The organism is Vicinamibacterales bacterium, assembly GCA_036504215.1.
Taxonomy (GTDB): Bacteria; Acidobacteriota; Vicinamibacteria; order Vicinamibacterales; family Fen-181; genus FEN-299.
Map to the genome: position 1 here is coordinate 1 of DASXVO010000007.1, position 57,671 is coordinate 57,671.

At 67.2% G+C, this 57,671-nt stretch carries 46 protein-coding genes and 1 tRNA gene (1 of these 47 running past the window's edge); 17 read left to right on the forward strand and 30 right to left on the reverse strand.

The features are described 5' to 3' along the window. Nucleotides 1-247 precede the first annotated feature (247 nt). The 6 genes from VGK32_02040 to tig all read right to left on the reverse strand — a co-directional run bounded on the left by VGK32_02040 (nt 248) and on the right by tig (nt 7,993). On the reverse strand, nt 248-1,213 hold the full coding sequence (locus tag VGK32_02040) for an aldo/keto reductase (protein ID HEY3380515.1): 966 nt from the start codon (nt 1,211-1,213) through the stop codon (nt 248-250). A 136-nt stretch (nt 1,214-1,349) separates the two neighbouring features. Next, a complete protein-coding gene (locus VGK32_02045) occupies nt 1,350-2,087 on the reverse strand; it encodes a GTPase (protein ID HEY3380516.1) in 738 nt (245 codons plus the stop codon). Nucleotides 2,088-2,202: 115 nt separating this feature from the next. Beyond that, on the reverse strand, nt 2,203-4,590 hold the full coding sequence (gene lon / locus VGK32_02050) for an endopeptidase La (GenBank protein ID HEY3380517.1): 2,388 nt from the start codon (nt 4,588-4,590) through the stop codon (nt 2,203-2,205). A gap of 96 nt (nt 4,591-4,686) precedes the next feature. Beyond that, on the reverse strand, nt 4,687-5,934 hold the full coding sequence (clpX, locus tag VGK32_02055) for an ATP-dependent Clp protease ATP-binding subunit ClpX (GenBank protein HEY3380518.1): 1,248 nt from the start codon (nt 5,932-5,934) through the stop codon (nt 4,687-4,689). A 43-nt stretch (nt 5,935-5,977) separates the two neighbouring features. Next, nucleotides 5,978-6,592: an ATP-dependent Clp endopeptidase proteolytic subunit ClpP gene (gene clpP / locus VGK32_02060; GenBank protein HEY3380519.1), complete on the reverse strand. Its 615-nt coding sequence runs from the start codon at nt 6,590-6,592 to the stop codon at nt 5,978-5,980. A gap of 111 nt (nt 6,593-6,703) precedes the next feature. Continuing rightward, the gene (tig, locus tag VGK32_02065) at nt 6,704-7,993 is read right to left on the reverse strand and encodes a trigger factor (protein HEY3380520.1); all 1,290 of its coding nucleotides are present in this window, start codon (nt 7,991-7,993) and stop codon (nt 6,704-6,706) included. 566 nt (nt 7,994-8,559) lie between these two features. On the opposite strand from tig, the gene ilvB reads away from it, so the two are divergent. The 3 genes from ilvB to ilvC all read left to right on the forward strand — a co-directional run bounded on the left by ilvB (nt 8,560) and on the right by ilvC (nt 11,926). Next, nucleotides 8,560-10,242 carry a biosynthetic-type acetolactate synthase large subunit gene (ilvB, locus tag VGK32_02070; protein ID HEY3380521.1) on the forward strand — a complete coding sequence of 561 codons (1,683 nt, stop codon included), beginning with the start codon at nt 8,560-8,562 and terminating at the stop codon, nt 10,240-10,242. A gap of 82 nt (nt 10,243-10,324) precedes the next feature. Then, entirely contained in the window at nt 10,325-10,876 is a 552-nt protein-coding gene (gene ilvN, locus VGK32_02075) for an acetolactate synthase small subunit (protein ID HEY3380522.1), read from the forward strand. Nucleotides 10,877-10,918: 42 nt separating this feature from the next. Further along, a complete protein-coding gene (ilvC, locus tag VGK32_02080) occupies nt 10,919-11,926 on the forward strand; it encodes a ketol-acid reductoisomerase (GenBank protein HEY3380523.1) in 1,008 nt (335 codons plus the stop codon). A gap of 113 nt (nt 11,927-12,039) precedes the next feature. Here ilvC and VGK32_02085 read toward each other — a convergent pair. The 6 genes from VGK32_02085 to VGK32_02110 form a co-directional block, all read right to left on the reverse strand. After that, a tRNA-Leu gene (locus tag VGK32_02085) sits at nt 12,040-12,126 on the reverse strand. A gap of 36 nt (nt 12,127-12,162) precedes the next feature. Next, nucleotides 12,163-13,620 (reverse strand): tetratricopeptide repeat protein, encoded by a 1,458-nt coding sequence (locus VGK32_02090; protein ID HEY3380524.1) that lies wholly within the window; start codon nt 13,618-13,620, stop codon nt 12,163-12,165. A 205-nt stretch (nt 13,621-13,825) separates the two neighbouring features. After that, entirely contained in the window at nt 13,826-14,635 is an 810-nt protein-coding gene (locus VGK32_02095; GenBank protein HEY3380525.1) for an SDR family oxidoreductase, read from the reverse strand. A gap of 13 nt (nt 14,636-14,648) precedes the next feature. Next, nucleotides 14,649-16,667: an oligopeptide transporter, OPT family gene (locus VGK32_02100; GenBank protein HEY3380526.1), complete on the reverse strand. Its 2,019-nt coding sequence runs from the start codon at nt 16,665-16,667 to the stop codon at nt 14,649-14,651. A gap of 91 nt (nt 16,668-16,758) precedes the next feature. Then, entirely contained in the window at nt 16,759-16,965 is a 207-nt protein-coding gene (locus VGK32_02105; GenBank protein HEY3380527.1) for a hypothetical protein, read from the reverse strand. A 58-nt stretch (nt 16,966-17,023) separates the two neighbouring features. Next, nucleotides 17,024-18,688, reverse strand: coding sequence for a sodium:solute symporter family protein (locus tag VGK32_02110; GenBank protein HEY3380528.1), 1,665 nt, complete (start codon nt 18,686-18,688; stop codon nt 17,024-17,026). A gap of 185 nt (nt 18,689-18,873) precedes the next feature. Between VGK32_02110 and pepT the strand changes: the two genes are divergently transcribed. Continuing rightward, a complete protein-coding gene (gene pepT / locus VGK32_02115; GenBank protein HEY3380529.1) occupies nt 18,874-20,130 on the forward strand; it encodes a peptidase T in 1,257 nt (418 codons plus the stop codon). Then, nucleotides 20,127-21,194, forward strand: a complete 1,068-nt coding sequence (locus VGK32_02120; protein ID HEY3380530.1) for a pyridoxal phosphate-dependent aminotransferase — start codon at nt 20,127-20,129, stop codon at nt 21,192-21,194. The genes pepT and VGK32_02120 overlap by 4 nt, the downstream gene beginning before the upstream one ends. 7 nt (nt 21,195-21,201) lie before the next feature. Here VGK32_02120 and VGK32_02125 read toward each other — a convergent pair whose 3' ends face one another. The 5 genes from VGK32_02125 to VGK32_02145 all read right to left on the reverse strand — a co-directional run bounded on the left by VGK32_02125 (nt 21,202) and on the right by VGK32_02145 (nt 30,651). Next, complete coding sequence (locus tag VGK32_02125) at nt 21,202-21,915, reverse strand: response regulator transcription factor (protein ID HEY3380531.1); 714 nt, start codon at nt 21,913-21,915, stop codon at nt 21,202-21,204. Next, complete coding sequence (locus VGK32_02130; protein ID HEY3380532.1) at nt 21,912-25,175, reverse strand: CusA/CzcA family heavy metal efflux RND transporter; 3,264 nt, start codon at nt 25,173-25,175, stop codon at nt 21,912-21,914. The genes VGK32_02125 and VGK32_02130 overlap by 4 nt, the downstream gene beginning before the upstream one ends. Nucleotides 25,176-25,192: 17 nt before the next feature. Next, entirely contained in the window at nt 25,193-26,623 is a 1,431-nt protein-coding gene (locus VGK32_02135; protein HEY3380533.1) for an efflux RND transporter periplasmic adaptor subunit, read from the reverse strand. 319 nt (nt 26,624-26,942) lie between these two features. Continuing rightward, complete coding sequence (locus tag VGK32_02140) at nt 26,943-28,082, reverse strand: aldose epimerase family protein (GenBank protein HEY3380534.1); 1,140 nt, start codon at nt 28,080-28,082, stop codon at nt 26,943-26,945. A 1-nt stretch (nt 28,083) separates the two neighbouring features. Continuing rightward, entirely contained in the window at nt 28,084-30,651 is a 2,568-nt protein-coding gene (locus tag VGK32_02145) for a hypothetical protein (GenBank protein ID HEY3380535.1), read from the reverse strand. 147 nt (nt 30,652-30,798) lie between these two features. Between VGK32_02145 and VGK32_02150 the strand changes: the two genes are divergently transcribed. Continuing rightward, nucleotides 30,799-32,136: a deoxyribodipyrimidine photo-lyase gene (locus tag VGK32_02150; GenBank protein HEY3380536.1), complete on the forward strand. Its 1,338-nt coding sequence runs from the start codon at nt 30,799-30,801 to the stop codon at nt 32,134-32,136. 33 nt (nt 32,137-32,169) lie between these two features. Beyond that, a complete protein-coding gene (locus VGK32_02155) occupies nt 32,170-33,159 on the forward strand; it encodes a DUF523 and DUF1722 domain-containing protein (GenBank protein ID HEY3380537.1) in 990 nt (329 codons plus the stop codon). A 33-nt stretch (nt 33,160-33,192) separates the two neighbouring features. Here the strand turns inward: VGK32_02155 and VGK32_02160 are convergent, their stop codons facing one another. Then, complete coding sequence (locus VGK32_02160) at nt 33,193-34,431, reverse strand: dipeptidase (GenBank protein HEY3380538.1); 1,239 nt, start codon at nt 34,429-34,431, stop codon at nt 33,193-33,195. 786 nt (nt 34,432-35,217) lie between these two features. On the opposite strand from VGK32_02160, the gene VGK32_02165 reads away from it, so the two are divergent. Together VGK32_02165 and VGK32_02170 are read left to right on the forward strand one after the other, a co-directional pair. Beyond that, nucleotides 35,218-36,411 carry a porin gene (locus VGK32_02165; protein HEY3380539.1) on the forward strand — a complete coding sequence of 398 codons (1,194 nt, stop codon included), beginning with the start codon at nt 35,218-35,220 and terminating at the stop codon, nt 36,409-36,411. Nucleotides 36,412-36,456: 45 nt separating this feature from the next. Next, nucleotides 36,457-37,695, forward strand: coding sequence for an ammonium transporter (locus VGK32_02170; protein ID HEY3380540.1), 1,239 nt, complete (start codon nt 36,457-36,459; stop codon nt 37,693-37,695). Between the two features lie 61 nt (nt 37,696-37,756). Here VGK32_02170 and VGK32_02175 read toward each other — a convergent pair whose 3' ends face one another. Together VGK32_02175 and VGK32_02180 are read right to left on the reverse strand one after the other, a co-directional pair. Further along, on the reverse strand, nt 37,757-38,485 hold the full coding sequence (locus VGK32_02175) for an HD domain-containing protein (GenBank protein HEY3380541.1): 729 nt from the start codon (nt 38,483-38,485) through the stop codon (nt 37,757-37,759). Between the two features lie 24 nt (nt 38,486-38,509). Next, the gene (locus VGK32_02180; protein HEY3380542.1) at nt 38,510-39,751 is read right to left on the reverse strand and encodes a ChaN family lipoprotein; all 1,242 of its coding nucleotides are present in this window, start codon (nt 39,749-39,751) and stop codon (nt 38,510-38,512) included. Nucleotides 39,752-39,809: 58 nt separating this feature from the next. Between VGK32_02180 and rmuC the strand changes: the two genes are divergently transcribed. After that, nucleotides 39,810-41,141 carry a DNA recombination protein RmuC gene (gene rmuC / locus VGK32_02185; protein HEY3380543.1) on the forward strand — a complete coding sequence of 444 codons (1,332 nt, stop codon included), beginning with the start codon at nt 39,810-39,812 and terminating at the stop codon, nt 41,139-41,141. A 25-nt stretch (nt 41,142-41,166) separates the two neighbouring features. On the opposite strand, the gene VGK32_02190 is transcribed toward rmuC, so the two are convergent. Both VGK32_02190 and rsgA read right to left on the reverse strand, forming a co-directional pair. After that, nucleotides 41,167-41,478 carry a PQQ-binding-like beta-propeller repeat protein gene (locus tag VGK32_02190; protein HEY3380544.1) on the reverse strand — a complete coding sequence of 104 codons (312 nt, stop codon included), beginning with the start codon at nt 41,476-41,478 and terminating at the stop codon, nt 41,167-41,169. Nucleotides 41,479-41,501: 23 nt separating this feature from the next. Further along, nucleotides 41,502-42,572, reverse strand: a complete 1,071-nt coding sequence (rsgA, locus tag VGK32_02195) for a ribosome small subunit-dependent GTPase A (GenBank protein HEY3380545.1) — start codon at nt 42,570-42,572, stop codon at nt 41,502-41,504. Nucleotides 42,573-42,592: 20 nt separating this feature from the next. On the opposite strand from rsgA, the gene VGK32_02200 reads away from it, so the two are divergent. Next, nucleotides 42,593-43,336 (forward strand): DNA alkylation repair protein, encoded by a 744-nt coding sequence (locus VGK32_02200; GenBank protein HEY3380546.1) that lies wholly within the window; start codon nt 42,593-42,595, stop codon nt 43,334-43,336. Here the strand turns inward: VGK32_02200 and leuD are convergent. The 4 genes from leuD to VGK32_02220 form a co-directional block, all read right to left on the reverse strand. Next, nucleotides 43,248-43,859 carry a 3-isopropylmalate dehydratase small subunit gene (leuD, locus tag VGK32_02205; protein ID HEY3380547.1) on the reverse strand — a complete coding sequence of 204 codons (612 nt, stop codon included), beginning with the start codon at nt 43,857-43,859 and terminating at the stop codon, nt 43,248-43,250. The two genes, VGK32_02200 and leuD, sit on opposite strands and share 89 nt — an antisense overlap. Next, entirely contained in the window at nt 43,856-45,259 is a 1,404-nt protein-coding gene (leuC, locus tag VGK32_02210) for a 3-isopropylmalate dehydratase large subunit (GenBank protein ID HEY3380548.1), read from the reverse strand. Before leuC ends, leuD begins: the two co-directional genes overlap by 4 nt. Continuing rightward, the gene (leuB, locus tag VGK32_02215; GenBank protein ID HEY3380549.1) at nt 45,256-46,344 is read right to left on the reverse strand and encodes a 3-isopropylmalate dehydrogenase; all 1,089 of its coding nucleotides are present in this window, start codon (nt 46,342-46,344) and stop codon (nt 45,256-45,258) included. Before leuB ends, leuC begins: the two co-directional genes overlap by 4 nt. A gap of 81 nt (nt 46,345-46,425) precedes the next feature. Beyond that, the gene (locus tag VGK32_02220; GenBank protein HEY3380550.1) at nt 46,426-47,586 is read right to left on the reverse strand and encodes a 2-isopropylmalate synthase; all 1,161 of its coding nucleotides are present in this window, start codon (nt 47,584-47,586) and stop codon (nt 46,426-46,428) included. 169 nt (nt 47,587-47,755) lie between these two features. Between VGK32_02220 and VGK32_02225 the strand changes: the two genes are divergently transcribed. Then, nucleotides 47,756-48,637: a LysR substrate-binding domain-containing protein gene (locus tag VGK32_02225; protein ID HEY3380551.1), complete on the forward strand. Its 882-nt coding sequence runs from the start codon at nt 47,756-47,758 to the stop codon at nt 48,635-48,637. Nucleotides 48,638-48,664: 27 nt separating this feature from the next. Here VGK32_02225 and VGK32_02230 read toward each other — a convergent pair whose 3' ends face one another. Then, nucleotides 48,665-50,080 (reverse strand): HEAT repeat domain-containing protein, encoded by a 1,416-nt coding sequence (locus tag VGK32_02230; protein ID HEY3380552.1) that lies wholly within the window; start codon nt 50,078-50,080, stop codon nt 48,665-48,667. Nucleotides 50,081-50,252: 172 nt separating this feature from the next. Here VGK32_02230 and VGK32_02235 point away from each other — a divergent pair, with 172 nt between their 5' ends. After that, nucleotides 50,253-51,971 carry an amidohydrolase gene (locus VGK32_02235; protein ID HEY3380553.1) on the forward strand — a complete coding sequence of 573 codons (1,719 nt, stop codon included), beginning with the start codon at nt 50,253-50,255 and terminating at the stop codon, nt 51,969-51,971. A 105-nt stretch (nt 51,972-52,076) separates the two neighbouring features. After that, complete coding sequence (locus tag VGK32_02240; protein HEY3380554.1) at nt 52,077-52,802, forward strand: helix-hairpin-helix domain-containing protein; 726 nt, start codon at nt 52,077-52,079, stop codon at nt 52,800-52,802. Here the strand turns inward: VGK32_02240 and truA are convergent. Both truA and epsC read right to left on the reverse strand, forming a co-directional pair. Continuing rightward, the gene (truA, locus tag VGK32_02245; GenBank protein ID HEY3380555.1) at nt 52,732-53,595 is read right to left on the reverse strand and encodes a tRNA pseudouridine(38-40) synthase TruA; all 864 of its coding nucleotides are present in this window, start codon (nt 53,593-53,595) and stop codon (nt 52,732-52,734) included. The two genes, VGK32_02240 and truA, sit on opposite strands and share 71 nt — an antisense overlap. 32 nt (nt 53,596-53,627) lie before the next feature. Continuing rightward, complete coding sequence (epsC, locus tag VGK32_02250) at nt 53,628-54,599, reverse strand: serine O-acetyltransferase EpsC (protein ID HEY3380556.1); 972 nt, start codon at nt 54,597-54,599, stop codon at nt 53,628-53,630. A gap of 142 nt (nt 54,600-54,741) precedes the next feature. Between epsC and VGK32_02255 the strand changes: the two genes are divergently transcribed. The 3 genes from VGK32_02255 to VGK32_02265 all read left to right on the forward strand — a co-directional run bounded on the left by VGK32_02255 (nt 54,742) and on the right by VGK32_02265 (nt 56,727). Further along, nucleotides 54,742-55,674, forward strand: coding sequence for a proline dehydrogenase family protein (locus VGK32_02255; GenBank protein HEY3380557.1), 933 nt, complete (start codon nt 54,742-54,744; stop codon nt 55,672-55,674). Nucleotides 55,675-55,831: 157 nt separating this feature from the next. Further along, complete coding sequence (locus VGK32_02260) at nt 55,832-56,341, forward strand: plastocyanin/azurin family copper-binding protein (protein ID HEY3380558.1); 510 nt, start codon at nt 55,832-55,834, stop codon at nt 56,339-56,341. Then, nucleotides 56,338-56,727 (forward strand): hypothetical protein, encoded by a 390-nt coding sequence (locus VGK32_02265; GenBank protein ID HEY3380559.1) that lies wholly within the window; start codon nt 56,338-56,340, stop codon nt 56,725-56,727. The genes VGK32_02260 and VGK32_02265 overlap by 4 nt, the downstream gene beginning before the upstream one ends. Here VGK32_02265 and VGK32_02270 read toward each other — a convergent pair. After that, nucleotides 56,651-57,671 carry the 3' portion of a homoserine O-acetyltransferase gene (locus VGK32_02270; protein ID HEY3380560.1) on the reverse strand. It continues 173 nt past the right edge of the window, so the window shows 1,021 of its 1,194 coding nt (coding positions 174-1,194); its start codon lies off the right edge, out of view; its stop codon occupies nt 56,651-56,653. The genes VGK32_02265 and VGK32_02270 overlap by 77 nt on opposite strands.

A 57,671-nucleotide genomic window follows, 5' to 3' on the forward strand; every position in this document is an offset into this window, starting at 1 on the left:
TCTTCCAGGTGGCCCCGCACGCGCACCGCACATCGACTTCCTTGTACTTCGGGTGGATACCTTCCTTCACGTCGAGCTCCTTGAGAGTAGTCCGAACCACAAATTGTAGCACACCTCGCCCGACTTCCGCTCAATCGCCACCTTCAGCACCGCACCCGCAGCACCACCAGCACCCGTGGCACCCTCAGCACCGCACCCGCAGCACCACCAGCACCCCTGGCACCTTCAGCACCCTCATCTGCCCGTCCTACGGAATGACCGTCCTCCGGTCCCATCGGTGGTGCCGGAGAGCAGCCATGACGCCCGGCGCGAGCCGGACGCCGTCGCTCGCGGCCAGGTTCTTCTCCACGTTGGCGACCCGCCGCATCCCGGGAATCGTCGTCGTCACCGCGGGGTGCTCGAGGATGAAGCGCAGCGCCAGCTCGGGCATGGTCATGCCGGCCGGCACCAGCGGGTGCAGTCGATCCACTCGTGCGATCGTGTCGCGCAGGTTGTCGCCGCGAAAGTAGAGCGCCCGCCAGTCGCCTTCGGGGAAGTGCACGTCGGGCGTGAGCGTGCCGGTCAGGCTGCCCTCGTCGAACGGCACCCGTGCGATCACGGCGATCTTCAGTTCCTCGCACACCGGGAACAATTCGTCCTCTGGATTCTGGTCGAAGATGTTGTAGACGACCTGCACGCAGTCCACCAGGCCCGTCCGCAGCGCCCGGATGACGTTGGACGGTTCCCACCGGTTGATGCTGATGCCGAAGGCCTTGATGAGCCCCTCACGCTTCAGGTCGTCCACGGCGCGCTGCCAGCGTTCATCCTCCGCCCACGCGTCGCTCCAGACGTGCACCTGCTGGAGATCGACGCTGTCCATGCCTAGGTTCTCGAGGCTCTTCTGCGTGTACTCGCGCAGGTGATCCGGTGGGAACACGTCCTCGAGTCTGTACTCGGCGCGTGCGGGCCAGCGGCCATTCTTCGGCGGGATCTTCGTGGCAACGTAGACGCGATCACCGCGGTGGCCCGAGAGCAACTGCCGGAGGAGTCGCTCGCTGTGGCCCGAGCCGTACGCCCAGGCGGTGTCGAAGAAGTTGCAGCCGAGCGTCAGCGCGCGCTCCATCGCCTGGAGCGACTCGGCATCTGACGACCCGCTCCAGCCGGCCATGCCCCAGGTGCCGTAGCCAATTTCGGCGAGTGGCCAGCCCGTGCGAGGGAAGGTGCGATTGCGCATTGATGCTCCTGCCGCCCCGCGGGCACGGCTTGCCTCGCCGAAGCCACTGGGCGAAGGCGGGAGGCCTGCGGCCACTGTGTCACCGCGTCAGCCCGCGGCCGGCTGTCGGGATCGACTGGCCACGATTCACCGGCAACTACTCACCGGTCTTGATCCACTCAGAGATCTGGCGCCACAACTCGTCGAGCCCGTCGCCCTTCAACGCCGAGACGGGCAGCACGGCGGAACCGAACGCCTGCTCGCTCTCGCGCTTCAGCCCGGACCTGTCGGACTGCGAGAGCTTGTCGACCTTCGTCGCGACGATCAGGAACGGAACGCCGATGGCCTGGAGCCAGTGGCAGGCCTCGATGTCGCTGGCCATCCCTGGATGTCTGGCGTCGATGGCGAGAACGACGGCGCCGAGCGGCCCTCGCCGCCCACGTGGCACGGGCTGCACGAGTGGCACGGGCTGCACGAGTGGCACGGGCGTCCCGAGTGGCACGGGCTGCTCGAGTGGCACGGGCGTCCCGCCCGTGTTCCGGACAGACGAGACGCCCGTCCCACTCTCCATTCGGCTCTCGAAGTACTGCGACGTCAGGCTCGCAAACTCCGCCCGCGCCTTCTCGCCGCCGCCCGCGTGGCCGTAGCCCGGCAGGTCCATGAGGTAGAACGCGCTTCCACTCGCCGGCGCGATGCGGTACACGTTCACCAGCCGCGTCTTACCCGGAGTCGAACTGGTGCGCGCGATGTCCTTGTGGACGAGCGTGTTGATGAGCGTGGACTTGCCGACGTTCGACCGTCCGACCATGGCAATCTCGGGACGACCATCGGTGGGGAAGTCGCGACGCGAAGCCGCGCTGATGACGAACTCGGCCGATGTGATTCTAGATGCCATTCGATGAGGGCTGAAACAGCTCAGGGGCTGCGACTCCATCGAGAACCGCAACCCCTGACCCTTGAATCCTGAATCCTCGCTCCTGAATCCTGGCTCCTGGATTCAGGCTCCTGTTCTAGTGCGTCCTCGCGTCGTCCACGTCGACGGCCGCGGCAACCTCGGGCGGCGCTGCCGTGATCGGGGCGGGCAACGGTTCGGCCATCGCGACCTTCAGCACGTCGTCCATCGTTTCGACCATGTAGACGTTCAGCACGTCGAGCACGGGCTTCGGGATGTCGGCGAGGTCCTTCTCGTTCTCCTTCGGGAGCACGATGTTCTTGAGGCCGGCGCGGTGCGCGGCAAGCACCTTCTCCTTCACGCCGCCGATGGGCAACACCTTCCCGCGGAGCGTGATCTCGCCGGTCATCGCGACGTCCTTGCGCGTCGGAACGCGCGTCAGCGCGGAGATCAGTGCGGTGGCCATCGTGATGCCGGCCGACGGGCCGTCCTTCGGGATGGCGCCCTCCGGGACGTGGATGTGCATGTCCTGGCGGCGGTTGAAGTCCTTTGGGATGCCCAGTGCTTCAGCCCTCGACCGGACGTAGGTCATGGCCGCCTGTGCCGACTCCTGCATCACGTCGCCGAGCTTGCCGGTGAGCGTCAGGTGCCCCTTGCCCGGCATCAGCGTCGCCTCGGTCACGAGGATTTCGCCGCCGACCTCGGTCCACGCCAGCCCGGTGGCGATGCCGACTTCGTTCTTCTCCTCGGCCATCGTCGGACGGAAGCGCGGCACGCCCAGGTGGTGCGTCACCCGCTCGGGGGTGATTTCCTCGCTGTAGGCCTTGCTGTCGATGACGACGCGGCGCGCGATCTTCCGGCAGATCGAGGAGATCTCGCGTTCGAGGTTGCGCACGCCCGCTTCACGCGTATACCGCTGGATGATCGTCGCCAGCGCGTCGTCGGTGAAGGTGACGTTCTCCTTCGTCAGGCCGGTCCCGTTCACCGACTTCGGCACGAGGAAGCGTTTGGCGATCTCGGTCTTCTCCTGCTCCGTGTAGCCGGGCAGTTGCAGGACCTCCATGCGGTCGCGCAGGGCCTGCGGCACCGTGTGCAGGACGTTGGCCGTGCAGATGAACATCACGTGCGAGAGGTCGTACTCGACGTCGAGGTAGTGGTCGAGGAACATGTGGTTCTGTTCCGGGTCCAGCACTTCGAGCAGCGCCGCCGACGGGTCGCCGCGGAAGTCCATCGACATCTTGTCCACTTCGTCCAGCAGGAACACCGGATTCATGCTGCCGGCCTTCTTCATCATCTGGATGATCTGGCCGGGGAAGGCGCCGATGTAGGTTCGGCGGTGACCACGGACCTCTGCCTCGTCACGTACCCCGCCGAGCGACAGGCGGACGAACTTCCGGTTCATCGCCCGGGCGATCGACTTGGCCAGCGACGTCTTGCCAACTCCGGGAGGCCCGGAGAAGGTGAGGATCGTCGCCTTGGGTTTCTTCACCAGCACGCGCACGGCAAGGAATTCGAGGATCCGTTCCTTGATCTTGTCGAGGCCGTAGTGGTCCTCGTGGAGGATCTCCTCGGCGCGCTTGAGGTCGCGGCTCTCCTTGGTCTTCTTGTGCCACGGCACCGCGATCAGCCAGTCGAGGTAGTTGCGCGAGACCGTCGCCTCGGCGGACATCGGAGGCATCGACTCGAGCCGCTTCAGTTCCTGGTTCGCCTTCTCCTCGACATCCTTCGGCATCTTCGACTGTTCGATCTTCTTCTTCAGTTCGTCGATCTCGTTCCCCTTCTCGTCCTTGCGGCCCAGTTCCTTCTGGATCGCCTTCATCTTCTCGTTGAGGTAGTACTCTTTCTGCGCCTTCTCCATCTGCTTCTTGACGCGAGACTGGATGCGGCGGTCCACCTGGAGTTTGTCCACCTCGGCCTCGAGGATCCCGGCAATCCGGTTCAGCCGCTCGAGCGGCGAGATGATCTCGAGGAGGTTCTGCTTCTCGTCCACCGAGACGAGCAGGTGCGAGGCGATCGTGTCGGCGAGCTTGCCCGGGTCGTCCACGCGCACGGCGGCGATCATCGCGTCGTAGTGCAGGTTGTTCGACAGCTTCACGTACTGCTCGAACAACGCCACGACACGGCTCATGGCGCTCTCGACGTCTCCGGCGCTCTCCTTCAGCCTGGCCACCACCTTCACGACGACGCGGTAGAAGCCCTTGTCTTCCTTCCACTCGACGGCCCGGGCGCGGTCCACGCCTTCCACGAGCACCTTCACGTTCCCGTCGGGCAGCTTCAGGCTCTGCACGATATTGGCGACGCAGCCCATCGTGAAGATGTCCTGAGGCGCCGGGTCGTCGATCGCCGCATCGTGCTGCGCGGCGAGGAAGATCCGCTTGTCCTTGAGCAGCGCGTGCTCGAGGGCACGGGTGGACGCCGGGCGTCCGATGACGAACGGCATCATCATGTGCGGGAACACCACGACGTCGCGGAGCGGGACGATCGGGAGAGTTTCGTAGACTTCCATTATTCCAACACCAACATGGACAGAGGCGAGGGTCGAGGGTCCGGGCCTGCAGATAGGACGCGACGTCCTTGATCCCGGATCCCAGATCCCGGAGTCCTAGCCCGCCTTCTCAATCAATGTAATCGGCTGTTCCTTCGATTCGACCACCTCACGCGTGATGACGCACTCCCGGATCTTCTTCTGCGTCGGGAGGTTGTACATCAGTTCCAGCATGAGGTCTTCGATGATCATCCGCAGGCCGCGCGCCCCGATTCTGCGCTGGAGCGCCGCCTCGGCGATGGCCTCGAGCGAGTCGTCGGTGAACCGCAGCTTGACGTTCTCGTACTCGAAGAGCTTCTGGTACTGGCGGGTGATGGCGTTGCGCGGCTGCGTGAGGATTTGCACCAGCGCCGCCTTATCGAGCTCGTGAAGGGTGCCGACCACCGGGAGCCGACCCACGAACTCGGGGATGAGACCGTACTTGATCAGATCCTCGGGCTCGACCTGCTCCAGCGTGGTACCGATGTCGCGCGTGTTGATCGGCTTGACGTCGGCCTTGAAGCCGAGCGCCTTGTTGCCCCTGCGCCGCTGGATGATCTTGTCGAGGCCGACGAACGCGCCGCCGCAGATGAACAGGATGTTCGTCGTGTCGATCTGGAAGAACTCCTGGTGCGGGTGCTTGCGGCCGCCCTGCGGCGGGACGTTGGCGACCGTGCCTTCCAGGATCTTCAGCAAGGCCTGCTGGACGCCCTCGCCCGAGACGTCGCGGGTGATCGACGGGTTCTCGTCCTTCCGGCAGATCTTGTCCACCTCGTCGATGTAGATGATCCCCTGCTGGCACTTCTCGATATCGCCGTTGGCGGCCTGCAGCAGCTTGAGGATGATGTTCTCGACGTCCTCGCCGACGTACCCGGCCTCGGTGAGCGTCGTCGCGTCCACGATGGTGAACGGAACCGAGAGGAGCTTGGCGAGCGTCTGCGCGAGCAGCGTCTTGCCGGTCCCCGTCGGGCCGATCAGCATGATGTTCGACTTGGTCAGCTCGACGTCGTTCCGATTGCGCGCCTGCTTCTGGATCTCAATCCGCTTGTAGTGGTTGTAGACGGCGACCGCGAGCTTCTTCTTCGTCCGTTCCTGTCCGATGACGTACTCGTCGAGGAACTTCTTGATTTCCTGCGGCACCGGCAGCTGCGAGCGGGTGCCCCGGTTCTCGAACCGATTGTCGTCAGCGATGATGTCGTTGCAGACCTCGACGCACTCATCGCAGATGAACACCGTGGGCCCGGCAATCAGCTTTCGGACGTCGTTCTGATCCTTGTTGCAGAACGAGCAACGCAGGACCTCGGATTCGCCGTTCTTCTTGACCATAATGGGGTGACCTGACGGGCCGCCGGACGCGCCGGACTCGAACTCAGGCGCGCTGCCGGATGACCTCGTCAATGATACCGTATTCCTTCCCCTGCTCCGCCGACATGATGTAGTCGCGGTCGGTGTCGCCCTGGATGCGCTTGATGTCCTGTCCGGTGTGTTGCACGAGAATCTCGTTCAGCCGCTCGCGCATCCGCAGGATTTCCCTCGCCGCGATGTCGATGTCGGTCGCCTGGCCCGCCAGCCCCGACATCAGCGGCTGGTGAATCACGATGCGCGAGTTGGGCAGCGAGAACCGCTTGCCCTTCGCGCCGCCGGCGAGCAGCACCGCCGCCATCGATGCTGCCTGTCCGAGACAGTACGTCTGCACGTCGGGCCGGATGAACTGCATCGTGTCGTAGATCGCCAGCCCAGCCGTAATCGACCCACCGGGGCTGTTGATGTAGAGCAGGATGTCCTTCTCCGGGTCCTCGGATTCCAGGAACAGCATCTGCGCGATGACCAGGTTCGCCACCGTGTCGTCGATCGGCGTGCCGATGAAGATGATGCTGTCCTTGAGGAGGCGCGAGAAGATGTCGTAGGCCCGCTCGCCGCGACTGGTCTGTTCGACCACCATCGGCACCAACTGCATATAGGGGACACTTTTCTCTGATGACATAGGCTCCGATCCACCGGGCCGTCGAGCGCACCAACCGCCGGGGCGACTGGTGCTCACGCGAACGACCGCGTCACGCGCGATCAGCTGTGGAGTGGGACAGGCTGGCAGTGATTAGTCTCCTGCGATTGTAGCACGCGACAGGAGGAAATCCACGCTGCGTTCCCGCCGCAATCCGGTCCGCAATCGCCCCAGTTCGCCGTCCTTCTCGAGTTGAGCGCGCACCGCCGCGGGCGTCCGTCCGGACCGCTCCGCGAAGCCCTCGACCTCGCGACCCAGTTCGTCGTCGGTCACCGCGATCTGCTCGCGCCGCGCCACCTCGTCGAGCACCAGCATCGCGCGCACGGCCTCTTCGGCCGACTCGCGCTGCTCCTTCCTGAACGCTTCCCAGTCGATGCCCGCCTTCCGCGGGTCGATCCCCTCGTCGAAGAGGTGACGGATGAAGTCCTGCGTCCGCCGATCGAGGTCGCGCTCCACCAGGACGTCGGGGACCGGCACCGTGACCCGTGCGGCAATCGCCTTCAGCAGGTCGCTCCGGAGCTTGCGGTCCGCTTCGCGCTTCATCTCGCGCACCAGCCCCTCGCGCACCTTCTCGCGCAGCGCATCCAGCGTGTCCGCGTCGCTCACTTCCTTCGCGAGGTCGTCATCGAGCGGCGGCACCACGCGGCGCCGGACCGCGCGGACCTTCACCGAGTATTCGACATCCTTCGACTTCAGTTCCTCGATCGCGTAGTCGGCCGGGTAGTGGACCCGGAAGGTCTTCTCGTCGCCGCCCTTCAGCCCCGTCAACTCGTCGTCGAACCCGGGAGGATTGACCGTTGCTCCCAGCTCGACCGACACGTTCTCGTGCTTCTCGGTCGGGCCGGGCGTGCCGTCCGCCTCGAATGCGCGCCGTTCGAGATCCACCGCCGCCGTGTCACCGGGTTCGAGACCGCGGTCCTCGATCGGCTCGAAGCGCGCGGCCCGCTGACGAAGCCGGTCGAGTGCCTGATCGACGGCGTCAGCCTCGACCGTCTCCGGATACCGGCGCAACTGAATCGTGCCGTACTCTCCGGGATCCACCGGCGGCACCGTCTCGAACGAGGCCGTGAACCTGAGCGGCTGGCCCTCCTTCACGTCCACGTCGCGCACGTCCGGGGTCGCAATCGGCTCGATGGTCCGCTCGCGCAGCGCCTCGTCCACCGCCCGCGGCACCAGTTCGTGCGCCACCTCGTGGAGAATCTCGTCGCGAAAGCGCTGCTTGACCACCCCCGCGGGGGTCTTGCCGGGCCGGAAGCCCGGAACTCTCGCGGTACGCCCGATGTTCCGCGTCACGCGGGCAATCTCGGCGTCAACCTCTTCGCTCGGGATTTCAATGATCAGGTTCTTCTTCGTTTCGGAAACGTCGACAAAATCACTCTTCATGGAGAATATCGGCATTCTGGGAGGCGCGCTTCAGCGGAGACGCCCGTTTCGGGCGGCCAACCTTGCCATCCGCGCCATGGTCGGGGCGGGGACAGTGGCCTCAACCTTCCAATTCTGGCACACCGCGACGCGGGAAGTCACGGCGGAGCTCCTCCCGGCGATGCTCCAACTCGCGTCGCGCCCTCCCTTCGACTTCGCTCAGGGCGCCTGGCATTCATACCGCTGTCACCGCTGATGCCATAAGTGAAACGAATGAATGACTAGAAATATTCTAATTGGACTTATGGGTTGGCCGCCGCTACGCTCTCCATCGATGCCGCCCGAGTTCCAGCCCCTGCTCGCCGGATGCTGCCGGTTGCAATCATCGGCGTCCTGTGTCGTCCGGTTGAAACCGGGTGAGGGTCCAGACAACCGGCACGACGGGGGGGCCATCACCTGAGCAGGGCGATGGCCTTTTCAGTTCTACGCGAAGGGGGATAGGCGGGAAGGCGGCAGGGCGGGTCGAGTCTTCGCAGCAGGATGTCGACTGGAGACGAAGACCGAGCGAAAGCGTGAGGGCGATGCGAATGACGGGTGCGCAGGCGTTGTGGGCGGCGTTGGCTCGCCAGGGCGTGTCGACGGTGTTCGGCTATCCGGGCGGCGCGATCCTGCCCGCCTACGACGCGATGATCGATTTTCCGATCCGGCACGTCCTGGCGCGTCATGAACAAGGTGCCGCGCACATGGCCGATGGGTACGCCCGCGCGACGGGGCGTCCGGGCGTCGTCGTCGCGACATCAGGTCCGGGCGCGACCAACCTGGTGACCGGTATTGCCACCGCGATGCTCGACTCGTCGCCCGTCGTCTGCGTGACAGGGCAGGTGGGGAGCGGATCGATCGGCTTCGACGCGTTCCAGGAGACCGACATCACCGGCGTGACGCTGCCGGTGACGAAGCACAACTACCTCGTGACACGCGCCGGCGACATTGCAGGCGTGATCGGCGAGGCGTTCCAGTTGGCAACGAGCGGTCGTCCGGGGCCGGTGCTCGTGGACATCACCAAGGATGCGCAGCAAGGGGCCGGTGATTCGACGGCTGAGGCGAGGTTGCCGGTGGTCCACCGCCGCCCCGACCTGTCGCCCACACCCGAGGCGTTGGACGAAGCGATCGCACTCATCCGCCGGGCGCGCAGGCCGGTCGTGCTGGCCGGCCACGGGGTCCTGCTGTCGGAGGCGAGCGACGTGCTGGCGAGATTCGTGGATCGCGCACAACTGCCTGTCGCCATGACGTTGCTCGGGATTGGAGGCTTCCCGGCCTCGCATCCGCTCAATCTGGGCATGATGGGCATGCACGGTGAGGCCTGGGTCAACGAGTCGATCCAGCGGGCCGACCTCCTGTTGGCATTCGGGATGCGCTTCGACGATCGTGCGACCGGCCACCTCTCCGGGTTTGCCCCGAAGGCACGCAAGATCCACGTCGATATCGACCCGAGCGAGATCGACAAGAACGTCCGGGTGGATCTGCCGCTCGTCGGCGATTTGCGCGAGGTGCTGGAGGCGCTCCTGCCGTCTCTGCCCCGCGGCAACCGCGCCGCGTGGCTCGCGGAGATTCGGGCACTGAGAGGCGATGCGGCGGTCCGCGACATCCAGCAACTGCCGGACAACGGCCACCTGCATGCCGCCCACGTCATCAACGATTTGTGGCGGGTGACGGACGGCCGCGCCCTCATCGTCAGCGACGTCGGGCAGCACCAGATGTGGGAGGCCCAGTACTACCGGCACGAGCGTCCGCGATCGCTCATCACGTCCGGTGGCCTCGGCACGATGGGCTTCGCCCTGCCGGCCGCGATTGGAGCGAAGATCGCGCGGCCCGAGGAGGACGTGTGGGTGGTCGTCGGTGACGGCGGCTTCCAGATGACGATGCAGGAACTCGGGACGGTCATCCAGGAGGAGATCAAGCTCAACATCGCCATCGTCAACAACGGGTACCTGGGGATGGTGCGCCAGTGGCAGGAGTTCTTCTACGAACGCCGCTACGCCGCGACACCGTTGGTGAATCCGGACTTCGTGCGACTGGCCGGCGCCTACGGACTGCCCGGGCGGACGGTTCGCGTGCGAGCCGAGGTGGCGCCCGCCGTGCGTGCGGCCCGAGAGTCACCGCAGACGTTCGTGATCGACTTTCGCGTCGAGCAGGAGGACTGCGTGTATCCGATGGTCCCGGCTGGTGCGGATCTCGGCGCGATGATGCGGCGGCCGGTGGCTCCCTCATGACGGGGAGGTGATCCATTGCCGCCTCGTCGCCTTCGATGATCGCGTCATGGGTCGTGCGGCCGGTGGCCGCCTGGAGAAGGGCATGTTGCACACCTTCGTGGTCCGCGTCGACAACGAGCCTGGGGTTCTCAATCGCGTGTCGTCGCTGTTCCGGCGGCGGGCGTTCAACATCGAGTCGTTGACCGTCGGTCACACCGAGGCCCCAGGCGTCTCACGCATGACCATCGTCGTCGAGACGGACGAGAGCGGAGCCAGGCGGCTCGAAGCCAACCTCTACAAGCTCGTGAACGTGCTGACGGTCACCAACGTCACCGCCACGGCGCTCGTCTGCCGCGACCTCGCGATGATCAAGGTGGCGGCCGACGCGTCGCTCCGCTCGCAGGTGATGCACCTGGCCGAGGTGTTCAGAGCGCGGGTCGTGGACGTCACGCCCAGTTCGTTGGTCATCGAAACGACTGGCACCGAGGACAAGATCGACGGCCTGCTCGAGGTGCTGCGTCCATACGGTGTCATCGAAATGGTCCGGACCGGACGCGTGGCGATGGAGCGGGGAACCACGGCGACCGGGGCAGATGTCGAAGAGGAACTCGTGCGCGCACACCGAACTGGCGAAGGCTACGCCTGCGCCTCGTAGGGTGAGCGATCGCCGGCGAACGGGATGAGAGGAAGGAGCATCATGACGAACGTCCACTACGACTCGTCTGCGGACCTCGCGATCATCCGATCGCGGGAAGTGGCGATCATCGGATACGGGTCGCAGGGCCATGCGCACGCGCTGAATCTGCGGGACAGCGGCGTCCCGGTTCGCGTCGGGTTGGCCGCGGCGAGCCGATCGCGGGCGCGGGCCGAAGCCTGCGGACTGCGAGTCCTCACGGTCGATGCTGCGACCCGTGAGGCGGACCTCGTCATGGTGCTGGCGCCGGACACGGCGCAGGCGACGCTCTGGCAACGGGAGATCGCTCCCAACCTCCACTCCGGGGCGATGCTGATGTTCGCGCATGGCTTCAACATCCGCTTCGGCACCATCATGCCGCCGCCGGACATCGACGTGGCGATGGTCGCTCCGAAATCGCCGGGTCATCGCGTCCGGGAGCTGTACGTCGAAGGGGCGGGGACGCCGGCGCTGTTCGCCGTGCAGCAGGACGCGACGGGCCAGGCGCGCGCACTCACGCTGGCGTACGCCCGAGCGATCGGGGCAACCCGGGCCGGGGTCATCGAGACGACATTCGCCGAGGAGACCGAAACCGACCTGTTCGGCGAGCAGGCCGTCCTGTGCGGAGGCGTCAGCGCGCTGGTGAAGGCGGGCTTCGAGACGCTGGTCGAGGCGGGTTATCAGCCCGAGATCGCGTACTTCGAATGCATGCACGAGCTGAAGCTGATCGTCGACCTGATGTACCGGGGCGGCCTGAACTTCATGCGCTACTCGGTGAGCGACACCGCCGAGCACGGCGACTATACCGGCGGGCCGCGCCTCGTGACCGCAGAGACGCGCTCCGAGATGCGCGCGATGCTGGAGGAGATCCGAAACGGGAGTTACGCTCGAGGGTGGATCGAAGAGGATCGGAAGGGCAGGCCGTGGTTCACCGCCGAGCGCGAGCGCGAGCGCACACACCAGATTGAGGAGGTCGGCAGCCGCCTGCGCGCGATGATGCCGTTCCTCGAGCCCGTGCCCGACGCGAGATGAAGAGCACCCGCCTCGGGCGCCTGGCGGCTACGGCGTGGCAGCCTTCGCCGGGAGCCCGCTGGCTTGCCAGCCGTGGCCCGAGTGTGGGTCGATCGGACGACTCGAGCGAAGGCTGGTGGGCGAGGCGGGAGTCGAACCCGCACGTCCTTTCGGACACAAGATCCTAAGTCTTGCGCGGATGCCAGTTTCGCCACTCGCCCGTGCCCGATAGGCTAGCACGGGCACGTGGTTCGAGCCTACATCCCGTCGACGATTCGGCAGAGCCGATCGCCCTTCGGAGCGTCGATCAGCTTCAGCCTGCCGCACTCCGCCCGCGCCAGGTCGCGCTCGCCGCTCGCCGCATAGGCAACGCCGAGGCCGAAGTGGGCCTTCACGAGGTTGGGTGCCAGCGCGAGGGCCCGCTTCAAGGCCGCGACGGCGGAGGTGTAGTCCTTCAGATCGAAGTAGGCGACGCCCAGGCTCGCCGGCACATCGGGGTCGGTGGGCACGAGCCGCTCCGCCCGCGCGAAGGCGTCCACCGCCTCATCGTACCGCCCCAATGCGACACAGGCGATGCCGAGGTTCTTCAGCGCGCCGACGTGGGCCTGGTTCAGCCGCAACGTGGCCTGGTAGGCGGCGTATTCGTCTTCGTAGCGCCCGAGCCGCCCGTAGACGTTGCCCAGGTTGAACTGCGACTCGGCGTCCCCGGGCCTGGTCCTCACCACCTCCCGGAACTCCAACGCGGCATCTGCGAGACGGGCCGCATCGACCAACTCGACGGCCAGTTCGTGGTGGAACCGTGCATTGTGCGGTTGGGCTTCCGACGCCTTCCGCCAGGCTGCGAGGGCGAGTTCGCGGTGTCCGTCCTCGCGGTGGCAGGCGGCGAGGGCCGCCCAGGCGTCGCCATCCACCGGATCGAGTGCGACGGCCCGGATGAACACGTCGCGCGCGTCCTGATGGCGTCCTTCGAGGGCCGCACGCAGACCCTGCTGGAACAACCGCTGATGCTCGGTGGGATCGGTGCGGATGGACGCTCCGGACCACTCTGGGAGCGTCAGCGGGCCGACCGACGACATCCTCGCCAGACGCTCCGAGGCGACGAGGAAACAGAAGGCGTCGTGCTCGACCTCGCGGGTTGCCAGGACGCCGACGAGCCTTCCTTCCGTATCCACCACCGGGCTTCCGCCAGCCGCGCCATCGAGCGAACCGGTCACCCGGTGAACGGGGCCGATGCCGGGAAGGTCGACGACGGCCTGGACGACGACTTCACGTGGAGGCGCCTCGAGATCGAGCGCCGCAAGACGGCCATCCGCCCGACCGTTGCGCGTCGCCCGCGGTGAGAGCGCCGGGGGGGCACCGTCGGGCAGATCGACCGCCACGAGGATGAGTCCGGCGCGCGGGTCTTCGGCGAGCACTGCCGTGACACGCTGCTCGCGTCCGGCGTAGAGCACGGACGCCTGGCGCGCGCCTCGGAGCAGCCGCGCGGGCACCAGCAGCCGTCCGATGTCCGTGAAGACCCCGATGCCGGACGCGACGCGGTTGCCGACACCGTCCAGTGCGAAGACGCGGACGACGGACGATCGCGCACGCTCGACGCGGGGCTGGGCCGTCAGTGGTGCCGTCAGCCCGAGCGACAGGATGGAGCATCCGAACGCGACGAGGCGGCGCCGAACGCCATGTGCGGATCCCGATCGCGGTGCGGGAATGGAGATCACGGGTACACCCCTCTCATCGAGGTGGAAGCCTTCGGGCTGTTGTCCGGTGGCGCAAGCCGCTGGGCTTGCAGTGCTGGCTGTCGGGCGAGTCGGAGAGGGGGCGAATGGCCCAAGGATAGGGATGCGCGCGCCGTGCGTCAAGCACAGCAGGAGCGAATTGATACCGACTTCGGATCCCGTTTATGACAGCGGCGGGTGCGAGAGGCTAGACGCGTCGGAACTTGCGGGCGACGCGTGCCAGCACGCGGTTCAGCAGCCATTCGGGAGTGTAGCGGGCCAACTGCACGAGCGCGCGGTTTCGAAAGCCGTTCACATGGACGATGTCCCCGCGCATGACCGCGTCGAAGGCCTGCCGAGCCACCGTGTCGGCATCCATCCACATCCAGGGCGGCAACTGTTTCACCTGCGGCCGCATGCCGTTGACGTCGTGGAATTCGCTGTACGTGAAGCCCGGGCAGAGCGCGGTGACATGGATGTCGTACGGGAGGAGTTCGAGCGCGAGCGACTGCGAGAACTTGACGACGAGCGCCTTCACCGCACCGTAGAGCGTGTGGCCGGCGGATCCGGGCACGAGGCCCGCGACCGACCCCACGTTGATGATCCACCCGCGCCGGCGCGACACCATTCCTGGCGCGAACCGATGACACAACTCGGCCAGCGCCGTGACCATCACCTGGATGAACTGGCGGTGGGCGTCCCAGCTCGAATGGAGGAATCCACCCGGCAACCCGTAGCCGGCGTTGTTGACGAGCGCGTCAACCGTCAGGCCGTGGTGCTCGACCTCGGCCGCGATGTGGGCGGGGGCGTCCGGGTCGGCAAGGTCGGCCGCGATCACGTGCACCGCCCGCCCATACCGCGTTCGCAGTTCCTGCGCGAGCGCCTCGAGGCGATCCGCGCGTCGAGCCGTCAGGATCAGATCGAACCCATTGGCCGCGAACACGCGGGCCAGTGCCGCCCCGATGCCGGCCGATGCCCCGGTGATGAGGGCTGTCCGTGCCGAACGTGAGTCAGCCATACGCGCCCAGACCCTACCTCTCCTTCGTTGACACGAACCAGAGGTAGGCGCAGACTGCCGAGAAGAGGACGAGCGACACGGTTTGCGACACGGGCTCGCTGTCGAAGAACGGCGTCTTGATCAGGTCCTCCGAATACCACGAGAACATCCGCAGTCCGGCGCCGATCATCCCCCCGAGGGCACCGCCCGCCATGAAGCCCGAGGCGATGATGACGCCGCGCTCGCGGATCGAACGTCCGGGCTCGCCGCCGACCCTGTCCGACCTCTTGTCCACGAAGTGGGCGATTACACCGCCGACGAGCGCCGGCAGGTTCAGCTCGAGCGGCAGGTACATCCCCAGCGCGAACGTCAGCGCGGGCACCTTCAGCATCTCCATGATGACCGCGATCATCCCGCCGACGCCGAACAGCAGGTAGGCCACGGGCTGCTGGCTCATGAAGCCCTGCACGAGCGCCTTCATGATCGACGCCTGCGGCGAGGGCAGCACGGTCCTCATGTCGCCCGGCACCGCATCGCCGAACTGGAACGCCTTCGCGAGGATGACGATGGCGATCCCCGCGGCCAGCGACGAGGCGATGACCCCGAGGAACTTCACGCGCTCCTGCGCCGCGGGTGTCGAACCGAGCCAGTAGCCGGTCTTCAGATCCGTAATCGTCTGGCCGGAGACCGACAGCGCCGTGCAGACCATCCCGGCGATGGCCATCACGAAGAACATCCCCGTCGTGCCCGAGAGCCCGAACTTCAGCAGCACGATCGACGAGATGATGATCGTCAGCATCGTCATGCCGGAGACCGGGTTGCGCGCGGTGGTGGCGATCGCGTTCGCGGCGACCGATGCGAAGAAGAACGAGAAGACGAGCGTCATCACCAGGCCAACGATCAACACCGTCGGCCCCGACGACAGTTGCGCGAAGAAGATGCCGATGGCGATCGTGGCGAGCGCGACACCGAGGAGGATGGCGACGATCGGCACGTCTCGATCCGTCCGCTCGAACGCGCTGGAACCTTCGCCGCGGCGGAACGCCTTGAAGGCAATCGAGAAGGAGCCGACGACGACCCGCAGCGACTTGGCGATCCCGAAGATGCCGGCCGTGGCGATGGCGCCGACGCCGATGAAGCGCACGTAGCCACGGAAGATCTGGTTCGCGTCCATTTGCGCGATCGGCAGCGTGCCCGGGTAGACGGAGTCGATCGTCAGGTGGCTGCCGATCATCCAGATCAGCGGCACGAGCACGAAGTTCGACAGGACGCCTCCGGCGACGAGGATCATCGACGAACGGAGCCCCATCACGTAGCCGAGGCCCAGGATGAACACCTGCGCGTCGAAGCGGGTGAACATCCGCGCCTTGTCACTGAGGCCCTTGATGGTGGACAGGAACTGCAGGTCCACGTACTCCTTCCACACCTGGAAGGTGGTGAGGAAGAAGTCGTAGACGCCGGCAATGCCCGTGGCGATCAGCAGCAGCTTGGCCTGCGAACCGCCCTTCTCGCCGGTGACGATGACCTCGGTGATCGCCGTGGCCTCCGGATACGGCAACTGGCCGTGCATCTCCTGCACGAAGTAGCGGCGGAGCGGAATGAGGAAGAGGACGCCGAGACAGCCGCCCGCCACGCAGATGAGCACCGTCTGCACCGGGTGTGGGTCGAGCTTCAGGATGTAGAGCGCCGGCAGGGTGAAGGCGGCCCCCGCCACGACGGCGCCCGATGTGCCGCCGATCCCCGTCAGGATCACGTTCTCGAGGATCGTCGAACGGCGGCGGTAGACGCGTGCGAGGCCGATCGCGAGGATCGAAATCGGTATCGACGCTTCCATGACCTGCCCGACCTTCAGGCCCGAGTAGGCGGATGCCAGCGTGAAGATGACGCACAGGAACAGGCCCCAGAGCACCGCCCGCCCCGTCGCCTCGGGCATCGCCGCACGGGCCGGGACGATCGGCTCGTACCGCCCGCCTGGCGCGAGGGGCTTGTACGCGTTGTCGGGAAGCCGGGAGGTATCGAAGCCGGATGCATCCGCAGCGTCTGTCGTGCGCATGGGACCTCGCAGGAGACGGGGAATCGGGACGAGTTTCGAGAAAGTCCACCCGGATGGAAGTCGCGGTCCGGAACAGCAGGAACGCCGCCTGCTATCCCGCCGTCTTCCGCGCCGACAGCCACGCGGTGCCGAGCATGAAGCCCGCGAACACGATCAGCACCATCCCCCACCAGAGGTTGACGTTGATGCCGAGCGAGGCTTGGTAGATTGCCGGATCGCTGACGACACCGTAGCCAACCAGCAGAATGCCGAGCAGGCCGAACAGCAGACCGATCGGAACGCGAAGATCGAGGGACATCGGGACGACCTCACAGGCTGTCGGCGCCGGGCCCTTGGCTCTGGGCCCTCGGGCGCGGTTACCAGAAATACAGGTTCAACGCGATCGACAGCACCAGCACGATGGCGCCGAGGACGAGCGGACGACGGTACCAGGCCAGCCCTGCGTTCGTCTGCTTCGGGGTGAGCGAGTAGACGAGGCCGACGAGGTCCTTTTCGTCACGCGGCGTCGTGAAGAGGCTGATGACCGTCGTCAGGAGGAAGCAGCTGGTCCACGCGACGATCGCGCCCCAGAAATTCTGTGCCATGTCGCTCGGGTAGACATGGAGCAGGCCGAGGCGCCCGCCCGCGACGCCGGTCAGCGCGTAGTGCACCGCCGCGGCGCCCGTTCCGCCCAGCAATCCAAAGAACGCGCCGTTCGGCGTCGTCCGCTTCCAGAACATGCCGAGGAGGAACGTGGCGAACAGCGGCGCATTGATGAACGAGAAGACGAGTTGGAGAAGATCCATGATGTTGTTGAACATCATGGCGACGTACGCCGTAGCAATGCTGGCGATGGTGCCGAAGATTGTCGCCATCCGCGCCATCCACAGGTAGTGCTCGTCCTTGGCCCCGGGTCGGATGTAGGTCTGGTAGATGTCGTACGTCCAGACCGTGTTGAACGCCGTCACGTTCCCGGCCATGCCGGACATGAAGCTGGCGAGCAGCGCCGCCAGGCCGAGGCCGAGCAGGCCTGACGGATAGAGCTTCTGGAGCAGCACCGGCAACGCGCGGTTGTAGTCGATCTTGCCGGCCGCGTCCATCAACCCTGCGTCTCCGACCAGGGCGAGGATCACCATCCCGGGCAGGATCACGAGGAACGGGAAGAACATCTTGGGGATCGCGGCGACGAGCGGCGTGCGCTGGGCGGCGTTCATCGACTTGGCCGCCATGGCGCGCTGGATGACCAGGAAGTCGGTGCACCAGTAGCCGAACGACAGGACGAAACCGAGCCCCATCGCCATCCCGAACCACTCGACGCCCATCGGGTTGGCTGCCGCGGTCCCGAGGTGTTGCCAGGAATGCGTGAGCACCCCGGGTTCGAAGCCGCGCGCGGTGGCCACCGTGGCCAGCTTCGCCTGAAGGCCCGGCCACCAGCCCACCGCCTTGAGGCCGAGCAGCGACAACGGCAGGAAGCCGAAGACGATGAGGAAGAACTGCAGGACCTCGTTGTAGATCGAGCTCGTGAGCCCGCCGAGGAAGGTATAGCCGAGGACGACGAACGCCGCGATGATGATGCTGTAGTTGATGTCCCAGCCGAGAAACTGCCGGAAGAGCAGTCCCATCGCATACATGCTGATCCCGGACGAGAAGATCGTCATCACCGCGAACGAGATCGCGTTGAAGCCGCGCGTCTTCTCGTCGAACCGCAGGCGCAGGTACTCGGGCACCGAGCGTGCGCGGCTGCCGTAGTAGAACGGCATCATGAAGACGCCCACGAAGACCATCGCCGGGATTGCCCCGACCCAGTAGAAGTGGCTCGTGAGGATGCCGTACTTCGCGCCGCTCGCCGCCATGCCGATGACTTCCTGGGCGCCAAGGTTGGCGGAGATGAACGCGAGACCGGTTATCCAGGTGGCCAGGCTGCGTCCCGAGAGCAGGAAGTCGAGGCTCGTGCGCATGAACCGCTTGAGCGCGACGCCGATGCCGAGGACGAACACGAAGTAGAGCGCGATGACCGCGTAGTCGATGGCGTGCAGCTGCATGCGGCGTCTCCAGGGGATGCCGTTCGGTTCAGCGCATTCTATACGCAGCCGGGGCGCGGTGTTGCAATCATCCGTGCAGGGTGGCCATACTGGTGCCCGCACAGAGTGGGATGGGCGTCTCGCCCGTCCGGAGTCGAGTGGGATGGGCGTCTCGCCCGTCCGGAGTCCTTTCGAGGAGGACCGTCATGCCCGCACGAGAGTCCCTGCTCGATCGCTTCTGCCGGTACGTCCGCGTCGACACGCAGTCGAGCGATACCTCAGCATCGTATCCATCGACCGAGAAACAGAAGGACCTGTTGCGCGTGCTGGTGGATGACCTGAAGGCCGCCGGCCTGGCCGATGCCGCCATGGACGAGTTCGGCTACGTGATGGCCACGCTGCCGTCGAATGTCCCCGCGGGACACGCCGCGTACGGCAAGGTGCCGACGATCGGCCTTCTCGCCCACGTGGACACGTATCACGAGGTGTCGGGCACCGGCGTGAAGCCGCAGGTCCACCGCGACTACGACGGCGGCGATATCGTTCTTCCGGGCGATCCCGCGGTGGTGATCCGGGCCGCCGACGAGCCCGCCCTCGTAGCCTGCAAGGGAATGACCATCGTCACGGCCGATGGCACGACGCTCCTTGGAGCCGACGACAAGGCCGGCGTCTCGGAGATCCTCGAGGTGCTGTGGCGGCTCCAGGAGGACCCCGCCCGGATCCACGGAACCATCCGGGTGGCCTTCACGCCAGACGAGGAAGTGGGACGGGGCACCGAGCACTTCGATGCGAAGAGATTCGGTGCGACCTACGCCTACACTGTCGATGGATCGGGCGTCGGCGAGATCGAGAGCGAGACCTTCTGCGCCGACTCGGCCAGCGTCGTCGTGCAGGGCGCCGACGTCCACCCCGGCTACGCGAAGGGGAAGATGATCAACGCCGTGCGCGTGCTGGCGGACATCATCACCATGCTGCCGCAGCATCGCACCCCTGAGACGACCGAGAAGCGCGAAGGCTATCTGCACCCGACCACCATCAGCGGCAACGTGTCGGAGGCGAAGGCACAGTTCATCGTGCGCGACTTCACCGAGGACGGCCTGCACGAACTCGAGGGCATGCTGAAGGCGGCCGCGGCGTGGGCCGAGCGGAAGCACGCTGGCGCGAAGGTCGCGGTCGAGGTCAAGGAATCGTACCGAAACATGAAGTACGTGCTCGACCAGCACCCACACGTGATGGCGCATGCCGAGGAGGCGATCCGCCGGGCCGGCCTCGAGGTGAAACGGTCGTCCATTCGCGGCGGCACCGACGGCGCGCGGCTCACGTTCATGGGCATCCCGACGCCGAACCTCTTCGACGGAAGCATGAACTTCCACGGCAAGAAGGAATGGGTGCCGCTCGAGTGGATGGACAAGGCCGTCGAGACGATTCTGCACCTGACGGATGTCTGGGTGGAACGATCATGACCTCTCTCGCACCGTACATGCAGTGGGCGAAGCAGCACGAGCGGGCCCGCCTCAGCCTGTCGGGGAGCAATCTCCTCCACTGCGAACTCTCGGACCTGCCGGGCGCCCATCAGGCACTCGAGCTGCACGGCGACAACGACAACGGCTACCGTCCGCTGATCGAGGCGATTGCCGCGCGCTACGGCGTGACCCCGGAGATGATCGCCACCGCGCAGGGGACGTCGGGAGCGAACTTCCTGGTGTTCGCCGCGCTGTTGCGGTCCGGAGACGAGGTGCTCGTCGAGCGGCCCGGCTACGATCCGCTCTTCGGACCGGCCGCGCTGATCGGCGCGCGTGTGACACGGTTCGACCGCCGCTTCGAGGACGCCTATCGCCTGAATCCAGACGCCGTGCGCGCGGCCATCACGCCGAAGACGCGGCTCGTCGTCGTCACCAACACGCACAATCCGACCGGTGCGCTGGCTGACGAGGCGGATCTCGACGAGGTTGGACGGATCGCGGAGGACCACGGAGCACGCGTGCTCGTGGATGAAGTCTATCTGGACTCCGTGCCGGGCGCCCGCACACCGGCCGCGGCGCGTGCGCCCGTGTTCATCACCACGAACAGCCTGACGAAGAGCTACGGCTTGGCGGGCTTGCGGTGCGGCTGGGCGATCGCGGCGCCCGACGTCGCCGAACGCGTGCGGCGTGCGCGCGACATCGTCGACGGCACGGGAGCGTTCCCGGCGGAGCGGCTGTCTGTGCTCGCGTTCGAGCACCTCGATCGGCTGAAGGCGAGGGCGCGATTGATTCTCGACGCGAACGGGGCGGCCGTCCGGAGCTTCCTGGCCGCGCACCCGGAACTCGAATGCGTCCTTCCACTGGGCGGCACGGTTGTCTTCCCCCGTATCCGCGGTGTGAAGGACGCGGATCCGTTCGTCGATCGGCTGAAGCGCGAGTACGAAGTGGACCTCGTGCCCGGCCGGTTCTTCCAGGCGCCGGCCCACTTCCGTCTCGGCTTCGGTGGCCGCGCCGAGGTGCTCGCCGAGGCGCTGCCACGTCTCGGGGCGGCGCTGGGATCCTGACCCTCGGTCAGCTCTCGGCCCGCCCGTTCGCCGGCACCCGGTCCACCAGGCCGCGGTGGACCGCGTAGAGCGCAAGCTCGAGCCGGCTCGAGACGCCCACCTTGTCGAAGATGTGCGACAAGTGGTTCTTCACCGTCTGTTCGCTCACGCCGAAGCGCTGGCTCACGTCGCGGTTCGTGCCGCCGTCGACGACGGCGGCGATGATTTCGAGTTCGCGGCGCGTGAGCAGCTCAGCGGGCGTCGCATCGGTCCGATCCGCGCTCCGTCGGTCGGCGGGCCTCGTGGTCGGCTGCGGCGGCGTGACCACGTCCGGGACGCCGTCGCCCGCCATCCAGAACTCGCCGCCCGTCACCGCGCGGATGCACCGGAACAGCAGGTTCGTTGCCGATGCCTTCAGGAAGACGCCGCGCACGCCCCAGCGCAGCGCCTCGATCGTCTCGGCGCGATCGATCGACGCGGTCAACACGACGACCCGGACGTCCGCCCGCCGCGCATGCAACTCCTTCAGCGCGAGAAGGCCGCCACCCGGCATGTTCAAATCGAGCAGCAGCACGTCGGGCCGCAAGGCGTCGACCTGCCGTAGCGTCTCGTGAGCGTCCGCGGCTTCTCCGACGACGCTCAGGCCCGGCTCAGACTGCAGCAGCCGGCGCAGGCCGCCGCGGAAGATGGGGTGATCGTCGGCAATCAGGATTCGGATGGGGTCCGATCCCGTGAGCGTCATGAGAGCGGCCTCCGTTGTTCGGTCAGCCCCCGCCATCGCCACGCCTGGTACACCACGGGGTACACGACCAGTTCCAGGATGAACGACGTGAAGATGCCGCCAATCATCGGCGCCGCGATCCGCTTCATGACATCCGAACCGGTCCCGGTGGCCCACATGATGGGCACCAGTCCGAGAAACGTCGTCGCGACCGTCATGAACTTCGGCCTGATCCGCTTGACGGCGCCCTCGATGATTGCGGCGCGCAGGTCGTCGGGGGTGCGCAGGCGCCCCTCGCGCTCGGCCCGCTGGTAGGCCAGGTCGAGGTAGAGCAGCATGAACACGCCCGTTTCGGCATCGACACCGAGCAGGGCGATCAGGCCGACCCAGACACCCACGCTCATGTTGTAGCCGAGCAGGTAGAGGAACCAGACCGCGCCGATTGCGGAGAACGGCACTGCAAGCGCCACGATGAGCGTCTTCGCGAGCGATCGGGTGTTCAGGTAGAGCAGGATGAACACGAGGAACAACGTGATCGGGACGACGATCGTCAGCCGTTCGCGCACGCGCTGCATCGCCTCGTACTGACCGCTCCAGAAGAAGGCGTACCCGGGCGGCAGTTTCAGCCCGGCCCGCAGCACACGGTCCGCGTCCTCGACGTAGCTGCCAGGATCGCGGCCCGCGAGGTCCACGTACACGTAGCCAGTGAGCAGGCCGTCCTCGTTGCGGATCATCGACGGCCCCGTCACGATCTTCACCGAGGCCAGCTGCGCCAGCGGGATCTGGCGGTCCTTGTCGGCCGTTGGCACGAGGACCCGCCCGATGGCGCCGATGTCCGCGCGGAAATCCTGCAGGTACCGCACACTCACCGGATACCGCTCTCTCCCTTCGATCGTCGTCGTCACCGTTTCGCCGCCGATCGCGCTCTGCACGGTGGCCTGCGCCTGATCCACGCTCAAGCCGTATCGAGCGAGCTGGTTGCGGTCCCACACCACGTCGAGGAAGAACCCGTCCCCCGTGCGCTCCGCGAACACGCTCCGCGTCCCCTGGACGTGGGCGAGCATGGCCTCGATCCGGGTGCCGATCTCACCGATGATCTTCGTGTCCACCCCGGAGATCTTCAGCCCAATCGGTGTCCGCACGCCGGTGGTGAGCATGTCGATTCGCCCCTTGACGGGCATCGTCCACGAGTTGGAGAGGCCAGGGAGCTTGAGCGCGTCGTTCAGCTGGGCGACGAGTTGTTCCTGCGAGATCCGATCGGACGTGAGCGGGCGCAGGATCGGTTTCAGCCACTCGGGCGCCCAGGCGGAGTACCAGGTGTCCACCCGACGCCATTGCGATCTCGGCTTCAGGGTGATGATCGTCTCGAGCATCGACAACGGCGCGGGGTCGGTCGAAGTCTCCGCGCGCCCGGCCTTGCCCAGCACCCGATCGACTTCCGGGAACGACGCAATGATCCGGTCGGTCACCTGCAGCAGCTTCTGCGCCTCGGTGATCGAGATGCCCGGCATCGTCGAGGGCATGTAGAGGAGCGAACCCTCGTCGAGCGGCGGCATGAACTCCGAGCCCAGCCTCGCGAACGCCGGGATGGTGAGGAGGATCAGCACCACCGCGCCGCCGATGACCGTCCATTTCTTCCGTAGCGCCCAGGCCACCACCGGTTCGTAGGTGCGGATCAGGAAGCGGCTGACCGGATGTCCTTCTTCCTGGTGGATCTTGCCGACGAGCACGGCGTTGACCACCCGCGAGAGCCACGCGGGCCGCACCGCCAGCGGACCCGTCCGCATGAACAGCAGGCGGAGCGCCGGATCGAGCGTGATCGCCAGCACCGCGGCGACGATCATCGACAGGTTCTTCGTGTAGGCCAGCGGCTTGAAGAGCCGTCCCTCCTGCCCTTCGAGCGTGAGCACCGGCAGGAAGGACACCGCGATCACGAGCAGCGCGAAGAACGATGGCCCGCCGACCTCCTTGACCGCCGTGATGACGACGTCGCGGGCGTCGCCGTGCTGGCCGTTTCGCTGCCACTCCTCCAACTTCTTGTGCGTCTGCTCGACCACGACGATGGCGGCATCGACCAGCGCGCCGATGGCTATGGCGATCCCGCCGAGCGACATGATGTTGGCGGTGACGCCGAGCATGCGGAACGGGATGAAGGAGATCAGCACCGCCAGCGGAATGGTGACGATGGGGATCATCGCGCTCGGAAGGTGCCGGAGGAACAGCAGGATGACGAGCGCGACGGTGACCACGACCTCGAGCAACGTCGATTTCAGGGTGTCAATCGACCGCTTGATCAGATCCGAGCGGTCGTAGATCGGGACGAGCTTCAGGCCGGACGGCATGCCCGGCTCGATCTGCCTGATCTTCGACTTCACGCGGTCGATGACTTCCAGGGCATTCTCGCCCTGCCGCATGATGACGATGCCGGACACCACCTCGCCGCCGCCGTCGAGATCCGACACGCCGCGCCTCAGATCCGGGCCGAGCACCACCTGGCCGATGTCGCGGATGCGGATCGGCGTTCCGCCACCGCTCGCGGAGACGACCGTCTCTTCGAGATCCCCGAGCGACTTCGCGTAGCCGCGGCCGCGGACCATGTATTCAGTTCCACCGAACTCGAGCAGCCGCCCGCCAACCTCGCTGTTGCTGCCGCGCACCGCTTCGACGACGGCGGTCATGGGGAGGCCATACGCACGCAGGCGATTGGGATCGACGTTCACCTGGTACGCACGGCCGAATCCGCCGATTGGCGCCACCTCGGCGACCCCGGACACCGCCTTGAGATACGGACGGAGATACCAGTCCTGGTACGACCGGATCTCGGCGAGACTGTGCTTGCCGCTCGTGTCGACGAGCGCGTACTGGAAGACCCAGCCGAGCCCGGTGGCATCCGGGCCGAGTTGCGTTCTCACGCCTTGGGGCAGCGTCGGGGTGACGCTCGACAGGTACTCGAGCGTCCGCGACCGCGCCCAGTACAGATCGGTGCCATCCTCGAACACGACGTAGACGTAGGAGTAGCCGAAGTCGGAGAAGCCGCGGACGGCCTTGACCTTCGGCGCGCCAAGCATCGCCGAAACGATCGGATACGTGACCTGGTCCTCGACGACATCGGGGCTCTGGTCCCAGCGCGAGAAGATGATGACCTGCGTGTCGCTCAGGTCGGGAATGGCGTCGAGCGGCGCGTGGCGGATCGACCACACGCCCAGCAGCGCCGCCGCGAGGACGAGCGCGAAGACGATGACCTTGTTGTCAACGGAGAAATCGATGATCTTGTTGATCATGCGAACGGAATCCGGGATCAGAGATCAGGAGTCGCGAACTTCGCCGGTTCCTTCCCGAACTTCTCCCGGCAGTCATCCGAGCAGAAGTAGTAGGTGTGCCCCCTGTGCGTGACGGTCCGTCCGGCCGCCTTCGCCCTGGCCTCGTCGACATCCATGTTGCACACCGGGTCGCGCACCGGGGACGAGATGCCCATCGCTGCGGCCTTCATGCGGCTCTCCGAGTCGAGCAGGAACGTGCTGGACAGGACGATCCGTTCGCCGACCGACAGCCCCTTGACGATCTCCACCTGATCGTCGAATCGCGCGCCGGTGTGGACGGGGCGCGGCTCGAAGTAGCCGCCGCCACGGTCGACGAAGACAGTCTTCCGGAGGCCCGAATCGACGACCGCGTCGGACGGGACGGTGATCGCCGCGGGCAGCGACACGGGGATCTCCGCGTCCACGAACATGCCGGGCCGGAGCGCATAGTCGGCGTTGTTCGCCTCGAGGCGGATCTTCATGGTGCGCGACTCGGGGTCGAACTGCGTCAGCGCCTGCCCGACACGCGCCTCGATCGGGCGCGTCTGGCCGAATGGCGGCGAGAAGCTGACGCGCATGCCCGGCTTGAGCACGCGACTCTCCTGCTCGAAGAGGTCGACCAGGATCCAGACCCTCCCGAGGTCGGCAATGCGATACAGCTCGGTTCCCTTGGCAACGAGCTGACGCGGAGAGACGTTGCGGTCGACGATGTACCCGGACACCGGCGACCGCACTTCGATCTCGGGGGTTGCCTTCCGCGTCCTGGCCAGCGTGGCAATCTGGTACTCGCTCATCCCGATGTTGGCCAGCGCGTCGTACGCGTTCTGCAGCGTGGTCTTCGCGGCTTCGAGCTGGTCGGGCGCGCCCTTTCCCTTCGTGAGCCGCTCCATCGAATCGAGTTCGGAGAAGTAGACCTGCGCCGCACCCACCGGCCTGACGCGGCCCCGGCCGTCGTACTCGCCGCTCGTGATCGACAGGAGGAGGTCATCCTTGCGCACGAGGCTGCCGCTCGCCAGCGTCGTCACTTGCCGCACAACGCCCTCGGTCGGTGCCATGAGCCGATAGAGCCGGCTCTCGTCCACCGAGACGCGGCCCACCGTGCGAATCGTGCGCTCGATCGGCTTCGACTCGACGGCGCCGACCCGCACGCCGATCAGCTGGCGCTTCTCATTGGAGACCTTGACCGCGCCGGCCACGATTGGCTGGCCGGCCTCGTCGGCGTAGACCGGCTCGAGCTGCATGCCGCAGTCGGGGGCGATGCCGGGCTGATCCGACTTGTAGGAGGGATGCATCGGGTCGATCCAGTACAGGATCTTCCGGCTGTTTTGAACCTGCCCCCGGCCGGACGTCACCCACGTGATCCACGAGCCGGCGACAAACGCCACCACGACGAGCCCGACAATCAACAAGGCGGAACGAAGTGTCTTCATAGAGAACGATTGCCGCCAAGGCAGGCCCGACCCCGCCTCCGGTCCTCTGCCGGATTCCAGCTGAAGCTCTCCGCAGACTCTGCAAGTCCTGAACCAAGCTCGGCCGCGTTTGCCCGCCGGCCAGTCTGAGCCGCTAAGTCCTCACGGCACGAATACGTTGCCGCATTTGTCCACCGATGGACTTGGCCGTAGCGGAACATGACAGGCAAGCTGTGCTGTGTACTTTTTTGCGTCAACCGTCGGGGCGACGGTTCGAAATGGACCTCGATCCCTGCAACGCTGGCAGAAACCGAGGTCCGTACCTGGTCGATTCCGGCGATCAGAAGGCGTACACGGTGGTCGTCCGGTAGGTCTGGCCCGGACGCAGGATCGTCGACGGGAAGTTCGGGTGGTTGATCGAGTCGGGGAAGTGCTGCGTTTCGAGGCAGAATGCGGCGTGCTTCTGGTATGGGACGCCCTTCCGGTTCCGAAGCGTGCCGTCGAGGAAGTTGCCCGAATAGAACTGAACTCCAGGCTCCGTGGTGCGGACCTCCATCGTGCGGCCGCTCTTCGGCTCGACGACGCGCGCGGCCAGGGCCGGCTGCCCGCCGCCCCCCGTCTGCGTGTTGATCACGTAGTTGTGGTCGTAGCCGACCGGCGGCGCGATCGGAACCTTGGCGATGCGGGCGCCGATGGCCGTTGGTGTCGTGAAGTCGAAGACCGTGCCCTTGACCCGCTCGAGTGTGCCGGTCGGGATGAGCGTGTCGTCCACGGGCGTCATCTGGTCGGCGTTGATCATCATCACGTGATCGAGAATCGTTCCGGTGCCCTCGCCGGCGAGATTGAAGTAGCTGTGGTTGGTCAGGTTGACCGGCGTGGCCTTGTCGGTCGTCGCGGTGTAGTCGAGGTGCAGCTCGTTCGCGTCCGTCAGCGTGTAGACGACGGTGACGTCGAGGTTTCCTGGGTAGCCTTCTTCGCCGTCAGGACTGCGATACGAGAACTTCACGGCCTGGCCCACTTTCGACGCAACGACCTCAGCCTTCCAGACGACCTTGTCGAAGCCCTTGACGCCGCCGTGCAGGTGGTTCGGCCCGTTGTTGGTGGCCAATCTATAAGCCTTGCCGTCGAGAGTGAACGTGCCCTTGGCGATACGGTTGCCGATGCGGCCGACCGTCGCGCCGAAGTACGGGACGCCTGCGAGGTACGGTTCCAGCTTGTCGAAGCCGAGGACGACGTTGGCACTCGTGCCGGTCTTGTCCGGCACGAGCAACTCGGTGAGCGTGGCACCGTAGGTCATCACCTTGGCGACCATGCCCTTGCCGTTGGTCAGCGTATAGATTTCCACGGGAGCGCCTTCCTTCGTTTGGCCGAACGGGGCCTTCTGGACTGTGGCCTTCGCGCCCACGCCAGACGAGGGTTTCTGACCGGACGCGTTGAGTGTCACCACGAGACCGACGATCACTGAGAAGATGGCCTTCACGTTATTGACTCCTTCCTACCCCTGCTTTGACTCTGGATCCGAGCCTGACAACAAGCCGCGCGTCCACCCAGTCGGTCGGCCCGTCAGGCATGGCCACGACAATCGTGCGGAAACGGCCATCGCGGCTGAGTTCGCGACCGCCATCAATAGTGAGCACCTCGAACGGGACAGCCAGCCGTACCCGGTAGGTGCGCCCGCGCAGACCCTGCAGCCTGGCGGTGTAGACGCCGGCGTCGACGCGCGCCTCGACTACCCGGAGGCGCTGCGGCGTGTCGCCGAGCGCCAACGGCCGCTCCGCGGGCAGGAGTTCAACGCCCTCCGCGATGAACGCCCCTGCCGGGAACGATGGCGGCGTCGAGGCTCCCGCCGTCCGCCGGGTGAGCCGCTCGGCGCCCGGCGGCAGCGCGGGTATGAGTTGGACCGGGAGCTCTCCCTTGCCCGGACGAATGTCGAACGTGATGCCGTGGGCCACGCGCCGTACCTCGAGGTCGCCTCTCGTGTTTCGCCACCGCAGGTTCTTGACCAGCATGTGGTCCCAGGCAGCCGGCAGGCGTGGCGACAGGCGAAGACCCCAGTTCTCTTCCTGCAGGCCGACCAGGCCGCGCATCACCGCCGAGACGAAGCCGGTGGTGGCGAAGAGCTGATGTGGCACCGCCGCGTCGACCGAGCGCAGGCGATCGCCCGACAGCAACTCCGGGATGAAGCCGCGGCTCTCGAGGAACGTGACGTCGGCGAGCGCGTCGAGATACTGCCAGGCGGACTCGCCGCGGCCCGCAGTGTAGAGCGCGAGCGCGGCCCAGCCGGACAGGAAGGGCCACGACGCACCGTTGTTGTAGGAGAGGGGCTCGTAGAGCGTGCTCTCCCTCGACAGCATGCGCGCGCCCCAGTCGGTGGCGAGCCCCGACCGCGCCAGTTCGTCGAGCATGCCCTCGACCGCCGGATGGCCCTTGTCGAACACACCGCGCCAGATGCCGAACGCGGGCCAGTCGGTCTGTTCCGCCTGGCCAGCGCCGTTCTTCAGGATCGCGAAGTTGATCCGCCTGTTCGCATCGTCGAGGAATCGGCGGTTCAGCGCGGCGCGGGCCTTGCCGGCGGCCGCTTCGACAGTTGACGCGAACGCGGGTTCGGCGACCTTCGCGAGATCGATCATCGCGGCCGTGGCCTCGGTCCAGACGCTGGCGAGGAAGACATCGGTGAGGACGTCGCGGCTGCGGAGCCGGCCGGTCTCGATGACGAGGCCCGCCTTCGTGTTGTCCATCAGGCCGTCGCCGTCCTCGTCGGTCGAGACGCAGTAGTCGTAGGCCTTGCGCATCGACGGCCAGTAATCGCGGGCGAAGGCGCGGTCGCCGGTGGCGCGGACGTAGTCGCCTACGGCAACGATGTAGAGCGGCGTCGTGTCGGCGTGGTAGTAGCCGTAGGGGTAGTCCTCGAACCACCTGATGAAACCGGCGCCCTGCGACAGCTCGTGCATCATCTTGCCGTCGGTGCGCTGGTGCTTTCGGAGGAAGTCGAGCGACTGCCGCACCGTATCGAGATCGCCGTAGCCGGAGATGGCCCACGCGTTGATGAAGGTGTCGCCGCCGAAGAACCAGCCGAAGCCCGGGCGCTCGGTCGTGCCCGACGGGCCGAGGCCGGCAATCAGGCCGCAACCGAGATGCGGGTTGCAGACGAACCCCTTGTCGAGGGCGACCTTGCCCCACTCGAAGGCGAGGTTGAACCGGGCGTCCGGCGACTCGATGCTCGTCATCTCCTCGCGGAGCGTTCGATAGTGCGCGGCCGCCTCACGGTAGTGCGCTTCAGGAGATGCGAGCAGCGCCTGGTAGGTTTTCTTGGCGGCCTCGAGCTTCTCCGTGCTGGCGGCGAGGATGATCGGCACCAGGCCGCGGGCCGCGGTCTCCGGCGTGATGCGGATGGCGAACTGCGACGGAGCATCCGGCAGGTTGTGCGCCGGCTGCTCGGGTGGCGTCAGGCCAAGCGGCGAGCCGACGAGCGCCGCGTTCTTCCCGCTGCCTTCGCCGATGACGTACGCCTTCAGCGCATCGTCCCAGTAGCTGTACTGGCCGCCGAGCGCGGCGGGCCACATCGGCTTGAGGTCGGGACGGAAGCGGACGTAGACGGTGATCGGTTCGGAGGTCGAGACGTCGAGCAGCACGAGTCCGCCCGCCTGGTCGACCGGCACGAGCCAGGTGGCGTCGACGGTGAACACCGCGTGCGAGTATCGAACGGTGGCGGATTCGGGTCGGATGTCCACCGACGACGCGAGGCTGGTGTCGGGGATCGGATCCGCATACGCGGCCACGCCGAACGCGAGATGGAAATCGTGGAGGATCTTGAGCGGATAGGCCCAGGCCTCGAAGCTGCCGTCCTCGCGCCCCAGGAACGCCGCTCGTCGGCCCGACGCCTCCATGTAGCGAGAAGGGCGCGCGGCGCCCGTCAGCGCGATGGGATTGGCGTCGCGAGCGAAGCGGGGAATCGTGCCAGCGGCTGAGGCTGGCGGTTGCGCGGCCACGAGAGCCGGGTGGGCGACGACCCAGAGCGTGGCGGCCAGGCCGAGCAGCGCATGCTTCATGAGGGAACCCCCCGAGCCGTACGACAGACGGCCAACCTGCGAACACGCGGCGCGGGTCACGAGACGGGCCGGTGAGTAGTATAGTCGCTGCGAGGTATCGGGCCGAGCATGACATGGAATACTGACGACCCCCGGATGACCTTGCGGGTGCCTGGCCCTCCTGACCCGGCCGGTCGTGTGGTCGTCTACTGGATGCAGCACGCGCAGCGGGCCTCGGACAATCCGGCGCTCGAGGCCGCGATCGGTGTGGCGAACGAACTGAACCATCCGGTGGTCGTGCTGTTCGTCCTCGATCCCCGCTTTCGGTCCGCCAACCTGCGGCACCTCCATTTCATGCTGCAAGGGCTGGCCGAACTGCCGGCCGCGCTGGCCGAGCGGCGCGTCGGGTTCGTGCTCCGCTGTGGGCGAGGGGACGAGGTCGTCAGGTTCTGCCGCGAGGTCGGGGCTTCGCTGCTCGTCGGCGACGAGAACCCGCTGCGCGAAGCCGAGGCGTGGCGCCAGCGCGTGGCTGAGCGTGTCCGCATCCCGTTCTGGACGGTGGACGCGGATGTCGTCGTGCCCGGCGGCCTGCTGCTGAAGGAGCAGTATTCGGCCGGGACGATACGGCCGCGCATCCACAGGCAGCTCGACTGGTGCCTGCGGCCGATTTCGGCTGGGAAGGCGGCCGTCAAGTGGCGGCGGCCGCCCGGCCTCGTGACGGTCGAGCCGGAGCCCGCGCTGCTCGATGAGCTGCGGATCGATCGCGCCGTCGGCCCGGTGGCGGGGGAAATCGGCGGACGCTCGGCCGGCCTCGGACGTCTGAAGGCGTTCGTGCTTGGTGGCCTGGTGGGCTACTCGGCCCGTCGGAACCATCCGGAAGCCGAAGGGACGAGCCGACTCTCGCCCTATGTGCACTTCGGCCAGCTCGGTCCCCGGGAGGTGGCCTTGGCCGTGCGCGACGCGGAGGCCGCGCCGGCGGATCGTCACGCGTTCCTCGAACAGCTCATCGTGAGGCGGGAGCTGGCGACGAACTTCGTGCGCCACAACCCCGCGTACGATCGTCTCGACGGGTGCGCGCGCTGGGCGCGCGAGACGCTCCGACGCCACCGCGGCGACGAACGCGTGTGGATCTACACCGAGCGGCAGCTCGAGCACGCGGAGACCCACGACCCGCTGTGGAATGCGGCGGAGCGGCAGATGGTCGAGAGTGGCTGGATGCACGGCTATCTGCGGATGTACTGGGGGAAGAAGATCCTCGAGTGGACGCGCTCACCCGACGAGGCGATGTCGATCGCAATTGCGCTGAATGATCGCTACGAACTCGACGGACGGGATCCGAACGGCTATGCCGGCATCGCCTGGGCGATCGGCGGCAAGCACGACCGCGCGTGGGGACCCGAACGGCCCGTATTCGGCACCATTCGCTACATGTCCTTCGCCAGCACCTCGAAGAAGTTCGACAGTCGCAGCTATATGGCGCGCTGGGCGGGGAAGGCGCCGGGGTGAGCCGTGCCCGCGGAGATCGAAAGGAAGCTTCTCATGGCAACGAGCACGTCCTCCGTGCGGATCGGCATCTCCGCGTGCCTGATCGGGCAGAAGGTTCGCTTCGATGGCGGGCACAAGCGTGACGCGTTTCTCGTCGACACCTTCGGGAAGTACGTCGAGTGGGTGCCGGTCTGTCCCGAGGTCGAGGTGGGGATGGGAACCCCGCGCGAGGCGATTCGCCTCGTGCGGCCGGGCGGCGCCGATGCCTCGGCCGCCGGGGGTGGAGGCGGCATCCGCCTCGTCGGGGTGAAGTCGGGTACGGACCACACCGAGGCGATGCGGGCGTTTGCGGCACGCCGCGTCGACGCGCTCGCGCGCGAGGATCTCGACGGCTACATCCTGAAGAAGGACTCCCCGAGTTGTGGGATGGAACGGGTGAAGGTGTACCAGGCGGGCGGGGCGCCGGCTCGCACCGGACGAGGGCTGTTCGCCGAGTCGCTCGTCGTACGCCTGCCGCTGCTTCCTGTCGAGGAAGAGGGTCGCCTGTCCGATCCCCACCTGCGCGACAACTTCGTGGAGCGCGTCTTCGCGTACCGTCGCCTGCGCGGCCTGTTCTCCGGTCGTTGGACCGTGGGCGCGCTCGTGCGGTTTCACACGGCGCACAAGCTCACGCTCCTGGCACATTCACCCGATGGCTACCGCGAGCTGGGACGCGTCGTCGCCCGGGCTGCGTCGATGCGGCGGGCCGACGTGAAGGCGGAGTACGAATCAGCCTTCATGCGCGCGCTGGCCACGATCGCCACGCCGCGTCGGCACGTCAACGTCCTGCAGCACATGCTGGGCTACTTCCGGAAAGTGCTCGATGACGCCTCGCGGGCGGAACTGGCCGAAGCCGTGGCGGACTATCAACGTGGGTGGGTGCCGCTCATCGTGCCCGTGACGCTGTTGCGGCACCATGTCCATCGATGCGACATCGGCTACCTGGCCGGGCAGATCTACCTCGAGCCGCACCCGAGAGAACTGATGCTCCGGAACCACGTCTAGGTCGCCACAGACGCCGCTAAGACCGCGCCGCTCTCACCGGCTCGAGAGCTTCCGGCCGACCTTCTCGGCCTGCTCCATCACCCGAAGCGTGTTGCCGCCGAGGATCTTCTTGACGTCGGATTCCTTGTACCCCCGGCGCAGCAGTTCCGCGGTGATCTTCGGCAGCTGGCTGCACTCGTCCATGCCCTCGGGCATCGTTGCTCCGTCGAAATCCGACCCGAGCCCCACGTGATCGGAGCCCGCGAGCTTCACGGCGTGATCGATGTGATCGACGATACGCTCCCACGAGACCTTGGGGGCCGGCCCCATCTTCTCGTACGCGGCGCGGACCTCGCGCCAGCGCTTCTCGGCGTTTTCCGGGCCGGGGTACTGTCGTTCCAGCTCCGCGCGCAGCGTGTCGAGCTGCGGCTCCCGCTTCTTCTGCTCCTGATACAGGGCCTCGTCGATGTACCCCGCCATGAAGTTGATCTGGATGACGCCGTCGTGAGCGGCGAGCGCCTTGATCATCTCGTCGGTCAGATTGCGCGGATGCCCGCAGAGCGCGCGGCAGGCCGAGTGCGACGCGATCACCGGCGCCTGGCTCACCTCGAGCACGTCCCAGAACGCCTTGTCCGAGATGTGCGAGACGTCCACCATCATGCCGAGCCGGTTCAGCTCGCGCACCACCTGTTTGCCGAAATCCGAGAGCCCGTTCACCTTTGGCGGCTCGCTCGACGAATCGGCCCACGTGACGTTGACCGTGTGTGTCAGCGTCAGGTACCGCGCGCCGAGCCGCGCGTAATCCTGCAGCACGTCGAGGCTCTCGTTGATCATGTGGCCGCCCTCGACGCCAATCAGCACGCCGATCTTCCCGTCCGCGTGCGCCCTCCGGACGTCCGCGGCCGTCAGGCACAGCGCGAGGTCCTTCGGATGCGTATCCACCAGAATCCGGAGCTTGTCGAATTCCGCCCGCGCGAGGCTCACGGCCTTTCCGCCCGTGATGGTGCCCGGCACGAATACCGAGAAGAACGCCGCGTCGAGGCCGCCCTCGCGCATCCGCGGCAGATCCACGCTGCTCGCGTCGGGCGCGTGGCTGGACGGCGCCGGATGACGGTCTTCGAACTTCCAGCCGCCCTGGAGCCGGTCCGTCGTGTCGATGTGCGTGTCGAACACGATGGCTTCCTGGTGGATTCGCTTGGCTTTCGTTGCGGTCCGGTCTTCCTGCCCGCGGATGACCACTGCAGCCAGGGCGACCATGGTGAGGGCGGCAACGACGAGCGTGAGGCGTGGCATGGCAACTCCTTGGTACTTCGACTCGCAACGACGGCCACGTTCGATTCTCGACGCATGTGGCCGGTTGCGCTCGCTCAGCACCAAGTCCTGAGGGCACAAATACGTCGCCGGACTTGTGCATCGAAGGACTTGGGGAACGGGGCATTCTAATCCGCCGAGGAGGCGAACGCCACAGCGACTGACCCCGCTGCCATGCGCCACAGTTGACAACGGACCGGATCAGCCGATAGGGTAGGCGCGCTTGCAGTTCGGGAATCCGCCTCCGGTCGATCGTCCCAATGCGCACCAGTGGCCACCGCCTCGTCACCTCCGAAACGGGTCCACGCGATGCTGGACCATTCGCGCCGCCGTGTGGCCTGCGTGCGGCGGTGCCGATTTCGCGTGCAACCCACCTGTCGGCGATTCTCTTCGTCGGCGTGTTGCTCGGTCTGTTCGGATCCGTCTGGCCGGCCGCCGAGGCGAGTGTCGGAACCTCGATTCGCACGCGGCTGACACAAGCGGCGTGCCCGCGACTCGTCGCAGCCGCCGCTGCTTCCGAGGACCAGCGGCCGAGCAACCCACCGTCGCCTGAACGCCATTCCGACGACTGGGCTCCGCTGGGGTTCCGGTCCACGTGCGCCTTCCTGAGAGCATCGGGATCGCGCGGTACCTCGACAACCCTGCGATTGCTCGTACGGCGGGGAGCCGCTCCCTCGCCCGTGATCCTCGCGTCCCGGCCTGGAGTCCCCGCCTCATCGCGATTTGTCTCCGTTGGTGCCTCGTCTGTCATCTGTCTCGGAGTTCTCTATGTCCATCCGTCGCCATCACGCGCCCCGCCGCGGATATCTGATCGTGGCGTGGCTCTTCTTCCTCCCCTTGGCTGGACCCCTTCTCGCGCAAACGCCAACCGACCCCACCCCTCCTGCTGGTTCAGCAGTCCCTCACGACAAGCCGTGGTATCAGGAACTGTCATTGAACGGGTTCGTGTCGAGTTCGCTTGTCGTCAATGTCAACGCTCCGGCGTCCCGCACGAACCAATACCGCGTGTTCGATGCGGATGACCGCAGTTTCACGCTCGACGTCGTCGAGTTGGTCGTGCAGCGTGCGGTGTCGTCGCCCGAACGGATTGGCTTTCGGGTGGACGTGACGTTCGGCAGTTCGGTGTCGAAGGTCACCGCGGCGGCCGGCCTCTTTCGCGACGAGGAGGGGAAAGCCGGGGATTTCGACGTCCACCAGGCGTACCTCTCCTACATCGCACCGGTCGGGAAGGGACTGCGGTTCGATGCCGGCAAGTTCATCACCCACATCGGGTACGAGGTGATCGACGGCTACGACGGGTACAACGACAACCAGTCACGTTCGCTGCTATTCGGCTACGCGGAGCCGGTCACCCACACGGGCCTGCGCCTGACCTATCCTTTCAGCGACAAGGTGTCCGGCCAGTTCTACCTCGTGAACGGTTGGGACAACGCGAGGGACAACAACCGCGGAAAATCGATCGGCGGTCAGCTCGCCCTCACACCGTCGCCGCAGGTCTCGATCACGGCCAACTACCTGGGTGGACCCGAGCAGGCGGACAACGACATCGACCTGCGTCACCTGCTCGATGTGGTGGCGATCTTCAAGCCGACGCCGGTCGTCACGCTGACGGCCACTTGGGACTACGGGCGCGAGGCGCACGTGACCCTCGCGGACTCAGCGGGCGGCGGCGTGAAGAACGTCAGCTGGCAGGGGCTGGCCGGCTACGTCCGGGTCGCGATATCGCCGCGCTCGGCGTTGACGGTCCGCGGTGAGTGGTTCGACGATCCGCAGGGTGCCCGGACGGCCGTCGTGCAGCGCCTGGACGAGTTCACCATCACCCCGGAATTCCGGCCGCATCCACGCTTCATCATCCGCGGTGATCTTCGTCGCGATCACTCGAACCACCCGGTCTTCGAGCGACGTGGCGGCTTCACCGACACGCAAGTGTCAGCGAGCCTCAATGGTCTCTTCGTGTTCTGACAGGAAACCCAGCACGCGTTCAACGGCAAGCCAGGAGGAGATGTCATGCACTGGGATACAGGGAACATCGGCTTCATGCTGGTCTCGACCAGCCTCGTCATGTTGATGACGCCAGGTCTCGCGTTCTTCTACGGAGGGCTCGTCGGACGCAAGAACGTCCTGACGATCATGATCCAGAGTTTCGTGTCGATGGGGGTCACAACGGTGCTCTGGGCGATCTGCGGGTACTCGATGTGCTTCAGCGGCAGCTACGGCGATGCGGCGAACCCCGACTACTGGGGCATCATCGGCAATTTCAGGCACGCGTTCCTGATGAACATGGGACCGACGACCGAGTTCGCTGCGTCCCCGACGCTGCCGCTCATCGTCTTCGTGGCGTACCAGATGATGTTCGCGCAGATTACACCGGCGCTCATCACGGGCGCGTTCGCCAACCGCGTGCGGTTCAAGGCCTATCTGCTGTTCCTGATCGCGTGGCTCCTGCTGGTCTACTTCCCGTTCGCGCACATGGTCTGGGGTGGCGGCATCCTCCAGAAGAACGGCGTCCTCGACTTCGCCGGCGGCATCGTCGTCCATTGCATCGCCGGTATGGCGGCGCTGGCAGCGGTGTTCTTCGTGGGCCGGCGCAAGGTCCAGGACAAGGGACCGCACAGCATCCCGCTCGTGGCACTGGGCACCGGGTTGCTGTGGTTCGGCTGGTACGGCTTCAACGCGGGCAGCGAACTGAAGGTGGACCCGGTCACGTCGTTGGCGTTCCTCAACACGGATGTCGCGGCGTCCTTCGCCGCCATCACGTGGCTGGTGCTGGCGTGGATCATCGAGAAGAAGCCGAAGTTCGTCGGCCTGCTCACCGGTTCGATTGCCGGGTTGGCGGCGGTGACACCGGCGGCCGGGTACGTCAGCACGCCTACCGCCATCCTCATCGGCATCATCGCCAGCGTCGTGTGCTACTACGCGATCTGGCTGAAGAACAGACTCGACTGGGATGACGCGCTCGACGTGTGGGGCGTGCATGGCGTCGGCGGCATCCTCGGCGTGGTCTGCCTGGGCCTGTTCGCCTTCAAGGCCGTCAACCCCGATGGCGGCGCCGATGGTCTGATCCACGGCAACCCCGCCTTCTTCTTCAAGGAAGTCGGGTCGGTCACGTTCGCCGCCATCTACGCGTTTGTCTTCACCTACCTGATGCTCATCGTCATCAACAAGATCACGCCGGTGAAGGTCAGCAAGGACGAGGAGGAGATCGGGCTCGACGAGGTCGAGCACGGGGAGGTGGCGTACCTGTAGAGCCGTCGGCGGCGAGCCGTGCGGACGGGGGCCTGGGCGCTCCGTCCGCGCGGGCGGCCGCTCAACTACCCGTGTGGGTCGGGGAGGGCGAGTCGCCATGCGACCCGCCGCGAAGGCTCTGGACCGTGGTGCACAAGGCGCCGGCGGCCCGACGGACGCGGCCGGCCAGCGGATCGTGGGGCGCCATCTTGTCGCCGACGAGCGACGCGACCGTGGAGTAGTGCCAGACGATCAGCGGGCCTCCGCGAAAGCGATCGAGGACGCTGAGGCCCAGGACGCGGATCTCGCTCAGCGTGCACTCGATGTTGTGGACCGCATCCGCGGCCTTCAGCGCCGCTTCGTCGGGCGACGCCTTCGCGAGCCGATCCAACTGCTCCTTCTTGCGCTCCAGCCAGTCGCGCGGCGGGCCTCCGTCGTTCTTGGTCTCGGTGACAGCCATCACCAACTCGAAGACCCGCGCGCCGAACTCGTGGCGGAGGAACTCGAGGCATGCCGCCCGGAACGCCGCGTGGCCGGCAGGGCACGGCAGGCAACCGGCGCCCGCCAACCGGCACAAGTCCCGCTGGAACCCCTCGTCGCCGAACCTGGCGTCCTCGACGACATCGTGCAACAGACCCGCGACGACGAGGTCCTCGTCGTACCCGTGCTCCTCGAGGAGCCGGGCCACCGCGACCGGATGCTCGATGTAGGGAACCGTCGTGCCCTTGCGCGTGGCGCCAGCGTGCGCGATCCGGGCGACATCCAGCGCGCGGGCGATCCGGGCGGACGGACGGGCAAACGGTTCGGTCATCGAGGCTCCGTGAAGGGGCCGGGGCTACCTCGGCGTGCGCCGAAAGACGACCCGCAGCGTGACGGTCTCGGCGCCGCGCTTCACGACGAACACCGCTTCGTCGCCCCAGCGCTTGGCGGCCATCTGCCGGTTGTAGGTCTCCTTGTCCGTCAGCGGTGCGCCGTCGAGCGACAGCATCACATCGCCCACCTTGAACCCCGCCTTGTCCCCCGGCGAATCCTTCTGGACGATGATGACGCGGCGCGACGTGTCCCCCTGGCCGACGGCCGTGGACGTGCCGAGCATCGGCAGGTCGGAATCGATCTGATCGGGGACACCCCACGTGAAGTTGGCGTAGGAAGCCCGCGTGCTCGTCGTCCGCCCGTCCTTGTCCGCGGAGACCGGCACCGGAATGATCGTGCTGATGGTGCCCTCGAACCACTTTCGCGCCTGCCGTTCGATCCCGACGCCGTAGGCCACGTGGCCGGACCCGACCATGACCACCATGATGGCCTTCGGATCGTTCGCGCGCTTCAGCGCCTCGACCGCATTGAAGCCCATGGTTGCATCCCAGGTGGCCTGCGCGCTCAGCATGTTCTTCAGCATCTCGTCCGGCATGCCCTCTCCGTGCACCGGGCCCATTTCCCCCTCGAAGGTGGTCTTGAAGAACATCAGGTGATCGGCGCTGTCCACATCGATGTCCTTCGGAATGTGGGCGGCCTCCTCGGGCGTGAGATTGGCCAGCCCCTTCTTGCGCACGGCCGCCACGATCTCGCGCGGCGTGTTGATCGCGAACATCGGGATGCGCTGATCGCGCGCGAACAGGAAGATGTCGCGGTAGTAGTCCCACGCATAGCCCCAGTTGTCGTACCAGCGCGACAGGCGCAGGAAGCCTTCCTCGGTCAGATAGCCCTCGCGCCACTCGTCGAGAAATCGCTGTTCGGTATAGGGATACATCTCGAGGCCGATCAGGACATGACGACCGGCCCGGTGCAACGCGTCGATGACGCGAAGCTGCGCGCGATGGAATTCGCTGTTGGTGTGCTCCTCGCCGACGAGCAGCAGCCGGGTGCCGGCCAGGCGGGTTGCCAGCTCGGCCGGCGTGACGGCCTCGCCGGTCTTCGTGTCGGTGATGGCGTCGAGCACGAGCGGCGCCTCTCTGTCCTTTCGCGCCGGGTCTCCGATGGCCAGATGGAGGATCTTGTCGCTCGCACGGACGACCGGTGCCCCCAGGGTCACGGCCAGCAGGACCAGAACGACGAGTCGCAGGAGGGAGGGCTTCTGCATGGCCCAATCCTACACGAATCGGAGCCTCTCTTGACGCCAACCGGTCTTCGGCGACACCATGCCGTCGTCCATGCTCGAGGCTGCTGGCGTCCTGACCGTCGTCCTGCTCGTCGTGATCATCGCGCTCGTCGTCGTGCTGGTGGCGCGGCCGGCGCGGGTGGATCTGTCACCGCTCGAGGCGCGCCTCGACGGACAGGAGGCCGGCCACGAGCGGATCGAGCGGACCACGCGCGACGAAATGGCGCGGGGACGCGTCGAGGCGACGACGCAGGCCAAGGACCTGCGCGAGGAGGTCGCGGCGACCGTCAGCCGTCTGGGCGACTCGATGGTCAAGGGGATGGGTGCGCTCTCCGAGTCGAACGATCGACACATGGAGGCCCTGCGCGCGACGATGGAAGAGCGGCTGCGGGCGCTGCAGGAGGAGAACGCGGCCAAGCTCGAGCAGGTGCGGCAGAGCGTGGACGAGCGGCTGCAGGGCACGCTCGAGGCCAGGCTCGGCGAGTCGTTCCGCGCGGTGAGCGAGCGGCTGGAGCAGGTGCATCGCGGCCTCGGGGAGATGCAGGCGCTCGCATCCGGCGTCGGGGACCTGAAACGGGTGCTGACCAACGTGAAGACGCGCGGCACCTGGGGCGAGGTTCAGCTCGGAACGCTGCTCGAGCAGGTCCTGGCGCCCGGGCAGTACGAGGCGAACGTCGCGACGAAGGAAGGGAGCGCCGATCGGGTGGAGTTCGCGATCCGGCTGCCCGGCCGCGACGCACAGGACGCGACGTCCGTCTGGCTGCCGATCGACGCGAAGTTCCCGCAGGAAGACTACCAGCGGCTGGTCGAGGCCTCGGACCGGGGCGATGCCGACGGCGTCGAGGTGGCGGCGCGCCAGCTCGAGACTCGCGTGAAGCTCTCCGCCCGCGACATTCACGACAAGTATCTCGACCCGCCACACACCACCGACTTCGGGATCCTCTTCCTGCCGACCGAGGGCCTCTACGCCGAAGTGCTGAGGCGGCCCGCGCTTGCCGATGGCCTGCAGCGCGACCTCCGCGTCGCCATCGCCGGGCCGACGACATTGTGGGCGATCCTCAACAGCCTGCAGATGGGCTTCCGCACGCTGGCGATCGAGAAGCGGTCGAGCGAAGTGTGGGTCGTGCTCGGCAGCATCAAGACACAGTTCGCGAAGTTCGGCGAACTGCTTGGCGGCGTGCAGAAGAAGCTGCAGGAAGCGTCGAACAAGATGGACGCCGTGGCCCGGCAGAGCCGGACCATCCAGCGCAAGCTTCGCGACGTCCAGGAACTCCCAGTGGCCGACGCACCCTCGCTCTTCCTCGCGCCGGCCGACGGGCCGGAAACCGTCGATACCCTGGACCTCGAAGAAGACGAGACATCGGGCACCTGAGCCCGCAGCCTCCGTGACCCTGGGCCTACGAACTGGCCGAGGCCGCCGCGGCGGCCCGCTGACGCCGCTCGGCTTCTGACGCGGTCGCCGCGTTGCCGCCGGCAATCGAGAGCAGGCCCCAGCCAAGGCCCTTCAACTCGTTCTCCCACCGGATCGACCCGGTCGAGGCGTCCAGGCAGTAGAGCTGTCCCCTCGCCGCCGCAAACACCTCGCGGCCGTCGATGGTCACGTTGACGAAATCGCTGCCCTTCAGCTTCGTTCGCCACACTTCTTGCCCGGTTGCCCGGTCGAGCGCCAGCGCGTGCCCTGCAATGCCGATGAAGACCAGATCTCGCACGATGATGACCTCCAGTGTAGGAGCTACGATCGTTTCGGCACGATTGTTCTGATCGCCTTGTGGATGGTCTTCCACTTCCGCTTCGTCGCGAGTTGCGCCAGTCGGTCCTGCTTCTCGACGAGGAACTCGGCCTCGCCCCGGAGCTTCAGGTAGTTCTCGAACCGCTCCGCGACCAGCCGGCCGTCGGCCGTCGCCGCGCGCACAGCGCAGCGGGGTTCGGTGAGGTGGCGGCAGTTCCCGAACCGACACTCTGCGGCGAGTGCCTCAATGTCTCCAAACGTGGTGGCGAGCGATGATCCGACTTCCCAAAGCTGGATCTCCCGGAGGCCGGGCGTGTCGATGACCATCCCGCCTTCTGGAAGGAGGATGAGCTCACGATTTGTTGTGGTATGCCGGCCGCGCGAGCGGTAGGTACTGACCGTCGCTGTGCGCTGGACGTTTCTGCCGACCAACCGGTTGATCAACGTCGACTTGCCGACGCCGGACGAACCGAGCAGCGCGACCGTCTGCCCCGGCGCCAGGTACTGCCGGATGACATCCACACCCTCTCCCGACTTCGCGCTCGTCGCGTGCACCGGACTGCCGCCAGCCACGGCCTCGACCTCGCGCACGCGGGCCTCGACCTCAGCGCAGAGATCGGCCTTGGTGAGCAGGACGACCGGCTGCGCGCCGCTCTCGCCGGCGGTGAGGAGATATCGTTCGATCCGGCGGAGGTTGAAGTCGTCGTCGAGGCCGGCGGTGAGGAACACGGTGTCGATATTGGCGGCCACCACCTGCTCGCGCGTGGTGTCGCCGGCGACCTTCCGCGAGAAACGGGTCCGGCGTGGGAGGATGGAGGTGATCGTCGCGCGGAGTTCGCCCGGCCGCTGGCGCAGCGCCACCCAGTCACCGACCGCGGGGTACTCGACCGATGCCGTGGCATTGTGACGCATGCGTCCGGTCACGCGCGCCAGCGTCTCGCCCTGCGCTGTGAGCACGCGATAGATGTGCTGGTGCTCGAGCGACACGCGGGCCGGGATGAGATCTGGCTCGTCGAGCTCGTCGAGTGCCTGCGCGAACTGATCGGTCCACCCGAGGGCGTCAAGCGTCCACATGGATTATCATCCCGTCCATTATGAACCGGGCACGAGCGACAGCGGAACGGATCGTGAGGGAACTGGAAGCGCTGGGCAACCCGGCAAACGTCGAGGGCATGGCTCGCTACGGCATTCGGTCAGCCCGCGCATTCGGGGTGCCGGCACCGACGCTCCGGGCGAAAGCCAAGTCGATCGGCCGCGATCACGAGCTGGCGCTGGCGCTGTGGGAGACGGGCGTGCTGGAGGCGCGGGCGATGGCGTGTCTCGTCGCGGACCCGGCCCGGGTCACCCGCCTCCTGATGGATCAGTGGGCCCGGCGGTTCGACTCGTGGGCCGTCTGCGACTGCGCCTGCTCGATCCTGTTCGACAAGACGCCGTTCGCGGTCGAGAAGATCCAGCACTGGACGGCCAGGAAGGCCGAGTACGTCAAGCGCGCCGGCTTCGTGCTGATGGCCGCGCTCGCCGTACACGACAAGCGCGCGCCGGACGCGCTCTTCCTCGGATTCCTCCCGCTCATCGAGCGCGAGGCAGACGACGGCCGGAACATGGTGAAGAAGGGGGTGAACTGGGCGCTGCGCCAGATCGGGAAACGGAACCTGGCGCTCCACGCGGCAGCCGTGGCGTCCTGTCGGCGTCTCCGCGCGCGGCCTGCGGCTTCGGCCCGCTGGATTGGCGGCGACGCGCTGCGCGAGCTCACCAGCGAGCCGACGCTGGCACGGATTCGTACCTCGCGATGGCCGCTTCCTGCTGCAGGACGTATCCGATCTCGTCGACCCCGCTGATCAGGCAGTCGCGCGCGAACGCGTCGATGGCGAACGGAATCTCGCTCCCGTCGGGTGCCGTCACGATCTGTCGGACGAGGTCCACACCGATCGGAGCGCCGGGTGCGCGCTCGACATGGGTCAGCACCGACGCGTGCGCGTCCGCCGGAAGCGCGATCGGCAGCAGCCCGTTCTTGAGGGCGTTCTGACGGAATATGTCGGCGAAGGATGCGGCGACCACCGCGCGGAACCCGAAATCGAGCAGGGCCCATGGCGCATGCTCGCGGGAGCTGCCGCACCCGAAATTCTGGCCGGCGACCAGGACGACCGCGCCGGCCGCGGCCGGCTGATTGAGGAGGAACTCCGGGCGCGGGGTGCCGTCCGCCTCGAACCGCCAGTCGGCGAACAGCGACCGGCCGAGGCCGGTACGTGTGGTCGTCTTCAGGAAGCGGGCCGGGATGATCTGGTCGGTGTCGACATTGTCCCGCGGCAACGCGACGGCTGGCCCGGCGAGCCGGGTGATCGGCTCACGCGCCGGGCTCACGACAGCCTCCTCGGGTCGGTCACGACGCCGGTGACAGCGGCCGCCGCCGCGGTGGCCGGACTGGCGAGCAGCGTGCGCCCTCCGGGGCCCTGCCGCCCTTCGAAGTTCCGGTTGCTTGTCGAGACCGCCAGTTGACCGGGCTCGAGCTGGTCACCGTTCATCGCGATGCACATCGAGCAACCGGGCTCGCGCCACTCCGCCCCAGCTTCCGTGAAGATGCGGTCCAGTCCCTCGGCCTCCGCGGCACGCTTGACCTGACGCGACCCTGGCACCACCATCGCCCTGACGCCCGCCGCCACCCGGCGACCGCGGAAGATCGCGGCCGCATCCCGCAGATCCGAGAGCCGGCCGTTCGTGCAGCTTCCGATGAACACGACGTCGACAGGCTGACCGAGTAGCGGGCGGCCCGCCTCGACCTTCATGTAGGCCAGAGCCTGCTCGAGTGCCCGGCGTTCGCCCGCGTCGCCGAGCGACGCGGGCGCGGGCACCGCTTCGTCCAGCGCCACTGCCATCCCGGGATTCGTACCGAAGGTGATCATCGGCGCGAGCCCGGTGGCGTCGAGTGATACCTCACGGTCGAAGGTGGCCCCGTCGTCGGAGGGCAACCGCCTCCAACGCGCGGTCGCCTCTTCCCACTCCGCGTCGAGCGGCGAGCACGGCCGGCCGGCCAGGTAGTCAATCGTCGTGTCGTCGGGCGCGACCAGCCCCGCGCGGGCGCCGGCCTCGATCGACATGTTGCAGAGCGTCATCCGCTGTTCCATCGAGAGCGTGCGGATGGCCTCGCCCGCATATTCGATCACATGGCCGGTGCCTCCCCCCACGCCAACCGTCGAGACGATCGCGAGGATCAGGTCCTTGGCCGACACGCCGCCCGGCAGGCGTCCGCTCACGGCGATTCGCAACCGCCGCGGCCGGCGCTGGAGCAGGCACTGGCTGGCGAGCACCATTTCGACTTCGCTCGTCCCGATGCCGAACGCCAGCGCTCCAAACGCGCCGTGGGTCGCGGTGTGGCTGTCGCCGCACACGATGGTCATCCCCGGCTGCGTGAGACCGAGCTCGGGACCGATCACGTGCACGATGCCCTGGTGGGGGTGCCCGCGGTCGGCACACGGGACGCGGAACTCCTCGCAGTTCGACTGCAACTGGGCGATCTGTCGCGCCGCGACGGCGTCGGTGATCGGCATGTCGATCGGCGTGGTCGGCAGGCTGTGATCGACCGTGGCGAACGAGAGGTCGGGGCGACGAACGCCGATACCCCTGGCGCGCAGTCCTTCGAACGCTTGCGGTGAGGTCACCTCGTGCACCAGGTGCAGGTCGATGTAGATCAACGACGGCGCGCCGACCGGCTCGGAGACGACGTGCGCATCCCAGATCTTGTCGATGATCGTTCGGGGCGTCATCTCCGGATCCTGTCCACGACCGCCTGGCCAACCTCCTCGGTCGTCGCGGCATGCCCGGACCGCTTCAGGTCCGCCGTGACCACGCCGGCCGCGACGACTTCGTCGATGGCGCGGCTGATCGCCGCCGCCTCGGCCGCGAGCCCGAACGTGTAGTCGAGCATCGCCGAGGCCGAGCCAATCGCCCCGAGCGGGTTCGCGATGCCCATGCCCGCGATGTCCGGTGCCGATCCGTGCACTGGCTCGTAGAGGCCCGTGCGGCGCCCCGACGCCCGCCGATCACCGATCGACGCCGATGCGAGCATGCCAATCGATCCGCTCAGCACCGCCGCCTCGTCGCTGAGGATGTCACCGAACAGGTTCTCGGTGAGCACGACGTCGAAGCGGCGCGGGTTGACGACGAGCTGCATGGCACAGTTGTCCACCAGCAGGTGGTCGAGCGCAATGTCCGGAAAGTCGCGGGCGACGTCGGTGACGACCCGGCGCCAGAGCTGGGAATTCTCGAGAACGTTCGACTTGTCCACGCTGGTCACGCGCCGCCGCCGGCCGCGCGCCAGCTCGAAGGCCACGCGGGCGACCCGGTCGATCTCGGCGCGCGTGTACGAGAGCGTGTTGGTCGCGCGCTCGCCGGGGCCGCTGCCCGTCACGCCGCGCGGCGTGCCGTAGTACAGGCCGGACGTCAGCTCGCGCACGATGAGCAGATCGGTGCCTTCGACGATCGAGTTCTTGAGCGGCGAGGCGTCGAGAAGGGCGGGCCAGGCGCGCGACGGGCGCAGGTTGGCGAACGTCTTCAGCGCCTGGCGGAGTTGCAGCAGGCCGCGCTCGGGCCGGCGCTCGGGGGGCAGATCGTCGAACCGGGGAGCGCCGACGGCGCCGAGCAGGACCGCGTCGGTCTCCTCCGCCAGCCGAAGCGTGGCGGCCGGGAGGGGATCTCCGGCCTGCGCAATCGCCGCTCCGCCGATCAACCCGTCGAGCGCCTCGACCGAGTGTCCGAACACGCGAGCCACGCGCCGCACGACGGCCATCGCCTGCGCCGTGACCTCCGGGCCGATCCCATCCCCGGGGAGAACCAGAATACGTAGATCCATATCGACTCGATCAGGGCCCCGTCCGTGTGATCGCCGTCCCAGAGCCTGGTGCCCAGCGCCGGGAGTCGAGCTCGTCCACCGTCAGCTCGCGGCCTCCAGCTGGAACCCGGACGCGATCCTGGCGATCTCGTCGTCGGTCACACCCTTCTTGCGGTCGGCGAGCGCGATGAACTGAGCATACACGCCATCGACCTGCTCGGGCTTGAGCGGAACCCCGAGATCCTCGCAGCGCTGGCGCAGCGCGTGCCGGCCGCTGTGCTTGCCGAGGATCAGCTTGCTCTCGGGCACACCGACCGTGGCGGGCTCGATGATCTCGTACGTTGTCCGCTCCTTGAGGAACCCGTCCTGGTGGATGCCCGCCTCGTGGGCGAACGCATTGCGGCCGACGATCGACTTGTTCGGCTGCGGCCCGAAGGCAATCAGGCTGCTCAGGAGCTGGCTGGCGGGGAACAGGTGCTCGGTCGTGATGTCGGTGTGGTATCCGAGCCGATCCCGCCGCGTCCGGAGGATCATCACGATCTCCTCGAGCGCGCAGTTGCCGGCCCGTTCGCCAATGCCGTTGACCGTGCACTCCACCTGCCGCGCGCCCGCCTGCACCGCGGCCAGCGAGTTGGCAACCGCCAGGCCGAGGTCGTTGTGGCAGTGGACGCTGACGACTGCCCGGCCCTGCAGGTCATCGGCGATCGCCGCGATCATCGGGCCGAACTCATCGGGTGTGCAGTAGCCAACGGTGTCGGGGATGTTGACCGTGCTGGCGCCGGCTTCGACGACCGCGCGCACAACCTGCCGCAGGTACGCGGGGTCCGTTCGCGTGGCATCCTCCGCGGAGAATTCGACGTCCTCCACGTAACGCCGGGCGAGGCGGACGCCTTCGACCGCCTCGTCGAGCACCTGTTGGCGCGTCTTTCTCAGCTTGAACTTCAGGTGGATGTCGCTCGTGGCGATGAACGTGTGGATGCGCGGCCGGTTCGCGCCCTCGAGGGCGGCCGCAGCGCGCACGATGTCGGCGCGGCAGGCGCGGGCGAGCGCGGCAACCGTCGGCCCCGGGGCGTCGCGGGCGATGACGCCGACGGCCTCGAAGTCGCCGTCGGAGGCGATCGGAAAGCCCGCCTCGATGATGTCCACACCCAGGTCGACGAGCTTGGCCGCCATCCGCCGCTTCTCGCGAACCGTCATGCTGCAGCCGGGCGACTGCTCGCCGTCGCGCAGCGTGGTGTCGAAGATCAGGACGCGTTCAGCCATCGGTGTCCCTCCAGGAGTCGAGGGTCACTATCACCGCTGCAGGTGAATTTGACAAATTTATAGTTGTGGCGCGATGTATCAGTTGGCATAATGCCATAACTCACACTGATGGTTGGTGCGTCGTCGGCGATCGAGGGCTGCGCCCCCCTCGCCGTGTGTCGAAGGAGACGTGACCGTGGAATGGTATGCGCTGCAGGTGTTCCAGGCGGTGGCGACGGAGAAGAGCTTTTCGCGTGCGGCGGAGAAGCTGTACCGCACGCAGCCGGCCATCTCCCTCGGGATTCAGCGGCTCGAAGCCGAATTGGGCGAGCGGCTGATCGATCGGGCAGGCAAGGATCTGCTGCTGACCGACGCCGGGCAGATCGTCTTCGACTACGCCCGCAGGTTCGACAACCTGCGCGCGGAGATGGACAACGCCCTCGCCGAGCTGCGCGACAACTCGGCGGGGCGGCTGACCATCGGTGCCAACGAGTCCACCACGCTCTATCTGCTGCCGCACATCGCGGCGTATCGACGCTCGTATCCGCGCGTCCACGTGCAGGTGCGCCGCAGCCTGTCGAGCAAGATCCCGTCGCAGCTCGTCGAGGGCGACTTGGAACTCGGGGTCATCAGCTACGATCCGCAGGACCCGCGCCTGGTCGTCACGACGATCTACATCGATCATCTGGCGTTCATCGTCTCGCCGCAGCACCGGCTCGCATCCCGGAAGTCGGTCTCGATTCGCGAGCTCGGGATGGAGATCTTCATCGCCCACAACGTCGTCTCCCCGTATCGGAACCTGGTGCTGCGCGCGTTCCAGCGCCACAAGGTACCGCTCAACATGGACGTGGAGATGCCGACCGTCGAGACGATCCGGAAGCTGGTGCAGGACAACGAGGGTGTGGCGTTCCTGCCGAAGATGTGCGTCGAACAGGAGATCGAGCGAGGGGCGTTGCGCGAGGTGATCGTCAAGGAGATGAAGATCGCGCGCGAGATCCGGCTGATCTACCCTGCCAAGCGGGGCCTCAGCCACGCGGCGAAGGCGTTTCTCGACCTGATCAAGAAGGGATAGCCGGCAGCGCCCGGCGCTGGCTCTCCGTCAAGCCGATCGGACGCGGAGTTCCGCGAGCGCGGTCTGGCGGAGTTCCTCGTTGTCCACCCGCTCGCTGCTGCTCGGGACCTGGCCGGGTTCGAGCAGCAGGACGTCGGCGATACCGCCGAGCGCGGTCAGGGTCCCGGTCGGCAGCTTCTTCGCCACCGCAGTCAGCAACGTGTGCAGGCCGTCTGCAGCCAGTCTCACGCCGTCCAGTTCGGCGCGCGTGGCCACGACGCGCAACTCGGTGGAGCCGTGGCGCGTCAACCGGCCGACCGACAGCCGCCTGAGGAGGGCGCCGGCCAGCGCCTCTTCACCGATGCGGGCGATCGCCTGCCGGCACGCGGAGCGAACCTGTGCGGCGCGGTCACGGAGCCCTTCCACCAGCACGCCGGCAGCGTCGGGCCCCGTGGCGGCCAGGCACTCCACGGCGGCATCGCGGACCGCCGCTTCGGGATCCCGCAGCAGCGCGGCCACGGAAGCCGCGGCCCGCTCGTCGTGTAGCGCCGTCAGCGCCGCGAGCGCGCCGCGCCTGTGGGCCGCATCGCGATCGGAGAGCGCGGCCACGAGGGCGTCCACCGCCGCCGACCCTTCAGCGGCCGCCTCGTCGAACCGGCCGTGCAGCACGGCGTGCACGATGCGCTCGGAGGCGTCGGCGGGAGACCAATCGAAGGACTTGAGCGCGGTGGTGACGGCCGCCTTCTGATCGCGGTCGCCCGCCGGCAGCGCCGCCAGGAGCGCGGCGACGGCCTCCGGGCTTGCGATCCGCGCGAGGCCCTGGACGGCCACTTCGCGCACACTGCGGTCGCGGTCCCCAAGCGCCGCTCGCAGCGCGTCGACGGCCGCGGCGTCGCGAATCGCCCCCAACGACTCCGCCGCACCGCGCCGAGTGGTCGGATCCTTGTGGGCGAGTGCGCTCCGAAGCCCGGGAACGGCTTCGACGCGGCCCGCGCGCGCCAGGGCGGCGGCCGCCGCCTGGCGCACGCTCGAGCGGTCGTCTTCGAGCGCCGACACGAGCGCCGTGGCTGCAGCCACGCCGCCAATGGCACCGAGCGCGTCGATCGCACCCTCCCGAACCTTCGCGTGCCTGTCCGTGAGCAGCGTGACCAGCGCGGTGACGGCGCCTGGCCCGGTCCGGCCCAACGCCCGGATCGCGGCGGCGCGCACGGCCGCCGCGCCCGCGCTCTCGCGAATCTGGTCGGCTCCCTGGATGAGCCGCGCGAGCGGCATCACCGTCTCTGGACTGGCGATTGCGCCGAGCGCTTCTGCGGCGCCTTCCCGCACGGTCCACTCCGGATCCTGTGTCAACGGCTCGAGTGTCGCGATTGCGGCGTTCTTGCCGGCCACGCCGAGCGACAGCGCCGCCCGGCGACGGGTGGCCGCATCGCGTGATTTCAGCTGGAACGAGGTAAACAAGCCCACGGCACGTCCTTTCGACGAGCGACGATCATATCAACACTGCGCCCGCCGGCACGCCGGTCTGCTCTCGTGTCCGTGTTCTCTCCTTGTTCTCTGCCTGCTCTGTGCAACCCGCGATCCGTCCACTTGCAGTAGAATCGGCCGTCGGCGAGATGCCCAGCAAGGAGAAGTGCACATGCGTGGTTCTGTCGCTGGTTCGTGGTTCCTGCTCGCGTGCCTGGTGTCGTTCACCGCAGCCGGGTGCGGTCCTCGCGTCGATCCGGCCGACATGGTCCTGACCAACGGGCGCCTCGCCACGGTCGATCCGTCGAGGGCGACGGCCGAGGCCATCGCCATCCGCGGCGACAGGATCGAAGCCGTCGGTACGATTGCCGAGATGAAGGCCTATATCGGCCCGAAGACCGAGGTGATCGATCTTGCCGGTCGGTTTGCCATGCCCGGGTTCATCGAATCGCACGCCCACTTCACCGGCGTGGGCGCCGCCAAGATGCAACTGGAGCTGATGAAGACGCGAAGCTGGGAGGAAATCGCCGCGCTGGTGGCTGACGCCGCGAAGACGGCGCGGCCGGGAGAGTGGATTCTCGGCCGAGGCTGGCATCAGGAGAAGTGGACGCACGCGCCCGCCGGAGCGGTCGAGGGCTTCCCCACGCACGAACTGCTCAGCCAGGCGGCGCCGAACAACCCGGTGCTCCTCACCCATGCCAGCGGTCACGCCACGATTGCCAATGCCAAGGCGATGGAACTGGCAGGGATCACGAAGCAGACACCGAACCCGCCCGGTGGCGAGATCATCAAGGACGCGAAGGCCAATCCGATCGGCGTGTTCCGCGAGACGGCCTCGGGCCTGGTCCACAAGGCGCTGAACGATGCGCGCGCCCGCCGCACCCCGGAGCAGGTGAATGCCGATGCCGACCGCGAGGTCGAGTTGGCGGCGCGCGAGTTCCTGTCCAAGGGCATCACTTCGGTCCACGACGCCGGCACGTCGTTCGCCACGGTGGATCGGTACAAGCGATTTGCCGACGCCGGGAAACTGGGCGTCCGGCTGTACGTGATGCTCGGCGAGGACAACGCCGACCTGGCGCAGAATCTGGCGAAGTACCGGATGATCGGCGCGGCGAACGGCCACCTCACCGTCCGGTCGATCAAGCGCCTGATGGACGGCGCGCTCGGTTCGCGGGGCGCGTGGCTGCTCGAGCCGTACGCCGATCTCCCCGGCAAGACCGGCCTGAACACCGAGTCGCCGGACGTGATGAAGGAGACGGCGCGGCTGGCCATCGAGAACGGATACCAGTTGTGCACCCATGCGATCGGTGATCGTGCCAACCGCGAGACGCTGAATGTCTACGAGCAGGCCTTCAAGGCGCATCCCGACCAGAAGGACCTGCGGTGGCGCGTCGAGCACGCACAGCACATCAACGCGGCCGACATCCCGCGCTTCGGGCAGTTGGGCGTGATCGCGTCGATGCAGGGCATCCACTGCACGTCCGACGCGCCGTATGTCCTCGCCCGGCTCGGACGCCAGCGCGCGGACGAAGGCGCGTACGTCTGGCAGAAGCTGATGAAGTCCGGCGCGGTGGTGGCAAACGGGACCGACGCGCCGGTCGAGGAAGTCGATCCGCTGCCCGGCTACTACGCGCTCGTCACCCGGCGCCAGAAGAACGGCGAGGTGTTCTACGGCGACCAGCGCATGACCCGCGAGGACGCCCTCCGGGCCTACACGCTGAACGGCGCCTTCGCGGCCTTCGAGGAGAAGACGAAGGGCTCCCTGACGCCCGGCAAGGTCGCCGACATCACCGTGCTATCGGCCGACATCACCACGGTGCCCGAGGATCAGATCCAGAGAGCGGAGGTGCTCTACACGATCGTCGGGGGGAAGGTGGCGTACAAGAAATAGGCTCTGGGTTCCAGGCGCCGGGTGACCGGCGCGAGGACGCGTGCCGGCGCTTGACACCACCACGGTGCTGCGCCACGATGAGCTGTTTCCGAACAGGAGGACCCCATGAAGCTGTGGACGAACCGTCTTGGCTGGTCGGTGTGCCTGATCCTCGCGGTCGTGTGCGCGGCGACGCCGGCGTTGGCGCAGGGGACGACAGCTGGCCGAACGAAGCTGAACGTCAATACGGCGACGGCGGCGGAACTCCAGACGCTGCCGACCGTCGATGCCGCGATGGCAGCGAAGATCATGGCAGGACGGCCCTACGGGTCCGTCTCGGACATGTCGAAGGCCGGGATCCCGGTCTCGACGCTCTCGGCGATCCGGCCGCTCGTGACATTCGGCGTCGCGAAGTCGGCGAAGGCGCCGGCGGCGCCGGCCGTCGAGGCCAAGGCCCCCGATGCGGCCGCAGCCAAGGCCGCTGAAGGTGCGGTGGCCAAGCCAGCCGAGTCCGCCACGCCCGCCACGCCTCCCGCCGCTGTGAAAGCGCCGGCCAAGTCCTCGAAGAGCAGCAAGACCGGCGGCACGGCCATGGACAAGGCCAACCGCGCGCTCGAGCGCGGCGGCGTGGCTGAGGCGCGAGGCGACGAGGCCATGGCAAAGAGCGGCCAGATGCCGAAGCGCGAACCGCCGGTCAAGGGCATGGTCTGGGTCAACACGGCGAGCGGGATCTTCTACACGGAGGGCGATTCCCGCTACGGCACCACGCACGAAGGCACGTTCATGACCGAGGCGGACGCGGTGAAGGCCGGCTACCGGATGGCGAAGACGAACATGGGGAAGAAGAAGTAGCGGACCGTGCAGCCGGCGCCAGCGGCGTAATGGCGCCGAGCGGCGCCACAGGCGGTTCTCCCGGGTACACCACGCGTTCGAGGAACAGGCCCGAGGCCGGCGCGGTCACGCGCGCCGGCACCGGCGACCGGCGCTCGAAGAACCCTTCGATGTCGGCCAGCGTCAATTGTCTGCGCCCAACCTCGACCAGCACCCCGACGATCCGCCTCACCATCTTCCACACGAAGTGCGACCCGGTGACCCGCACGAGGAGGAGGTCACCGTCCTCCTTGACCTCGATCCCCTCGAGTTGGACGAGCGTGGAGATCTCGTCGGGGTCGCTGTCGGTGAACGACTGGAAGTCGCGCATCCCGACAAACAGGCGCGACGCCTGCCGTATCGCCTCGACGTCGAGATCCTCTTTCACCCACCAGACGAACGGTTTCGCGAACGCCGTCCGCCGACGTGCGATCTGGTAGACGTAACTCCGCGAGACCGCGTCGTGGCGGGCGTGGAAGCGGTGGGGCACCGGCGCCACGGCGAGGACGTTGATGTCCGCCGGGAGCATGTCGTTGATCTGTCGTCGCAGCTGTTCAGGCGCCACCGGGCGGGGCACGTCGAGATGCGCCACCTGCGCGATCGCATGGACGCCGGCATCGGTCCGACCCGATCCCTGCAACTCCACGGCAGCGCCACCCGCCGCCTCGCGCGCGGATCGCAGCAACTCGCCCTGGACGGTCCGAGCGTTCTTCTGCACCTGCCAGCCGCTGTAGCGCGTGCCGGCGTACTCGATGGTCAGGCGATAGCGGGGCATGGGTGCTGGCTGCCGGTCCGCGGGTCCGGAGCCTATATCCCTCCTCCCTCGGAGTAGAGCACCTGCTTCACCTCCACCTGGCTGATCCGGCTCCCTGGCGGCACCGAGTGCGTGAGCCACACGTTGCCGCCAATCTGTGAACCGGCGCCCACCGTGATCCGGCCGAGCACCGTGGCCCCACTGTAGATGATCACATCGTCCCCGACGATCGGGTGCCGCGGCACGCCCTTGACCGGATGGCCGTGTTCGTCGAGCGGGAAGCTGCGCGCACCGAGCGTCACTCCCTGATAGAGGCGCACGCGCTCGCCGATGACGCACGTCTCGCCGACGACCACGCCGGTGCCGTGGTCGATGAAGAAGTGAGAGCCGATCTGTGCGCCCGGATGGATGTCGATGCCGGTCATGCCGTGCGCCTGCTCGCTGATGATCCGGGGCAGCAGCGGGACCTCGAGCCGATAGAGTTCGTGCGCCAGGCGATGGCACGTCAGCGCGAGGATGCCGGGATAGCAGAGGATGGTCTCTACGGGGCTCGTCGCTGCCGGGTCGCCCTCGTACGCCGCCTGCACATCCGTCGCCAGCAACCGCCGTACCGCCGGCAGCCGATCGAAGAACTCGCGCGACACGCCCCGAGCGCGCTCCTCGCAGTCCATGCACCGCCCTGGATCGCGTTCCCGACAAGCGAAACAGAACGCCCGCCGCACCTGTTCGGCGGTCGTCCGGAACAGGCGGTCGAGCGTCGCGCCGACGTGGAATCGCAGCGCCTCCGCGCTCAGCTCCGACGTGGTGCCGACGTAACCTGGGAAGAGCGCGGCGCGGAAGTCGTCGATCGTCCGCGCCATCGTCTCGCGCGAGGGCAGGTGCGGATGGCAGCCCTCGGACTCCGGCCGCACCAAGCCGTCCTCGGTCGCACACAGAGCCTGGACGATGGCGGACAGGGCTGGCCCGGAGACCGGCGTCCGCTGCGGGTCCTCGCCGGACGCTCGTGGCCAGTGAGGCGTGTTCATGGCTGGTCCTCCAGGGCTGCGATCTGTTCCCTCGTTCGAGCATAGCAGGTCGCGTGGTGGGGACGAAGCGCGGTATCGCGCGGAGTGGGCTGAGCTACAATGGGCAACTGGGTCACCTGAACCGAATCGCGAGGTCACGCCGATGGCGATCATGAGAAGCGTCCTGCTGGCTGGCGCCGAAAGCGTCTGGCTGCGCGAGAAGGCGATGCGCTACCGGTTCGTCCGCCGGTCGGTGTCGCGCTTCATGCCGGGCGAGACGATGAACGAGGCGCTCGAGGCGTGCGACAGGCAGCAGCGTGAACGGGGGACCGCGACGATTCTCACGCACCTCGGCGAGAACCTGACCAGCCTCGCGGAAGCCGAGGCCGTCACCGCGCACTACCTGCAGGTGATGGACCGGATCATCGCCGCCGGCCTGAACGTGCAGGTGTCGGTCAAGCTGACCCAGCTCGGCCTCGATCTCGGCCTCGATGCGTGCTATGAGAACCTCGCGGCGCTCGTGACGCGCGCCGAGTCGCGCGGCAACTTCATCTGGATCGACATGGAGAGCACGAAATACGTCGATCCCACGCTCTCCTTGTTCCGTCGCGCACGGCAGCGCTGGTCGCGGGTCGGGATCTGCCTGCAGGCCTATCTGCGGCGGACCGAGGCCGACCTCGACGCGCTTCTTCCGCTGGCGCCCGCCGTCCGACTGGTGAAGGGGGCGTATCGCGAGCCGCCGGACCTGGTGTTCCCCGCCAAGGCCGACGTGGACGAGAACTACTTCCGACTGGCCGATCGCATGCTGCGGCCCGAACTGCCGTCGGGCACCTTCCTCGGCATCGGCACCCACGACGAGCGGCTCGTGCGGCGGCTGCGTGCGGCGATCGAGTCCCGCGGCCTCGCGCCTGCGTCATGCGAGTTCGAGATGTTGTACGGGATCCAGCGGCCCCTGCAGGCGCGGCTCACGCGCGAAGGCGCGCCGCTGCGCGTGCTGATCAGCTACGGCGAATTCTGGTTCCCGTGGTACATGCGCCGGCTGGCCGAGCGACCGGCCAACGTCCTGTTCGTCGCCAAGAGCCTGCTGGCCGGATAGAGCCGGCCGCCTCTTCTGCTATCCTGGTCATTGGGACTACTCACAACCGAACCGCAGCGTGGACCTGCCACCGAGAACGGCGTGCGGGCCTTCACGCGTGCCGAAGCCCCGCGCGAGAGTGTGGCGCAAGCCCGAGCGGCTTGCGCGGAGATATTGCATGCCTAACGTCTGTCTGCTCGTCGTGCTCCTCTTGGCGTCGCCTTCGCTTGTGCTGGCCGCGCCGCGGACCATCACGGTGAGTCCGGGCAAGCCCCTTCGCGCGTCGGTCGGCGGCAGCGGGGCAGTGGCGCGCATCGTCACCCTGACGGTTGGTGACAACATGAAGTTCGACCCGGCGACGATCACCGCAAAGCCCGGAGAGCCGTTGAAGGTGGTGCTGAAGGACGTGGGCCAGATGCCGAAGACCGCGTTGGGGCACAACTTCGTGCTGCTGAAGAAGGGGGCCGATCCGAAAGGGTTCGTCGACAAGTCGGCGGGCGCACGCGGTACGGATTTCATCGCGCCTGCCGTGAAGGATGAGGTGCTGGCGAGCACGAACCTCGTCGGGCCGGGGGAGACCGCGGAGGTGTCGTTCGTGGCGCCGACACGCCCCGGCGAGTACACTTACCTATGCTCGTTCCCAGGTCACTTCGCCATGGGCATGAAGGGAACGCTCACGGTGAAGTGACACTACGGCGCCTTCGGAGCTTCGTGGCCGTCCTGGCGGGGTACATCGTATTCGCCCTTCCGGCGGCCGCGTTGTTTCCGCTGCCTCAGGCCGGCCAGCACGCGTCGCAGCCACGCCCGTTTTCGAGCTTCGACATGGGCTACGGGGCGGTGCTGGCGGTGGCCGCGGGCTACCTGGCGGCACTGCTTGCCGGCCGACGCCCGCTGGCCCATGCGCGCATCGTGAGCATGATCATCGGCGCCGTCGCCCTGGCGTCGCTCGTCATCCGGCTCGGTCACGGATCGGTGTGGACCGAATTGACCGCGATCCTCATCTTTGCGCCGTTGTCGCTGGCTGGAGGCTGGCTGCGCGATCAGCAGGAACAGGCGCGCCGACGGGACACGTAGTGCCCGCGAGGAACCGCCGCACGAGAGGTTCCTGCTGGGCATGCTCGAGCAGGAAGGCATCGTGGCCGTAGTCGCTCGGAAGGCATCGATACTCGACCGGCCGGCCGGTCGCCTCCAGTGCTGCCGCCACGCGCTCGAGTTGATACGGCGGGTACAGCCAGTCGGATGAGAACGCCAGCAGGAGGTAGCGAGCCCGGCTGCCGGCCAGCGCTTCCTCGAGCGACCCGTGGCCTTCCGACAGGTCGAAGTAGTCGATCGCCTTCGTGACGTAGAGCAGTGAATTCGCGTCGAAGCGCTGGACGAAGCTCGCGCCCTGGTGCTCCAGGTAGTGTTCCACCTCGAACTCCGGCCGACCGAGGGAATACGCCAGGCCATTGCGGGCTCGGCGTCCGAACTTCCGCTCCATGCCGACGTCCGACAGATAGGTGATGTGGCCCACCATGCGGGCCACCGAGAGACCCGCCTCGGGCCCGGCCCCGGGTTCGTAGCGTCCACCTTGCCAGGCGGGGTCCGCCATCACCGCGCGGCGCGCGACCTCGTTGAACGCAATCTGTTGAGGCGAGTGCCGGTCGGTTGCCGCAAGGGTGATGACGCGCTGTACCCAATCAGGGTACAAGCGGGCCCACGCGAGAGCCTGCATCCCGCCCATCGATCCCCCGGCTACCGCCGCGAGCGATCGGACTCCGATCCGTTCCAGCAGCCGGTGCTGGACGCGAACCATGTCCCAAATCGTGACCATCGGGAAGTCAGGTCCAAACGGGCGCGCCGTCTCGGGGTTGACCGACGAGGGGCCAGTCGTGCCGTAGCAGCTGCCGAGGACACTCGAACTGATCACACAATAGCGGCGGGTGTCGAAGGCCCTTCCGGGGCCAATCATCACGTCCCACCACCCAGGTCTGGCCGCGCCCTCGTGCCACCCCGCGGCGTGAGCGCCGCCGGAGAGC

Coding starts and splice junctions, on each gene's coding strand:
- VGK32_02105 (HEY3380527.1), bottom strand. CDS start 16,965: ATGTCCCTCGATCTTCGCGTTCCGATCGGTCTGCTGTTCGGCCTGCTC.
- VGK32_02235 (HEY3380553.1), top strand. CDS start 50,253: ATGCGTGGTTCTGTCGCTGGTTCGTGGTTCCTGCTCGCGTGCCTGGTG.
- rsgA (HEY3380545.1), bottom strand. CDS start 42,572: ATGTGGACGCTTGACGCCCTCGGGTGGACCGATCAGTTCGCGCAGGCA.
- VGK32_02240 (HEY3380554.1), top strand. CDS start 52,077: ATGAAGCTGTGGACGAACCGTCTTGGCTGGTCGGTGTGCCTGATCCTC.
- ilvB (HEY3380521.1), top strand. CDS start 8,560: ATGACGGGTGCGCAGGCGTTGTGGGCGGCGTTGGCTCGCCAGGGCGTG.
- pepT (HEY3380529.1), top strand. CDS start 18,874: ATGCCCGCACGAGAGTCCCTGCTCGATCGCTTCTGCCGGTACGTCCGC.
- ilvC (HEY3380523.1), top strand. CDS start 10,919: ATGACGAACGTCCACTACGACTCGTCTGCGGACCTCGCGATCATCCGA.
- VGK32_02110 (HEY3380528.1), bottom strand. CDS start 18,688: ATGCAGCTGCACGCCATCGACTACGCGGTCATCGCGCTCTACTTCGTG.
- truA (HEY3380555.1), bottom strand. CDS start 53,595: ATGCCCCGCTATCGCCTGACCATCGAGTACGCCGGCACGCGCTACAGC.
- lon (HEY3380517.1), bottom strand. CDS start 4,590: ATGGAAGTCTACGAAACTCTCCCGATCGTCCCGCTCCGCGACGTCGTG.
- ilvN (HEY3380522.1), top strand. CDS start 10,325: ATGTTGCACACCTTCGTGGTCCGCGTCGACAACGAGCCTGGGGTTCTC.
- VGK32_02165 (HEY3380539.1), top strand. CDS start 35,218: ATGTCCATCCGTCGCCATCACGCGCCCCGCCGCGGATATCTGATCGTG.
- VGK32_02100 (HEY3380526.1), bottom strand. CDS start 16,667: ATGCGCACGACAGACGCTGCGGATGCATCCGGCTTCGATACCTCCCGG.
- rmuC (HEY3380543.1), top strand. CDS start 39,810: ATGCCGTCGTCCATGCTCGAGGCTGCTGGCGTCCTGACCGTCGTCCTG.
- VGK32_02095 (HEY3380525.1), bottom strand. CDS start 14,635: ATGGCTGACTCACGTTCGGCACGGACAGCCCTCATCACCGGGGCATCG.
- VGK32_02120 (HEY3380530.1), top strand. CDS start 20,127: ATGACCTCTCTCGCACCGTACATGCAGTGGGCGAAGCAGCACGAGCGG.
- VGK32_02255 (HEY3380557.1), top strand. CDS start 54,742: ATGGCGATCATGAGAAGCGTCCTGCTGGCTGGCGCCGAAAGCGTCTGG.
- VGK32_02135 (HEY3380533.1), bottom strand. CDS start 26,623: ATGAAGACACTTCGTTCCGCCTTGTTGATTGTCGGGCTCGTCGTGGTG.
- VGK32_02180 (HEY3380542.1), bottom strand. CDS start 39,751: ATGCAGAAGCCCTCCCTCCTGCGACTCGTCGTTCTGGTCCTGCTGGCC.
- leuB (HEY3380549.1), bottom strand. CDS start 46,344: ATGGATCTACGTATTCTGGTTCTCCCCGGGGATGGGATCGGCCCGGAG.
- tig (HEY3380520.1), bottom strand. CDS start 7,993: ATGAAGAGTGATTTTGTCGACGTTTCCGAAACGAAGAAGAACCTGATC.
- VGK32_02170 (HEY3380540.1), top strand. CDS start 36,457: ATGCACTGGGATACAGGGAACATCGGCTTCATGCTGGTCTCGACCAGC.
- VGK32_02260 (HEY3380558.1), top strand. CDS start 55,832: ATGCCTAACGTCTGTCTGCTCGTCGTGCTCCTCTTGGCGTCGCCTTCG.
- leuC (HEY3380548.1), bottom strand. CDS start 45,259: ATGACGCCCCGAACGATCATCGACAAGATCTGGGATGCGCACGTCGTC.
- VGK32_02160 (HEY3380538.1), bottom strand. CDS start 34,431: ATGCCACGCCTCACGCTCGTCGTTGCCGCCCTCACCATGGTCGCCCTG.
- VGK32_02155 (HEY3380537.1), top strand. CDS start 32,170: ATGGCAACGAGCACGTCCTCCGTGCGGATCGGCATCTCCGCGTGCCTG.
- clpP (HEY3380519.1), bottom strand. CDS start 6,592: ATGTCATCAGAGAAAAGTGTCCCCTATATGCAGTTGGTGCCGATGGTG.
- VGK32_02145 (HEY3380535.1), bottom strand. CDS start 30,651: ATGAAGCATGCGCTGCTCGGCCTGGCCGCCACGCTCTGGGTCGTCGCC.
- VGK32_02220 (HEY3380550.1), bottom strand. CDS start 47,586: ATGGCTGAACGCGTCCTGATCTTCGACACCACGCTGCGCGACGGCGAG.
- VGK32_02200 (HEY3380546.1), top strand. CDS start 42,593: ATGAACCGGGCACGAGCGACAGCGGAACGGATCGTGAGGGAACTGGAA.
- epsC (HEY3380556.1), bottom strand. CDS start 54,599: ATGAACACGCCTCACTGGCCACGAGCGTCCGGCGAGGACCCGCAGCGG.
- VGK32_02045 (HEY3380516.1), bottom strand. CDS start 2,087: ATGGCATCTAGAATCACATCGGCCGAGTTCGTCATCAGCGCGGCTTCG.
- VGK32_02125 (HEY3380531.1), bottom strand. CDS start 21,915: ATGACGCTCACGGGATCGGACCCCATCCGAATCCTGATTGCCGACGAT.
- VGK32_02175 (HEY3380541.1), bottom strand. CDS start 38,485: ATGACCGAACCGTTTGCCCGTCCGTCCGCCCGGATCGCCCGCGCGCTG.
- clpX (HEY3380518.1), bottom strand. CDS start 5,934: ATGGTCAAGAAGAACGGCGAATCCGAGGTCCTGCGTTGCTCGTTCTGC.
- VGK32_02040 (HEY3380515.1), bottom strand. CDS start 1,213: ATGCGCAATCGCACCTTCCCTCGCACGGGCTGGCCACTCGCCGAAATT.
- VGK32_02130 (HEY3380532.1), bottom strand. CDS start 25,175: ATGATCAACAAGATCATCGATTTCTCCGTTGACAACAAGGTCATCGTC.